The sequence below is a fragment of the Nonomuraea bangladeshensis genome, from assembly GCF_039529455.1.
Classification (GTDB): Bacteria; Actinomycetota; Actinomycetes; order Streptosporangiales; family Streptosporangiaceae; genus Nonomuraea; species Nonomuraea bangladeshensis.
In genome coordinates, this window is record NZ_BAAAMV010000026.1 from 1 (window position 1) to 48,283 (window position 48,283).

General features: G+C 65.9%; 36 protein-coding genes. 18 read left to right on the forward strand and 18 right to left on the reverse strand.

Annotation, left to right across the window (positions count from 1 at the left end; translation table 11 throughout):
* Together ABD292_RS48005 and ABD292_RS48010 are read left to right on the forward strand one after the other, a co-directional pair.
* On the forward strand, nucleotides 1–850 hold an 850-nt coding region (locus ABD292_RS48005), incomplete at its 5' end, for a carbohydrate ABC transporter permease (RefSeq protein ID WP_344220045.1).
* A 31-nt stretch (nucleotides 851–881) separates the two neighbouring features.
* Complete coding sequence (locus tag ABD292_RS48010; RefSeq protein WP_344220047.1) at nucleotides 882–2,156, forward strand: ABC transporter substrate-binding protein; 1,275 nt, start codon at nucleotides 882–884, stop codon at nucleotides 2,154–2,156.
* Between the two features lie 216 nt (nucleotides 2,157–2,372).
* Here ABD292_RS48010 and ABD292_RS48015 read toward each other — a convergent pair whose 3' ends face one another.
* The 5 genes from ABD292_RS48015 to ABD292_RS48035 all read right to left on the reverse strand — a co-directional run bounded on the left by ABD292_RS48015 (nucleotide 2,373) and on the right by ABD292_RS48035 (nucleotide 7,862).
* Nucleotides 2,373–3,251: a phosphotransferase enzyme family protein gene (locus ABD292_RS48015; protein ID WP_344220049.1), complete on the reverse strand. Its 879-nt coding sequence runs from the start codon at nucleotides 3,249–3,251 to the stop codon at nucleotides 2,373–2,375.
* 21 nt (nucleotides 3,252–3,272) lie between these two features.
* The gene (locus tag ABD292_RS48020; protein WP_344220051.1) at nucleotides 3,273–4,664 is read right to left on the reverse strand and encodes a helix-turn-helix domain-containing protein; all 1,392 of its coding nucleotides are present in this window, start codon (nucleotides 4,662–4,664) and stop codon (nucleotides 3,273–3,275) included.
* A gap of 916 nt (nucleotides 4,665–5,580) precedes the next feature.
* Nucleotides 5,581–5,838: a helix-turn-helix transcriptional regulator gene (locus tag ABD292_RS48025; protein WP_344220053.1), complete on the reverse strand. Its 258-nt coding sequence runs from the start codon at nucleotides 5,836–5,838 to the stop codon at nucleotides 5,581–5,583.
* A gap of 222 nt (nucleotides 5,839–6,060) precedes the next feature.
* Nucleotides 6,061–6,966 (reverse strand): TRM11 family SAM-dependent methyltransferase, encoded by a 906-nt coding sequence (locus tag ABD292_RS48030; RefSeq protein ID WP_344220055.1) that lies wholly within the window; start codon nucleotides 6,964–6,966, stop codon nucleotides 6,061–6,063.
* The gene (locus ABD292_RS48035; protein ID WP_344220057.1) at nucleotides 6,966–7,862 is read right to left on the reverse strand and encodes a hypothetical protein; all 897 of its coding nucleotides are present in this window, start codon (nucleotides 7,860–7,862) and stop codon (nucleotides 6,966–6,968) included. The genes ABD292_RS48030 and ABD292_RS48035 overlap by 1 nt, the downstream gene beginning before the upstream one ends.
* Before the next feature lie 1,106 nt (nucleotides 7,863–8,968).
* On the opposite strand from ABD292_RS48035, the gene ABD292_RS48040 reads away from it, so the two are divergent.
* From ABD292_RS48040 to ABD292_RS48080, 9 genes are all read left to right on the forward strand, one after another.
* Nucleotides 8,969–9,841: a hypothetical protein gene (locus tag ABD292_RS48040; protein ID WP_344220059.1), complete on the forward strand. Its 873-nt coding sequence runs from the start codon at nucleotides 8,969–8,971 to the stop codon at nucleotides 9,839–9,841.
* Nucleotides 9,842–10,148: 307 nt separating this feature from the next.
* Nucleotides 10,149–10,556, forward strand: a complete 408-nt coding sequence (locus ABD292_RS48045; protein ID WP_344220061.1) for a pilin — start codon at nucleotides 10,149–10,151, stop codon at nucleotides 10,554–10,556.
* Between the two features lie 2 nt (nucleotides 10,557–10,558).
* Complete coding sequence (locus ABD292_RS48050) at nucleotides 10,559–12,265, forward strand: TrbL/VirB6 family protein (protein WP_344220063.1); 1,707 nt, start codon at nucleotides 10,559–10,561, stop codon at nucleotides 12,263–12,265.
* Nucleotides 12,262–13,254 (forward strand): PrgI family protein, encoded by a 993-nt coding sequence (locus ABD292_RS48055; RefSeq protein WP_344220065.1) that lies wholly within the window; start codon nucleotides 12,262–12,264, stop codon nucleotides 13,252–13,254. The genes ABD292_RS48050 and ABD292_RS48055 overlap by 4 nt, the downstream gene beginning before the upstream one ends.
* Before the next feature lie 83 nt (nucleotides 13,255–13,337).
* Nucleotides 13,338–15,113, forward strand: coding sequence for a VirB4 family type IV secretion system protein (locus ABD292_RS48060; RefSeq protein WP_344220067.1), 1,776 nt, complete (start codon nucleotides 13,338–13,340; stop codon nucleotides 15,111–15,113).
* Entirely contained in the window at nucleotides 15,110–17,677 is a 2,568-nt protein-coding gene (locus ABD292_RS48065) for a type IV secretory system conjugative DNA transfer family protein (protein ID WP_344220069.1), read from the forward strand. The genes ABD292_RS48060 and ABD292_RS48065 overlap by 4 nt, the downstream gene beginning before the upstream one ends.
* A 46-nt stretch (nucleotides 17,678–17,723) precedes the next feature.
* On the forward strand, nucleotides 17,724–18,659 hold the full coding sequence (locus tag ABD292_RS48070) for a replication-relaxation family protein (RefSeq protein WP_344220071.1): 936 nt from the start codon (nucleotides 17,724–17,726) through the stop codon (nucleotides 18,657–18,659).
* Nucleotides 18,656–19,633 (forward strand): C40 family peptidase, encoded by a 978-nt coding sequence (locus ABD292_RS48075; protein WP_344220073.1) that lies wholly within the window; start codon nucleotides 18,656–18,658, stop codon nucleotides 19,631–19,633. The genes ABD292_RS48070 and ABD292_RS48075 overlap by 4 nt, the downstream gene beginning before the upstream one ends.
* A gap of 295 nt (nucleotides 19,634–19,928) precedes the next feature.
* Complete coding sequence (locus tag ABD292_RS48080; RefSeq protein WP_344220075.1) at nucleotides 19,929–20,672, forward strand: GIY-YIG nuclease family protein; 744 nt, start codon at nucleotides 19,929–19,931, stop codon at nucleotides 20,670–20,672.
* A gap of 84 nt (nucleotides 20,673–20,756) precedes the next feature.
* Here ABD292_RS48080 and ABD292_RS48085 read toward each other — a convergent pair whose 3' ends face one another.
* The 7 genes from ABD292_RS48085 to ABD292_RS48115 form a co-directional block, all read right to left on the reverse strand.
* Nucleotides 20,757–21,191 (reverse strand): ParB N-terminal domain-containing protein, encoded by a 435-nt coding sequence (locus tag ABD292_RS48085; RefSeq protein WP_344220077.1) that lies wholly within the window; start codon nucleotides 21,189–21,191, stop codon nucleotides 20,757–20,759.
* A complete protein-coding gene (locus ABD292_RS48090; RefSeq protein WP_344220079.1) occupies nucleotides 21,188–21,682 on the reverse strand; it encodes a hypothetical protein in 495 nt (164 codons plus the stop codon). Before ABD292_RS48090 ends, ABD292_RS48085 begins: the two co-directional genes overlap by 4 nt.
* 104 nt (nucleotides 21,683–21,786) lie before the next feature.
* A complete protein-coding gene (locus ABD292_RS48095) occupies nucleotides 21,787–22,380 on the reverse strand; it encodes a hypothetical protein (protein ID WP_344220081.1) in 594 nt (197 codons plus the stop codon).
* 140 nt (nucleotides 22,381–22,520) lie between these two features.
* Entirely contained in the window at nucleotides 22,521–22,994 is a 474-nt protein-coding gene (locus tag ABD292_RS48100; protein WP_344220083.1) for a hypothetical protein, read from the reverse strand.
* A gap of 98 nt (nucleotides 22,995–23,092) precedes the next feature.
* Nucleotides 23,093–24,097: a DUF932 domain-containing protein gene (locus ABD292_RS48105; protein ID WP_344220085.1), complete on the reverse strand. Its 1,005-nt coding sequence runs from the start codon at nucleotides 24,095–24,097 to the stop codon at nucleotides 23,093–23,095.
* A gap of 206 nt (nucleotides 24,098–24,303) precedes the next feature.
* On the reverse strand, nucleotides 24,304–25,407 hold the full coding sequence (locus ABD292_RS48110; protein ID WP_344220087.1) for a hypothetical protein: 1,104 nt from the start codon (nucleotides 25,405–25,407) through the stop codon (nucleotides 24,304–24,306).
* Between the two features lie 1,582 nt (nucleotides 25,408–26,989).
* Complete coding sequence (locus ABD292_RS48115) at nucleotides 26,990–27,763, reverse strand: ATP-binding protein (protein ID WP_344220089.1); 774 nt, start codon at nucleotides 27,761–27,763, stop codon at nucleotides 26,990–26,992.
* 275 nt (nucleotides 27,764–28,038) lie between these two features.
* On the opposite strand from ABD292_RS48115, the gene ABD292_RS48120 reads away from it, so the two are divergent.
* On the forward strand, nucleotides 28,039–28,461 hold the full coding sequence (locus ABD292_RS48120; RefSeq protein ID WP_344220091.1) for a hypothetical protein: 423 nt from the start codon (nucleotides 28,039–28,041) through the stop codon (nucleotides 28,459–28,461).
* On the opposite strand, the gene ABD292_RS48125 is transcribed toward ABD292_RS48120, so the two are convergent.
* The gene (locus tag ABD292_RS48125; RefSeq protein WP_344220093.1) at nucleotides 28,451–29,371 is read right to left on the reverse strand and encodes an AfsR/SARP family transcriptional regulator; all 921 of its coding nucleotides are present in this window, start codon (nucleotides 29,369–29,371) and stop codon (nucleotides 28,451–28,453) included. The two genes, ABD292_RS48120 and ABD292_RS48125, sit on opposite strands and share 11 nt — an antisense overlap.
* A gap of 1,433 nt (nucleotides 29,372–30,804) precedes the next feature.
* Between ABD292_RS48125 and ABD292_RS48130 the strand changes: the two genes are divergently transcribed.
* Nucleotides 30,805–31,992 (forward strand): IS30 family transposase, encoded by a 1,188-nt coding sequence (locus ABD292_RS48130; RefSeq protein WP_344220095.1) that lies wholly within the window; start codon nucleotides 30,805–30,807, stop codon nucleotides 31,990–31,992.
* A 112-nt stretch (nucleotides 31,993–32,104) separates the two neighbouring features.
* Here the strand turns inward: ABD292_RS48130 and ABD292_RS49165 are convergent, their stop codons facing one another.
* The gene (locus ABD292_RS49165) at nucleotides 32,105–32,488 is read right to left on the reverse strand and encodes an SSI family serine proteinase inhibitor (RefSeq protein ID WP_425565255.1); all 384 of its coding nucleotides are present in this window, start codon (nucleotides 32,486–32,488) and stop codon (nucleotides 32,105–32,107) included.
* Nucleotides 32,489–33,823: 1,335 nt separating this feature from the next.
* Nucleotides 33,824–34,264, reverse strand: coding sequence for a hypothetical protein (locus ABD292_RS48135; protein ID WP_344220097.1), 441 nt, complete (start codon nucleotides 34,262–34,264; stop codon nucleotides 33,824–33,826).
* Nucleotides 34,265–34,471: 207 nt separating this feature from the next.
* On the opposite strand from ABD292_RS48135, the gene ABD292_RS48140 reads away from it, so the two are divergent.
* From ABD292_RS48140 to ABD292_RS48150, 3 genes are all read left to right on the forward strand, one after another.
* Complete coding sequence (locus tag ABD292_RS48140) at nucleotides 34,472–35,560, forward strand: hypothetical protein (RefSeq protein ID WP_344220099.1); 1,089 nt, start codon at nucleotides 34,472–34,474, stop codon at nucleotides 35,558–35,560.
* Nucleotides 35,561–35,579: 19 nt separating this feature from the next.
* Entirely contained in the window at nucleotides 35,580–36,512 is a 933-nt protein-coding gene (locus tag ABD292_RS48145; protein ID WP_344220101.1) for an inositol monophosphatase family protein, read from the forward strand.
* Between the two features lie 280 nt (nucleotides 36,513–36,792).
* Entirely contained in the window at nucleotides 36,793–38,238 is a 1,446-nt protein-coding gene (locus ABD292_RS48150; protein ID WP_344220103.1) for a restriction endonuclease, read from the forward strand.
* 376 nt (nucleotides 38,239–38,614) lie between these two features.
* Here the strand turns inward: ABD292_RS48150 and ABD292_RS48155 are convergent, their stop codons facing one another.
* The 3 genes from ABD292_RS48155 to ABD292_RS48165 form a co-directional block, all read right to left on the reverse strand.
* Entirely contained in the window at nucleotides 38,615–41,953 is a 3,339-nt protein-coding gene (locus tag ABD292_RS48155; protein WP_344220105.1) for a type ISP restriction/modification enzyme, read from the reverse strand.
* Nucleotides 41,954–42,403: 450 nt separating this feature from the next.
* A complete protein-coding gene (locus tag ABD292_RS48160; protein WP_344220107.1) occupies nucleotides 42,404–44,239 on the reverse strand; it encodes an ATP-dependent nuclease in 1,836 nt (611 codons plus the stop codon).
* Nucleotides 44,240–44,307: 68 nt separating this feature from the next.
* Entirely contained in the window at nucleotides 44,308–44,610 is a 303-nt protein-coding gene (locus tag ABD292_RS48165) for a hypothetical protein (RefSeq protein WP_344220109.1), read from the reverse strand.
* Between the two features lie 302 nt (nucleotides 44,611–44,912).
* Here ABD292_RS48165 and ABD292_RS48170 point away from each other — a divergent pair, with 302 nt between their 5' ends.
* Entirely contained in the window at nucleotides 44,913–46,352 is a 1,440-nt protein-coding gene (locus tag ABD292_RS48170; RefSeq protein ID WP_344220111.1) for a DUF4365 domain-containing protein, read from the forward strand.
* A gap of 179 nt (nucleotides 46,353–46,531) precedes the next feature.
* Nucleotides 46,532–47,749 carry an argonaute/piwi family protein gene (locus ABD292_RS48175; RefSeq protein ID WP_344220113.1) on the forward strand — a complete coding sequence of 406 codons (1,218 nt, stop codon included), beginning with the start codon at nucleotides 46,532–46,534 and terminating at the stop codon, nucleotides 47,747–47,749.
* Nucleotides 47,750–48,283: the final 534 nt, after the last annotated feature.

The window sequence follows — 48,283 nt, forward strand, 5'->3', positions numbered from 1 at the left end:
GCGGCCTGCGGCAGCAGAAGGGCTCCTCGTGAAGCGTTACACGGCGCGCACGGCGCTGCTGGAGACGGTGATGATCGCCGTCGGCGCGGTCTTCGTCTTCCCTCTCTACGTCCTGGTCAACCTGTCGATACGCCGCCCGGACGACCCTGCCTCCCCGGTGGCGCTGACGACGTCGCCCACCTTGGCCAACTACGCCGACGCCTGGCAGGCGGCCGGGCTGGGCGCCGCTCTGGCCAACAGCGCGATCGTCACGCTGGCCAGCCTGGTGGTGATCGTCATCGTCTCGGCGATGGCGGCCTACCCGCTGGCGCGCCTGACGAGCCGCTGGTCGCGATGGACGTTCCTGCTGTTCGCCCTCGGCCTGCTGCTGCCGGCTCAGCTCGCGCTGATCCCCCTGTACCAGAGCATGCGCGACCTCGGCCTGCTCGGCTCGGTGTGGTCGCTGGTCCTGTTCTACTGCGGCCTGCAGGTGCCCTTCAGTGTCTTCCTGTACGCGGGCTTCCTGCGGGCCGTGCCCGCCGAGTACGAGGAGGCGGCCGCCATCGACGGCTGCACACCGGTGCGGATGTTCTTCTCCATCGTCCTGCCGCTGCTACGGCCCGTCACCGGCACCGTCGCCATCCTCAACGCGATCTTCATCTGGAACGACTTCCTCACACCGCTGCTGTACCTGTCGGGCAGTGCGCAGCAGACGGTCCCGGTGGCGGTCTTCCAGTTCGTCGGCCAGTACGTCGCCGACTGGCACCTCGTCTTCGCCGGCCTGGTGATCAGCGTCGTCCCGATCCTGCTCATCTACTTCCTGATGCAGAAGCGGATCATCAAGGGCTTCGCCGGCGGCCTCAAGGGCTGATCACCGATCAACACATCCCAGGAGAACCACCATGACCAACCGACGGCTGCCCGCGGCGCTGTGCGTCCTGGCGACTGGCGCCCTGCTGGCCGCCTGCAGCAACACCCCAACCCCGCCTGGGAGCGGCACGGCCTCGGCCGCCCTGCGCATCGCCTCCAACTCCAGCGAGAAGATCGCGCTGGACGCGACGATCGCCGCGTTCAAGCAGGCCAATCCCGGCATCGACGTGCAGGTCACCTATGCCGACACCGACCCGTACCTGACCACCTTGCGCACGCAGCTCTCCTCGGGCACCGCCCCTGACGTCTTTTTCGTCTTCCCCGCGAAAGGGAACGCCGGCGCGGTCCAGGTGCTGGCGCCGTCCGGCTATCTCCAGGATCTGTCCGCCCGTTCCTGGGCCGGGCAGGTCCCGCAGGACGTCAAGGCCGTCACCCAGGCCGACGGCAAGCAGTACCTTCTGCCGGTCACCTTCACCGGCATCGGTGCCATCTACAACAAGAAGGCCATGCGGGAGGTCGGCGGCTCCGAACCCACCACCTGGGCGGACGTGCTCGACCTGTGCGACAAGGCCAAGGCTGCGGGCAAGAGCGCTTTCGCCCTGGGCAACCAGACGCCCTGGGTGACCCAGCTCATCGACTACGCGCTCGTCGCCACCCTCGTCCACACCCCCGGCTCCACCTTCGACGCCGACCTGGCCGGCGGCAAGACGAGCTTCGCCGCCTCCGCCGGGTGGAAGGGCGCCATGGACAAGTATCTGGAGCTGAACAAGCGCGGCTGCTTCTCCAAGGACCCGCTCGGCACCCCGGTCGAGACCGCGCTCCAGCAGGTCGGCAAGGGCGAGGCCGTCGCGGCCGTCCAGGTTCTGTCCACCGCCGGGCAGATCAGGGACGCCGCGGCCCAAGGCACCGAGCTGGGCATGTTCCCGCTGCCGGCGACCGACGACGCCCAGGCCACCCGGATGCCGGGCGCGGTCGGCACCTCCTACGCGATCAACGCCAAGGCCCGCAACCAGGCCGCCGCCGAGAAGTTCATCGACTTTCTCGCCCAGCCGCAGACCATGAACGACTACGCCGCCAAGAGCAACGCCGCCCCCGCGATCCCCAACGACGCCTTCACCCCCGACCCCGCCTTCGCCGCGCTCCTGGACTACCAGAAGTCGGGCAGGACCGTGCCGTTCATGGATCAGTCTTGGCCCAACCCGAAGGTCCAGCAGGCTCATCTGAGCGGCGTGCAGGAGCTCTTCTCCGGCGCCGCCAGCCCGCAGGACGTGCTGACCGAGATGGACAAGGCCTACAAGAGCAACTGACTCCCCCTGCCGCAAAGGAGGCCGTTCTTGAAACGGCTGGACTGAAGTTGACGGGATCCCGTCTGATCTTGGCGATCGGGCGGGATCTGAGGTTGTCACTAGAGTGATAACCCCGGGCTGTCCTGAAGCTGATTGAAAACGCGGTTTCGGTGTGGCTTGTGTCCATGCGATGGAGCCGGACGTCATGCAGCTGCGGCGCGTCGAATGGCCTCCAGATCAGATGGGATGCCAGATGGTGGACGTGCCGTCCATCAGTGAGCCCAAGCGGCGCTGGAGCTCGGCGCGGATGTCGGGTTGATCGGCGGAGCGGATATAGGCGGCCAGAGATCGGATCTCGCGAGCGCTTCTCAGAAGGCGCGCGGCAGGGTGGTGTTCAAGTTCGGGGTCGATTCCATAGGCATGGCAGAAGCTGGTCCACAATGCATACGGGCGTCCGAATCGGCGGTGCCCCATCATCATCGGAATGAAGTCCTGCAAGCGAGGACCGTAGGCTACGGAGTCCCAGTCCCCCAGAAGCCAGCGAGTGCCGTCGAAGAACAGGTTGCCGGTGTGGGCGTCACCGTGTAGGAGCCCGTACCCGAGGGGCGGATCAAGCTCGGCGCGGGCGGTCTCGATGCGGGCGCAGCGGTCCAAAAGCCAGGTCCGCTGCTCTACGGTGAGCGCGGCGCCGGCCGGACTGGAGGTGAGGTCGGCGCGAAGGGTGCCCAAAGGTTGTGAGGCGGGCACCGTCACGGGCGGATCCAGGTGATGCAGGCGACGCAGGAGTTGCGCCAAGTCTTGTGGGTGGGGCAGGGCCTGGCGCTTGTTGGTGACGTAGTGCCAGACGGTGGCGATCCAGCCATTGACAGTGGCGGGTTGGTCCACGGCGAGCGGTCGGATCGTGGGGAAGCCTTCGTCGGCCAGCCAGGTGGTGATCTGTACGGCCGCGCGCGCACGTTCGAGAACTGCCGCGTTGCCGGGCGCGTGCCGTAGCCGTAGCACAAAGTTGGAGCGGGGCAGGTGGTATACGGCGTTGGCGCGCAGGTGGAGAAGCTGGGCTCCGTGAGCGTCCAACTCGAGCAGGGCACAGGCCTCGGCGAGCGGAGGGGCGGGCATCGAGGGGTGACCGCCCTCTCGTCAGGCGCCGAGTTCGGCGTGGAGGTAATCGGTGAACTCTCGCGCGTCGGAATTGTTGGCATGACGATCGGATGTTTTCAGCCGAGCGGCGAAGTTTCGCACGTGCGCCACGGCGCGGGCGGAGGTGAGTTCCTTGGCCGCGCGTACAGCGGGGCGAGCGTGAGCTAGGGCGCCATCGAGGTCGTCCAGGTCTAGGCGGGCATGCGCCGCGTGCACTTGGTTGAACTGGGTGGAGCGCAGGTATCCACTGGCGAAACCGGCCAGGGCCTGCTCGGCGTACTCAGCGGCACGCTGGTGCTCGCCGATGAGCTGCCAGCAGAAGCCTGCCTCTGCGGCCAGCTCGGCTGGGCCATAGGTAGTGATCCAAGCCGGATCGTCATGCCGGGTAGTGGACGCGTAGGAGTCCTCCGCGTCCGCGAGCAGGGTGGTCACCTGTCGGCGAGCGTACGAGTCAGGCTGCTCGGTATCGGCGGCCACGGCAAAGGCGCGCGCCTGGCGTATATGCAAGAGTGCCATCACCCGCGGTGAGGCATGTCCGCGCTCTCCGGCCTCGACCGCGGCACTGGCCAGGCGAACAGCCCAGCGGCCGTGGTCCAGGTCGCACGCCTGATGAGCGAGGGTAGCCAGCACCCAGGCGCTGGTCAGATCATCATCGGCCTGTTTGGCCAGTTTGAGCGCCTGACCCAGATGCTGCTGAGCCTGGCCATGAGCGCCCAGGTCGAAAGCCATCCACCCAGCAGTCCTCGACATCCGCGCGGCGGCACTCATCAAGCCCTGGCCGACCTCTTCGCTGTAGCGGCCGCGCAGCAGCGGGGCAAGCGTGGAGTTCATGAAATCGGTGACGGCCGGGCGTACCAGGCCAGCACCGAACTGGTGGTCCATCTGAGTGAAGGCCTGGTGCGCCTCGTGCAGCCGCTGGACATCGGACCAGCCCACACGGACGCCTCCCGCGACTTTGCCTACCGGCGTGGGCGAAGTGCTGTCATAGCGCCAGGCCAGCAGCCATTCCCCCAACAACGCCGGCGCGAACGGCAGCGCCGCCAGCAGATAACGCCGTGAGGCATCCATCTCCCACCTCCACAACTGATCGACCCCGTCGGCCCCACAGGCCAGAAAATCGATGTCATCCATGTGGTCACCATCGGGAACGACACACGATGATGTCCGGGTCTCCAGCCAGCGCTCGACCTCGGCCGCCTCAACCTGCCAGACCTCGGCCAGACGAGCGCGGTAGACGGGGCGCACGCATTGCTGCCCGCGTTCCCATCGAGCCCAGGTTGTCGTGGAAACCCCGATCTGTTCGGCGGCTTGCTCCTGGGTCAGACCGTGCCGGATGCGGGCGCGCACCAATTCGGGACGACTGTCCTGATGCTGCCGTCTGGGCTGGTTCACCGCGTGCCACGCTCCCTCACCGTCTAGGGGACCACACAGTGTGGATCGACAACAGCCAATAAGCCAGTCCACGGCCGAAACGACCAGCAAACGACCACCGCACCGGCACCGGCCATGATGCACCGCAGCAAACGCCCAGGTCACGCCGTTCACAACGGACACCGACGCCGGGTTGCATGGACCACGTCACAGTGCGTGACCTCGCGGGCTGCCACGCCCCGCACTGTGACGAAACGGGAGATCCTCGCCCGGCCGTGATCCTGCCGCAGACCGGCCGGGCGAGTCCCAGTTTCGAAAGAAACTTCGATGCCGGCGGCTTGAGCGCTCGACCGGGACACGCAGGAAGGAGTGCCGGATGCCGCCATGGGCTGGCCAGGACGAGGAGGCGGTGGCGTCTCCTTCCCAGGCGTCTGTCGCCTCCGCGATGCGGACGGACACCGCTGTGCACCATCACGCGCCCTCACCAAAGGCGCGTACCCCGGCGTCCTCTGCCCTGGCCAGCCCTCTTTCGATGGGTGATCCCCGCAACACCGCGACACCTCGGAATGGCCGGGTCCGTCCGAGCTCTGTGCCTCCGCAATGTCCACCACCAAGCCGCGTGAGCAGGTGGGTGCCCTATCAACGCCTCACCGGTAAGTCCGCTCGTATCAGGGACGTGTGCTGCTGTGACGCCTACGAGTTCGCATGCGAGGGCGGCCACTATCTGATCCTGCGGCGCAACGGCCTCGGTCACCTTGAAGAAACCGGACGAGGCCGTTACGCCCAGGCGCGCAAGATCTGGGACCAGCTACTGATCGAGCATGCCCAGAACTGTGAGCAGGGCAACGTAAGGGGGGCGAGGAGATCTTGAACGTGGCGCCCTTGGCGACTCTCGCCGCCTTCACCGCTGTCCCTTCCGGGTCTCCGACCGTTGTTGTCACCCTTCCCGGCCTGACGGGTGGCTGTTGTTGCCGCCCGGGGTGGTGGGGTCGAGCAGCGCCTGCAGCCCGCGTACCGGCACCGCGTACCGTCCGCCGATCCTCAGCACCCGGCACGGGAACTCGCCCACCTTGGCCAGGCGGTATGCCTTGGTGCGACCGATGCCGAGCAGTCGTCCGGCCGTCAGCAGGCTGACCACCTCTGACCGTACATCGGCCTCGGTTGCCTGGCGTTGGGCTGGGGTTGTGCTGGTCATGCAGCACCTCCATAAGCATTGGTGAACAGGGCTATACAGGATGCGCGGCCGGTGGTGCGACTGTGGTGGACGCTGCGCCACCGGTCCGACTCCGTGCGGCCAGGTCCGAGGACCGCCCGTTCATGGAACGGGCGGTCACAGCCCCGACCCCGTGGTTCCGGTAGGGCGCAGGTCTACGCCCGCGCCCCGACTCCGGGCCAGGAACAGGGGACGTATCACGGACTACCCCAAATCGCGGTCGTCCCAGCGGTCATGTCGATGGTTGGGGCCGAACTCGCCCGGCGGCGCGGAAGGTTTGCGGAAAACCAGCAGGTCCTCATGAGCGACGGCGTGAATGGGCAGGCCGCGCGCCCACGCCTTACGCGCCTCATACAGCTGGAAGAACGACGCCCGGTTCAGCAGGTGGCCCTGGCCCAGCCCGCACAGCAGACACACGATCCGGTCCGCGAACGCCAGGCCCGCTTCCTTCGCCACCTGGTGGATGTGACCAGGCAAATCGACCAGCTCACCGCGAGCCCGATATGGCCGCACCGTGATCGCCGCCACCCCGCCAGGACACAGGAGCTCCATGCATCCGGCCAGGATGCGACCGAATCCCTCCAGCAATGCCGGGAGCTGCTGATGGGCGAGGTTTCCGCGATCGGTCGAGTAGTGCTGGTTCCACTTGCGCACACCCGGTTCGCCAGTGTCGCGGGTGGAGCGGATGTGGCCGTGGGTGTGTGCGCCGTACGGCGGGGAGGTCAGCACCAGCGCCGCTTGCCCGGTCAGATCCGGCAACAGCCGGGTGATGTTGCGGGCGTCTCCGGCTACCACCCGCCCGAAGCCGGACGCTCCCTGCTTCTTGGCAAGACCGAGGTTCGCGACGGCCAGGCGTGCCCATATCTCCTCGTACTCCACGCCCACGGCGTGCCTGCCCAGATGGGCGGCTTCGACCAGGGTGGTGCCGATCCCGCACATCGGGTCGACCACCAGCTCGCCCGGCCGGGTGTAGGAGGCGATCACTCGGGCGGCGATCGAGGGAAGCATCTTGCCCGGATGCCGCATCGACTCCGGCACGTACCGGCCGCGTCGCTGCACGCGCGAGGGCTGCTGTCCTGTGGCCCATACCGACGTCGTCACCTCGGCCATCAACGCCCACCTCCTACCTGGGCAACGGTCCCGGCAGCAATCGGCGAGGCAGCAGCGTCCGAAGGTGTCGTTTCTGGGTCTTGAGGCGCGGAAAGCCCCCTTGGCCGAGTGAACAGCAGCACGTCCGAGTGCACCTGGGCACTGGCCGGCAATCCAGCACAGGCCGGGAGTTCCTGCAGCGCGCGCAGGCCGCGACGCAGGGGGTCCGGTTCGATGCGCTCGCCACGAGCGGGGTGGCGCAGGGCGATGATGTGCTGCAGATATGCCAGCCCCGCCTCGCGGGCCTGGACGATGATCTCCGGCAGCGGGTCGACCACATCACCTTGCCGGTGCAGGCCGGCCACCACGGCCAGATGTCCGTCTGGCTTCACCAGTCTCGCCGCCGCCGTGATGCTGTGCGCCTTGGCCGCATCCGGCGGGCTTGGCCGGCCGGCGTGTCGGCCCGGCCGGTCGCAGGTCTGCTCCATCACCACCAGCCCCACCCTGCCGACGAGGTCGGCATACGGCGTCTCGTCGTCGTCGAGGTCAGTGATCCGAAGGTCGGTGACCTCCAGGTCGTGGGCGGGATGGGTACGCGCGAGCCGGGTCCAGATCACGCCCGCGCGGGCGGCGTCGGTAAAAGCAGCCACGGGCAGGCAGCCCGCCGTCAACGCGGCCGTGACCAGTTGGTGGTCGGTGGCGCCGAGATGGACCACCGTGTCGCCCAGCCGAGTACACACCGCGATGAGGTGGCGGGCCAGCGGGCCGTTGACCAGATGACAACAGCCCTCCGTGCAGGCAGGGACGGATTCGGTGTCGGCTGCCACCAGCCACACGGTCAGCGGCAGATGCCCCTTGGTGATCGGTGTGGAGGTAGTGGAGGTGCCCGACGAAGTGGTGGTGATGGGTTCGGTCATGTGGGTGTGGCCCGAGTACCGGGTCAGCGATCCCTGTCACTGATCCAAATACCGGCCCGGGAGCCTGAGTCGGGACAGGCCGTCAAGCAAAACTTCGGCAATGCCTGCCGCTACCGTCCTGTTCGGTGGTGTTCTCGGTTCGCTCTTCTCTGCAAGCCCTTGGTCAAGTGCACCGTCCGAGTCCGAGCGTCCTCGTGCCGCACACGTTTTCGCAGGTCATAGCATTTTCGTGCACACGTCGTACATGCTTCGGACAGCATCCGTCACCCGGCTTCATCTCCCCTGGCCACCGCTTCCGCGCAGCATCGGCCCACTTAGAGAAGACACGGACCCGGCCGTGTCAGCGGGAGGTGGCTCGCATGAGCAGCCGGAAGGAGGAGCTGGCCCAACGCCGCTTCGCCTAGCTCGTCGACCAGTTCAAGGCGATGATGACCGCCAACCTGAGACCGAAGTACCGCGGCTTCTACGGCCAGCTCATCCTCAACCGCGACGTTGTGACGGAACTAGGAGAGCTCGCGGACCTCCGACGGGCCGCACGAGCAGCCGGTCGCCAGCTCGGCTGGCGGGTACACACTCATGTAGCCAGCAACGGGACCTTCGTCATCATCGACGACCGTGACCCTCGCCAGGAGATCCGCGAGCTGGCAGGCCGTCTCGGCCGCCATCTCCCGAGCCCGGGCGGAGGCTCGCATGCTCCACCAGCCAGCCCATCACCCGACCGATCAACCCCGCCGAAGACTCCTGACCTTGCGCGGCAGCTCGCCTGCCGCAATGCGCCCCAACGTCTGGACCCAGGTGCGGTCTTCGGTTCGAGTCCGGATCCACCCCGTTGAGGCAATCTTGACGCGAGAGTTTCGGCGTATCTCGTTCTCGCAGGTCAGGCCGCTTTCCCTACCCAGCATCGTGGGATGCGACTTGGTGCCAATCAGCAGGCGCAGATGCCATTTCTCGACGTTTTCCCAGGTCATCCTTGCTTCAGACGTGTGATCCAAAGCTGACGTGATCTTTGCCCTGTCCGATGTCTGATCATTTCCCGTCCGGTTTTTGCCCAGACCCACTGGCGGGATGGCGACGTCCGAACCAACACATCTTTCGGGAGCGTCGCCATGTCTCACCCTTCGGCCCGCCTGTCTGCAGACATCGCCAGCCCGATCATCAACAGCCTGTCGTCGTCCGCCCCCATCCTCGAAACGTCAGATCAGAAGCGCAGCGACAACGTGCCCGGGCTGGCCAATACGCTGCCGCTCGACGTGGCCGAGTGCGCCTTCCACCTGCTCATGCGCGGCCCGGACCCGCTATCGGTCGACGGCGCGGCCCTCGGGCAGGGGCTCCCGGCCCGGCCGATCCCGATGGACGAACTGCGGATGATCCTGCTGCACCCGTCCTGCTCGCGCACCATCCGCGACGACGTCTGGCGGCACCTCATCGACCAGGCCCGCACCCATCGAGGAGCGTGGATGGTATCCGCAGTCGCACTCGCCCTCCCGATGCTGCGTCGCCTCGTCACCGCGCTCACCACCAAGATTCACCCCAAGCAGGGCGACCGCCCGGCCCGTGCTGATCGGGAAGATCTGGAAGCCGAAGTGCTGACCGCCTACATGGAAGCCATGGCCCGGGTGAATCTGGCCTGGTCGCACCCCGTATTGCGGCTGTCGCGGCTCACCCAGTTCGCCGTGTTGCGCGCCTACGCGCCGCAGCGGCCCGCCCTGCTGGCCGACCCCGACGTCGTAGACCGTCCCGAGGAGCGGCAGCACGCGCTCGCCTACCCGGCCGGCCACCCTGATCTGCTGCTGGCTCAGGCGGTTGCTCAAGGGGTCATCACCGAACTTGAGGCGGAACTCATCGGCTTCACCCGGCTGGAGGACATCTCGCTCAGCTCCTACTGCCGCCGCCGCGGCTTGCTCTATTGCACCGCGCTCAAGCGTCGTCAGCGCGCTGAAAATGCCCTCTACCAGGCCCTTTTCAACCGCAGCCGGTAGCAATCGCATAAGCCACGCGTGAGTCGAGCAGCAAAGCCTGCGCAAAATCCGCTGGCCCCGATGTCCTAACTCGGCTCTTCGACCTGGTTTTTAGCCAGGTGAGAAGGCAGCGCGGAGGGTGCCGAGCCCCGGCGGCGAGGCCCCTGGTCACCGGTCCCTGTCATCCGGCCCAGCCCACCGCTTCCGACCTTGCGAAGGAGGACGCCCACCCGCCCCGCAGCTGGGCTCGGCACCTCCGCGCTGTCCTCTACCCGCAACCCGCCCGCGACCGCCGTTCGCCTCGCTTCACCGCCCTGGGAGGCAGCACATGACCCGCCCGCGCCGCACCACCTCACCACAGGCCCACAGCCTCAAGATTTGTCTCATCGTCCTGGTCGTTCTCGGCGGTCTCGTCGTGGGCACCCTGCTCGAATACGTCATCGTCCATGCCGTCGCCTTCGCCGACTCCACCAGCCTGATACCGGTCAACGCGGCGGCGGCCCCGTCCTCGCTGAACGCGGTGATCGACAACCTGCGTAACGTCATCGTCGGTCTGCTGGTGGCTCTGGCCACTCTCTTCCTCACCGTCGGAGGAGTCCGTTACATCCTGGCCGGCGGTGACCCCGGCGAGGTCGAAGCCGCCAAGAAGACCCTGCGTTACGCCGCTCTCGGCTACGGCATCGCGGTGCTGGCTCCCCTGCTGGTGAGCATTCTCAAAGGCATTGTTGGAGCCTGAGGATGCCGTACCTCGCACGGCTCCAGGCGTCGAAGCGGCTGCCGCGGCTGGGCACAGCGCTGGCCTTGGCTCTGGTCACTCTGCTGGCCGGACTTGCCGGCACCGCACCGGCTCACGCCGATCCGACACTCACACCCACGGCGGCGCCGTCGCCTTCCGCCGGCCCGGTTCCCGCGCGCCAGGTGACCTATGTTCCGCCAACCCAGCAGTCGCCGTCCGCACCGTCCCCGCCGCCCGCGAGTGTGCAGGAGTGCGGGTGGACGGACATTGGCTGCAAGATCAACCAGGCGATGAACGGCTGGTTTACCGCCCTGGTGACCGACGCGATCAACCCGGCCTTCGTCCTGGTCGGCAGCGTCCTCCTCTCCGCACCGCCACCCGTGATGCTGGAACGAGTTCAGGAGCTGTCCGGCCACGTACGCCTGGTCGCTAACGCGCTGCTGGCGCTGATGGTGCTGGTCGGTGGCGTAATCGTAATGGCCTACGGCAGCCTCCAGACCTCCACCACACCCAGTGAGGTCATCCCGCGCCTGGTCGTGGCGGTGATCGCATTGAACTCCTCGCTGACCATCTGCCAGCAGGCGATCGGACTGGCCAACGCTATGGTCACCGCACTGCTTGGCGACGGGGTCGACGGGCAGCGGGCCGGGAACCTGCTCGCCGCCAAGGTGGACGGCCTGATCAAGGACCCCGAGGGCACCGTGCTGTTCCTGGTGCTGCTGATCGGCGCGGCGGCGCTGATGGGGCTGATTCTCGCCTTCATCGGCCTCATCCGCATCACGCTGCTGCTGTTCCTCATCATCGCCGCACCGCTTGCGCTGCTGTGCCACGCGCTTCCACAGACCGAGGGCATTGCCAAGCTGTGGTGGCGGTGCTTCTTCGGTCTGCTGGCCGTCCAGGTCCTGCAAGCCCTCGGGCTGATCCTGGCGTTCAAGCTGTTCCTCACCGATTCTGCCGCCGCCTACCCGCTCAAACCCGCGGCCCCAGGTACAGGCGACGCGGTAGAGGCGCTGGTACAGCCCACCGCGAACCGGGCCCTGGACGCGCTCATCGTGATCGGCATCCTGTTCGTCCTGATAAAGATTCCCGGCTGGGTGGCCAGGACGATCTGGCAGCAGGGCCAGCCCAACATGTTGAAACGACTGATCAAGACCCTGCTCGTCTACAAGACGTTCGGCGCCGCCCGCGCCCTCGGTAAGGCCAGGCATACCGCCATCCGTAAGAGCGCTGCGCAAGCCGCGCATCGGCGCGGCAGGCCGCCCAGCCGAGGCCGTCCCGGCTCTCAAGGCCCACACCCGCGCGGCCCACGTCGCCCGGGCCCGCAGCCGCCACCCAGTTCATCGGGAGCCGCCATGCCCAACGGCACGCCCATGTGGCAGCAACTCGCGTTGCCGGTCAACCTGCCACCCCACCTACCACCGACGCCGCCATCTGGAAGCACAGCCACGGCCAGCAGGCGAGCTTGGCAGGGTACCCAGCTCGCCCTACCGTTCCCGGTTTCCCGCGTACCGCGTCCGCCCACGCCACCCGGCCCGCCCTACCGGACGGCGTCGCGGCCATGGATACGACCCCGGCCGCCCTGGATTCAGGATCGGCTTCCCGGCATGCCCACCCGCGCACCCCGGCCGGGCCAGTTGCGCCTGCGGCTCGACCCGCCACCCCGTCGCATCCCCCGCGCGGACCGTCAGCCACGAAGGGAGAGCCGATGAAGCACGAGGTTGAACCTCCGCCACTGCTAGCGCGCATTCCTGCCGACATTGACCAGCCGGACAAAATCGCCTACGGGCTCACCTTTCGCCAGATCCTCATCATCACCCTCACCGGCGGGATTGCTGCAGCTGTCTACTACCTGTGTCACCGGCTGCTGCCCGTGGTCATCCTGGCCGCGATGCTGCTACCGTTCCTGGCCCTCGGCCTCACGGTCGCGCTTGGACGCCGCGACGGACTGAGCCTGGACCGCTTCGCGTTGGCAGCCTTGTTGTTCGCCGGAGCTCGCAAGAGATTGGTCGCCGCTCCCGAGGGAGTAGCCGGGCCGCCCCGCTGGTGTCGCCTGCGCGGCAAGCTGCCCGCGCCGCTGCGGCTGCCGGTACGCGCCATCCGTACTGACGGCGCACTTGAACTCGCCGACGGAGGCGTCGCCGTTCTCGTGGAGACCAGCACGCTGTCCTTCCATCTACGCACCACGAGCGAACAGGCCGCGCTGGTCGGAGCATTCGGGCGATGGCTGAACTCGTTGGAAGCGCCCGTGCAACTACTGGCCCGAGCCCGGCCCGCGGACCTGTCCGACCTGATCCAGACCATCGAGCATCAGGCAGACGAGCTGCCGCATGCTGCGCTGGCTTCTGCGGCCCGCGACCACGCCGGCTATCTGGCCGAGCTGAACAGCTCCCGCGAACTGCTCACCCGGCAGGTCCTTGTCGTACTCCGCGACCATCCCGCCAGCAGCCGAGGGCGCCGCTCGGTGCGGCGCGACGCCTCGGCGGCGGTCGTCTTGCGCAGGGCCACAGAAGCCGAGCGCGCCCTGGCCGCGCTCGGCATCAACACCCGCGTCTTGGATGCCCAAGAGGCCGCCCAGGCACTCACTGAGTGCCTGGACCCCAGCGGCTGGCATCCGCTCGGCCGAATCCTCCCGGACGAGCCGATATCTGGGACAGCGCAGCACCACGCCGCCGCACGCACCTTCGGGAGGGACACATGAAACTCCGCCGCCGTCTTCACGAACGAGAACTTGGGACACTGCTTCACCCGGCCGCCGTCCAGGTCGGTACCCGGACCATCACCTTGCCCAACGCCGTCTCCGCGTCGTTCGCCGTGACCGGCTACCCGCGAGAAGTCGGCGCTGGCTGGCTGGAACCTCTGCTCACCTATCCCGGCCACCTGGATGTCTCCCTGCACATCCAGCCGATCCCGCAGCAGGTCGCGGCGATGCGGCTGCGACGGCAGCTCGCCCGCCTGGAGTCGGCCAGCCGCGCCGACGCCCAGCACGGCAGGCTCGCCGACTTCGCGGCAGAGGCCGCCGCCGATGACGCCACCGACTTGGCCGACAGCCTCGCCCGCGGCCACGGCCGCCTGTTCAAGGTCGGCCTCTACCTCACCATCCACGCGTCCTCGGAGCCGGAACTGGCCGCCGAGGTCGAACGAGTCCGGGCGCTCGCGTCCTCGCTGTTGCTCGATGCTCAGCCGGCGACCTTCCGCGCCTTGCAGGGCTGGACGACCGGTCTTCCGCTCGGAGTCGACTCCCTGGGCGCGACGCGCACCTTCGACACGGCCGCGCTGGCGGCCGCCTTCCCGTTCACCTCACCCGACCTGCCGACCGAGGTCGAAGAGGCAGGAGTGCTGTACGGGCTGAGCGCCACCAGCTGCGGGGTGATCCTGTGGGACCGCTACGCGCAGGACAACCACAACTCCGTCGTGTTGGCCAGATCCGGCGCGGGCAAGAGCTTCTTCACCAAACTTGAAACGCTCCGCCTGCTCTACCAGGGGGTCGAGGTCGCCGTCGTCGACCCCGAAGACGAATACGCTCGCCTGGCACGAGCGGTCGGCGGAACCTGCCTGCACCTCGGCGCCGCCGGAGTGCGATGGAATCCCTTCGACCTACCCGCCAGTCAGGGCCCCCGCGACGACGTCCTGTCACGCCGGGCGATGTTCCTGCAGACGCTCATCGCCACCATGCTCGGCGGCCAGCTCAGCGCGCAGGCACGAGCGGTACTGGACTCGGCGATCATCGCCGCTTACCAGGCGGCCGGGATCACCCGCGACCCCACTACGTGGACCCGGCCCGCACCGCTCCTCGCCGATCTGGTCACCACTCTTACCAAAACCGCCAAGACCGCCGGTCCTGCGGGGGCGGAGCTTGCCGCGCAGCTCGCCCCGTATGTCTCCGGCTCTTACCGAGAGCTGTTCGACGGCCCCACCACCACCCGCCCGTCCGGGCACCTGATCGTCTTTTCACTGCGTGACCTGCCCGAAGAGATGAAAGCGGTCGGCACGCTGCTGGCACTGGACGCCATCTGGCGGCAGGTCGCCAACCCGCGCAACCGCAGAAAACGCCTTGTCGTCGTGGATGAGGCCTGGCTGCTGATGAAGGAACCCGAGGGAGCACGATTCCTGTTTCGGATGGCTAAGGCCGCACGCAAGCACTGGGCCGGGCTCGCCGTCGTCACCCAGGACGCCGCCGACCTGCTCGGCTCCGAGCTCGGGCAGGCCATCGTGGCCAACGCGGCCAACCAGATCCTCCTGCGCCAGGCGCCGCAGGCCATCGGCGCGGTCGGGGATGCCTTCGACCTGACCGACGGCGAGCGTCAGTTCCTGCTCACTGCCGAACGCGGCGAGGCACTCCTGGTCGCCGGCCCCGCCAGCCGAGCCGCCTTCCACGTCATCGCCTCGCCTCGGGAGATCGAGCTGATCACCACCGACCCCGTCCAGCTGATCCGACTCGACCAGCACGATCAACACGGCCAGCTCCAGGCTCAAGCGGCGCAACCACCCAGCTCGCCCGGCTTGCCCGAGATCGGCACCGCTGACCAGGACGACGACGGCGAGAGCGACCCGCTGTGACTGTCATCCCGTCAGCTCTCCAGGATGAGCCGTGCCGGCTGTGCAGCATCGACGACCACGACGTCCAGGCCGCGCTCGACTTCCTCGCCGAGCTTCCTGGTCGTCTGCCCGAACTCGCCCTCGCTTACGGCCCACGCCTCGCCTTGGCTCTCGCCGTCGTCTGGTCCCTGGCCGCCGGCGTACGCCACCTGTTCGGCTGGCTCCGCCACATCGACAAGACGCCCGAGGCCCGGCTCGTCGAGATTTCCAGCCCGCCCCGCAGCGACCCCGAGGGCGCCGTGGTGCTGTGGCGCCAGCTCGTCGGCCTGCTCCGACCCGCCTGGAAGCGCCTGCTCACCGGACAACCGCACCTGGTGTGGGAGTACTACGGAAGCGAGGCGGGGGTGCGCATCCGGCTATGGGTGCCCGGCCTCATCCCGCCCGGGATCGTGGAGAAGGCCGTCCAAGCTGCCTGGCCAGGCTCGACCACGACCACAAGCGCCGCCACCCCGCCCTTCCACAAGAACTCCAAGGTTGCGGGCGGGCGGCTCGTCCTAGCCGCTCCGGAGCACTTTCCGCTCAGAACGGACCACGACCACGATCCGGTCCGATCGCTGCTGGAGGCCATGAGCGGACTGCGCGAGGGAGAGCACGCCGTCGTCCAGATCCTGGCCCGGCCCACCACCGGCCGACGTCTGCGTCATGCCTATCGAGCAGCAGCCGCTTTGCGCGGAGGGGGCAGCCGCAATCACGTCGGCCGCCTCTTCGATGAGGTTCTGCCCCTGCCCACCCATGCTCGCGACCACCGCCCCGGTGACCTCGCCCGCGACTTTCCGGAACGCACCGAACAGGTACGCGCGATCCTGGCCAAAGCCGGTCAGCCCCGGTACGAGGTGGCCATTCGCTACGCCGTCGCCACCGATCATGAACCCGCTGCAGCCCCGCAACCATCCGATGTCCGCGCCGGTGCCACGACGTCTCCGGAGCTGGTCCGCGGATGGCTGCGAGGTCAAGCACACACCCTGGCCGGTGTCTTCGCCCTCTTCTCCGGCAGCCACCAGTACCTGCGCCGAGTCCGCCTGTGGCACCCCCGTCGCGTGGTCGCCTCGCGTCGTCTCGACGTCGGCTATCTGTTGTCCGTTGCCGAGTTGGCCGCGCTCGCCCACCTGCCGTGGGACATGGACGCCCCCGGCATCACTCGCGCGGGTGCCCGTCCCATCGCCCCGTCCCCGGCCGTACCGCGCACGACAGCGGGAGGGACGGCCCGCATCCTGGGGGACGCCGACAGCGGCCCACAGCGGCCCGTCGCATTGCCCGTAGCCGACGCCCGTCACCACACCCACGTGCTCGGCGGCACCGGCGTCGGCAAATCCACCCTGCTGGCCAACCTCGTCCTGGCCGACGCCCACGCAGGGCGAGGCGCCCTGGTCATCGATCCCAAGGGCGACCTGGTCACGGACATCCTCAACCGGCTCCCCAAGCGAGCCATCGGCAGAACCGTGGTGTTCGACCCGCAAGACGACGCGCCGCCGCCGTCGATCAACATCCTCGCCGGGCACGACCCCACCTTCGCCGTCGACTCCGTCGTCACCATCTTCCACCGCTGCTTCTCCACAGCCTGGGGACCACGCGTGGATGACCTGCTCCGCTCCACCTGCCTCACCCTGACCAGCGTTCTCGGACGCAAGGCAACCCTGGCCGACGTACCGAGGTTGCTCACCGACCAGGCGTTCCGCGCGCAGATCACCGGCCGCCTGGACGACAGCCTGCTGGGCGGGTTCTGGGACTCCTACGAAGCCCTGACCCCAGCCGGGCAGGCCACGGTCATCGGTCCGGTGATGAACAAACTCCGGGCCGTCCTGCTCCGCCCCTTCGTCCGGCAGGCACTGGCCAGCCCAGACACCACCGTCCCCATCGGCCGGCTCCTTGACCAGGGTGGGCTGGTCCTCGCGCGACTCCCGAAGGGCATCCTCGGAGATGACGCCGCCCGGCTGTTCGGCTCCATCCTGCTCGCTCACACCTGGCAAGCCACCACCCGCCGCTCCACACTCGCCGAAACCGCCCGGCCCGACGCCTCGCTCGTTATCGACGAGTGCCATAACTTCTTGAACCTGCCCGGCCACATCAACGACGTACTCGCCGAAGCACGCGGCTACCGCCTGTCCCTGGTCCTGGCCCATCAACACCTCGATCAGCTACCAGCCGACCTGCGCGAAGCCCTGTCAGCCGACGCCCGCAACAAGGTCTACTTCGCCACCTCGCCCAAAGACGCAGGCGACCTCAAGCACCACACCGCGCCCCTGATCAACCCGCACGACCTCACTCACCTCGGCGCCTACCAAGCCGCCACCCGCCTCATCGTGAACGGCCAGCAAACCCCCGCGTTCACGCTGCGCACCCGGCCCTTGCCCACCGCCGTTGAGGGCCGCGAAGCCGAGATTCGTCAGGCGTCCCGTGAGCAGTTCACACAGCCCGGCACCGCGCCCAAGCTCCCCATCCGCAGGGTCCGCCAGGTCAGTGTTGATCTGGATGTGCGGCCCCGCCTCCAAGGCCAGCCCACAGCTCGTAACGAGCAGCTCGGCTAACCCCACCCAAGCCCGCCGCTCGCCCCGCGCCACTAGGAGAATCGTCATGCCCGTCACGCGCATCCCACTCGGCTTGCCGCGTTTCGACGCCGAGGCCATCGCCTACGCCGCCGCCCGTCTCACACCGCGCGACTACCAGATTCTGGAGCACCTTCTCCATCATCGGGTACTGACCACCCATCAGCTTCAGCGGCTGTTCTTCACCAAGCCACAACCCACGCGCCGCCGTCTGGGAGTCCTGTACAAACTCAACACGATCACGCGGTATCGACCCTGGAGCCCCTACGGCGGCTCAAGCCCTCACCACTGGGTTCTCGGCCGAGCGGGGGCCGAGCTCCTCGCTCTGCGCCGCCATACCACCGTCAAAGAGCTGGGCTATCACCCGGACCTTGCCATGTCGATCGCAGTCTCGTCCAAGAGCGGCCATCAGATCGGCGTCAACGACTTCTTCGTCCACCTCGGCCACCTGGCCCGCCACGACCCCAAAACTCACCTACGGGCGTGGCTGTCGGAAAAGCAGTGCGCCAAGATCTGGGGCGACCTAGCCCGACCAGACGCCTACGGCTGCTGGTCCGAGCACGGCCATCAGGTCGACTTCTTCCTCGAACACGACACCGGCAGCATGACCCTCGCGAAGGTCACCAACAAACTCGCTGCCTACGCCGACCTCGCCGACACCACCGGCATCACCACCCCGGTGCTGTTCTGGCTGCCGAGTCGCACCCGGGAGAACAATCTCCGCTCGCTGATCACCACCGCTGACCTCCCGATCGCCACCGCCGTACAGACTGACCTCGACGACGGCCCAGCAGGACCCTGCTGGCTCCCCACCACCGCCAAGACCGGCCAAAACCGGTTGCGGCTGGCAGACCTCGCCAGCGGCTGGCCGCATCTCGCCCTCGGCCAGACCACCGAACAAGCCGCCACCGGCGAAGACGACAGCGAGCGCCTCTACCGCATCGTCGGCGAGGAGAACAGGTGAAGGCAGCTGCGGCCGGCGCCGCCCTCCTGCTGCTCATCATCTTGGCGTTCCTCGCAGCCGCCACCAGTCTCCTGAGCACCTCCGGGACACCCGGCGGCGTCGCCTGCGAAGTCACAACCACGACGATGAGCAGTACGGCCGGCGAGCCGGTCGCCACCCCGGCTGTCGCCAACCAAGCCTCCGCGCCGATCCTGGACGGCGAGCAGCAGGCGAACGCAGCGCTCATCGTCCAGATCGCGATGGAACGCGGCCTCCCCGCGCGGGCGGCGGTGATCGCTCTGGCCACCGCCCTACAGGAGTCCAAGCTGCGCAACCTGCGCTACGGCCATCTGGACTCGCTGGGCTTGTTCCAGCAACGACCTTCCCAGGGCTGGGGAACCACGGAGCAGGTTCTCGACCCTCGGCACGCCACAGGCACCTTCTATGACCGCTTGGTCAAGGTGCCGCGTTGGGAACAACTCCCGCTCACTCGCGCCGCCCAGGCGGTGCAACGCTCCGGCTTCCCCGATGCCTACGCCCAGTGGGAGCCGATCGCCCAGGGCACCGTCGATGCCCTGGCCGGAACCTGCGTCCTGCTCATCCCCGGAGAGCAGATCGCCGCCGTGCTCGCCTACGCTCACGCCCAACTCGGCAAGCCCTACCTGTGGGGAGCCGAAGGTCCTGCCGCCTTCGACTGCTCCGGCCTGACCATGCGCGCCTATCAAGCCGCCGGGATCTCGATCCCCCGCGTTGCCGCCGATCAGTGGCGGCATGGCCCTGCTATCCCACCCGGCCGTGAACAGCCCGGCGACCTCGCCTTTTTCCGCATGGAAGCCGACGGCCCCGGGCACGTCGGCATCGTCCTCGGCAACGGCCAGATGATCCACGCACCCCACCAGCACGCAGTTGTGACGATCAGCAGCTACCAGCGCCCCGACCTGATCGGGTTCACCCGCCCGGCCCACGCGTCCACCGGCCGACCCGATCCACGCTGACAGACGCCACCGACCCCGAGCGGGTACCGCCCCAGCACGGCCTCGCCGTACAGGAACGCCTGATGGGCCGTCGCATGGCCCACGCGGGGCCGTCAATGGTCATGTACGGCACTTAGCCGCACGGCCGACCGGCGGTGACATCACGTCGCGCTGGCACTGCCTGGAACGCCCCTCTGCCCGCCCGATCTCGTGGGCCAACTGCTCGGTTCTTCCCGAAACTCGCAGTTACTATCAGCGACTTGGTCGATACTGCTGAGGAAGGACCCGTCGCGGCACCAGGTGAAGGAGACGCCCCATGTGCGCCGTGCGACTCGCCCCGCCCCCGCTCGTCGTCAGCCTCTCCTACGACCTCAACAACCCGATCAAGATTCGGGCCAAGCACAAAGTCGCCGGCATGCTCCTGCTCGACCGCGACCACGCCAACCGCCTCGAGCGAGGCTGGAACGTCCCCGGCGCCTACATCCTGCTCGACCGTCCGGACGCCGAGGGCCGGTGGGGAGCGTACATCGGCAAAGCCACCAAACCCGGACTCCGGCAACGCGTCCTCCAGCAGCTCAAAGACCGTGACCACTGGTACCGGGCCCTGCTCATCCGCTACGAATCCAACGACGACGAGACACTCAACAGCAGCGAAGCCGGGTGGCTCGAAAGCCGCCTCTACGACCACCTCGCCGAGGCCAGGCAGGTCAACCTGCACAACCGCAACCGGCCTCAAGACCTCACCCTCTCGGACGACGACGAAACCGGCCTGATCGACTACCTACTCCCGATTGAATGCGCTCTACGCCTCATTGGCCACACACTTCATCCCCGAAACCCCAACGGCCCAGACGGCGGCGGTCCCCTCGTCAAAATGATCAAAGGCGAGTCAGCGCCTGCGCAGGAGGCGCCAAAGCCCTACGTGAGCGTCTTTGGGTACGGGCCCAACCCGTATCTCCTTCAGAACCCAACGCCTCAGGCCCTTCAGGAACGCATTGCGTTGATCAAAGCAGGCAAGCATCCTCGAATCGTGGAAACGAATTCCCCCAGGCCGGTGTGATCCGGTGGTGCAGAAGGTCTGCCCCGGCCAGCACACTGTCTCTGTGCTGGACGGGGCAGGCCTCCTACGCCACCGGATCAGGCGCTACCGCAAGTAGCCCTGTCCCTTCTCTCCGCCGAAGATCCGGCAGGCGAGTTCCTCCTCGGTCGTGAGTACCACGGCGGGTAGCTCTGCCACTCCCATGGTCAGGGCCTTGTACAGGCGGTGCCAGCCGTCGATGATCAGCATCCCGCCGTTCGGAACGGTAGCCACGATCAAGGGCTCGGACAGATCCACCTGGGCGGCGTGCTCGGTGTCGATGGAGACCAGCCGGAGCATGCCCGCCCATTCCGCAGGCTCGATCCGACCCTGCGGGGTGCGGGCGCGGGTGAGCTTCTTGGCGGTGGTGATGTCCCACCTCCAGGCCAGCATCTGGAAGAACTCCAACCGCGAGCTATCGGCGCGGTCCGGGGCGGGTCCGCTCGTGGTCGGCGACTCGGGCACGCTGGAGGGATCGCCGGAGGCGATGCTGTTGCTCATGCCTCCGCCTCCTGCCCCGCCGAGCTGTCGAGAGCCTGCTCCGCCGAGGAGGCCGGCACAAGTCTCGTGACTTGAGTCAAGAAGGTTCGAGCCGCGTCTTGCCGGATGAGGGCCAAAGCCCGCTCGACGTGGGCCAGAGCAAGCTCGTGCTCGCAGCGCAGCCCAAGGACTCTGAAGCTCGTAACGGTGTCGAGCACGCTGGAGTCGTCATCCTGGTACGGGCTGATCCAGGAGACGAACCTGGCCACCGTCTGCTCCGGGGTCAGGCCTTGGCCGTGCTGGATGTGCCGGTCGACGAGCAGCCACCAACCGGCGAGTGTTTGGGCGTGCAGGACGTCGTAGAGCACCTCGGCGCTCAGCCGCTCACCTCGGCTCAGCCGCCGCCCGACGGTGTCGGCGTTGTGCTGCCGCATCTGGCGGGCCTGCTCGATCACCGCCTCGACCGACAGCGTCTCGCGCTGAGCTGAGCTAGAGGCGAGGGCTCTGCTCATGCCGGGTACTGAGGCGTCGGGGAGTTGCGGGTTACCCATGGGACTGTCCTTTCGTTGCGTGATGACGCCAGCGACGGGAAGCGCTGACACAGCCGGTCGAATGTTCACGGCGCAGCCGCCCTCGTTGAGGGAGCCGTTGGGACCGCTACCGGGTTCGGCGTCGAGCTGGTGGCGTGGCGGTTGGGCAAGGGGACGCCTGAAGCCGGAGCACCGGCTCCGACGCTGGGCTCGGCGAGGTGCTGGGTGAGAAGCTGACCGCTGGCGGTGAGGAAGTCGCGGGCGGCGATGCGTGAAGCGTGGGCGATTGCGTGGTCGAACAATGTGCCGGGTCGGGCGACCGGAGGCTCCCCGGTCAGATAGTGGCGGGCCCAGGAGCGCACCCGCCGTACCGCGTGATCGGAGGTCAGCTTCTTGCCGGTGATCTCCTGTTCCACCAGATCCCAGCAGGCGCGGATCGCGCGTGAGTGTGCGGCGACGAACAACTGCTCGCTGGACAGCCAGCGCCCGTTCTGCAGGGCGATGACCACCTCGGCCGCCGCCGCGTAGTAGGCGTGGCGCGCGGCGGCAATCTTCTCTGCGGTCAGCTCATCGAAGGAGCGTGCGTCTTCGGCCGGACCAGCGCTGGGCCCGGATGCGAGCGTGGTGCCGCCCGGCCCGCCGTTCGGGCGCGGGCAGCCGGGCTGGTAGTGGTCATCCATGGATGCGTTCCTTTCGTCGGGTGACATGAACCGCTGAAGGGAGAAGGTCACGGGGCGGCTGATCGTCCGGCGGCCTGCCCGCTGCCGCTCTGAACCGGCGCCGGTGCGACAGCAGCGGGCGGCGGGTGTCGGCCGCACCGTCACAGGTGGTACTCCCTGGCCGAGATCACAGGCTCGGCGACGGCGGGTGATGCGGTGTGGGCAGTGGGACCGCCGGCTGGACAGGCGTCTCGCGCGGGCGGTGTAGTGAGTGCGTCGGCGAGCGTCTGGGTCGCGTCTAGGAAGGCACGGGCGCCGCCTCGACAGGACTCGGCCATCGCCAAGGCGAACAGACCGCCGTTGGTCAGCGGGCGGGCGTTGATCAGCAGTTCCTGCGCCCGTTGCCGGACGATCAGCAGTGCGCTTGCGCCATCAACGGTCTCCTCGTGGCCGCAGATGAGGTCGGTGACCTGCTGCCACCACGACATCCGGTGGTAGGCGTAGGCGATACGGCCCAGGTCCCTGGCGCGCAACGTCCCCTCATCGTCCAGGCGAGCGAGGCGGTTGAGGGCCTCGCTGAGCTCATGCCGGGCGAGGTTGGCGTTGTGCTGGGCTAGATCTTCGAGTCGTCCCATGGTGAACTCCTTGATTGCCGGTTGGTGGGGTGGGACGGCGGGCAGCGCCGTGATATCCGGTACGGCCCCGCACCGGGGCCGTACCGAGCACCTGGGTGTCAGGCGGTGGCCAGGAGGCGGAAGGCGCGGGCCTTGATCTTGGCGTTGTCGTGGTCATCGAGCAGGGCCCGCTCCGCGCGCACCGTCGCTACATCGCGGCTGCCGAACACCGGACTCTTGTGGTCCAGCCGCTCTGTCACGGCGTTGTACGCGGCCCAGCGCGTGTTACGGATCGGCTCCTGGGTTGGGGCCTGTGCGAACAGGTACTCCAGCTCGCGCATGGTCAGGTCGTGGTTCCGCCTGGCCAGTTCCTTCGCGTCCGAGGGGAGCGGGTGGAGGCGGGTGGCGAACTGACGGAACTCCTTGAGGTCCATCGGGACGGCGAGGAGTTTCTCGGCCTCGGCGGCGAAGGCTTCGCCATGCTTCCAAGTGAGCTTGAGCGCCTCCCGGGCCTCCGCGATGCGTCCGGCCACGTTGCCGGTATGCCGGACGGTGAACTTCGAGGCGTGATTCGCCAGCGCCGCCCGTTCGGTGTTCGCGCACACCACCCGGACCGGGGTCGCAACGGTCGTGAACGCGCCCCACCCGTCATGCCGGGAGAACGCCGCCAGGTAGAGGTCTATCTGATCGAACCCACCGACCATTAGCGGCTCGGGGAGGCGCATGGTGACGAACACCCGCCGCCCACCGTTCAGCGACCCGCCCGTGTCGAAGATCGCCCCCGACTCGTCCACCAGCGTCTGCAGGAAGTCGGTGACGTCCTCGTTCTGCAGGATCTGGTAATCCCTACCGACACGGCCGAGGCGCTCCGGCTGACCGGTGACCGGGTTGGTACGCACCACGAGGAAGTCCTCGTCCGTGACCACCGGCTGGTCGGTGACCGGGTCGGTGACCTGACCGACCGGCACCTTGCGTACGTTCCACCCGGCGAGCTGGGCGTTGGACAGGAGTTCCTCAGCGGTCATCGGGCCAGGCGCGGTGTAGCCGAGCCCGTGCCAGCCAGGCTTCCCTGCGGCGGCGAATCCGGCCGAACCGTTGGCGAAGATCTCGATCTCGTGAGCCATGACAGTGCCTTTCTGATGCGTGATGTGATGTGCGGACATGCGGAACAGAGGCGGTTGTGCGGGTGGTGGTGTTCCGGCTCTGTACGGGCCGATTGGTGGGAGTGCCGTACGTCGGCGCGTTCCGGTCCGGTAGCGGGCGGGTCTGTAGGGGTGTCCCGCCCGCTACCGGATCGGGGCGTGCGGGCCGGTGTGAAGGGCGGCCCGGCTCAGCTGCCGTAGGAGGCGACCTCCGCGTCCGCCTCGCCGTCCGCGTCAGCGGAGGCGAGGGCGAACCGGCGGGGCCGCTCACAGGACAGCACCGCCTCGCCGAGACTGACCAGGCGGTCCAGGGCGTTGGCCACCGCGCCGGACGAACGGTTGATGACCTTCCCGATCTCGTACGGGGTGAAGTCCTTGTCCGGGAACGCGACCAGGTGCGCGTGAACCATGTCGCGCAACCCGCCCTGCCGCACCATGTCGCCCGCGCCCGCGCCGCTGGCGGACGTGCCCGAACGGTCACTCAACCCCGCGCGGGCCGGGGCGACGGTGCCGGTCAGCACCGCTCGTGCGGTGCGGTGTGCCGAAGTGACCTTCGTCAGAGCCATCTCCAGGCATCCCAACGCCATCACGGCGTTCCCCTCGTCCTTCGCCAGGATCGCCCCGCTGAGCAGGCTCGCTATCTCGGCGAGCTCCGCCTTCGCGCGTGCCCACGCCGGGTCCTCCGCCTCCGGCTCAGGCGCCAGCTCCGATGCGGCGGCCTCGGGGGCCGAACCGAGGTCGCGGTCCGTTCCGTCCGACCCCTGACCGGCCGCCTCGTCGGCAGTGAGGTCCTCCGGCTGGCTGACCGGCTCCTCGGTCAGGTTCCCCTCGTCGGCCCGCTCATCGACCGATGCTGGGTCAGTCGCCACGGCGGCGGCCCGGAGATCCTCCTCGTCTGGCGCGAGCGCCATGTCAGCGTCCGACGTGTCCGTGTTCGGCGTGGTGACCTCGGAGGACGCGACATCCGGTGCTCCCAGTGCCGGGGCCGAGCCGGAGTTGTCGGTGCTGTCGGTCGAGTCGGCGTCGGCGATGATCGGGAACCACCGGTCGGCCGCCCGGCCGCGCATGCCGCCGTCGCTCGCTCCCGGCTCTCGGCGAGCGCGGCCGTCCGCCTCGAACTGGTTGAGGATCTTGCCCGCCGCCATCCGGCTCAGGCCGGCCGCCGCCCCGATCGCCGTGGCCGACCCGCCCGGCTTGGCGTTCAGTGCCGCCCACACCGCCGCTACGCGCCCATCCGCGTCCGTGGCGGGGTCAGCCGGGGTGGCGGTCGCGGGACCGTCAGGGGCCGTCAAGGGCGCAGCGTCGGCTGGAATACTGACGACGGTTTCGGTGCCAGCGGGAACGGATTCGGTAGCGGTCATTTCCGAGTTGTGAATCGCCATTGCGTGACGCCCTTTCCGGTCGCGTTACCGGCCTCCGTGCGGGCCGGTGTTTTTCGGTTGCATCACGACCATCCCTCGCACATAACCAGACTCGCAAGTCGACCGGGCAATAAATGTCGTCACCCAAACGGCTGGAGAGGCTGCCCTAATAAACCCATCACTGATCTCCGGCAACGACTCATTGAAAAACTTGACATTATAGGCCTGCCCGGTTCTTCACACATTTCATTGGACGACGGCGAACGATACCTGGATGACCGAATCCGCGTCTCACATCCCGCGACTCGTTGAGCTGCTCGGCACTCAGAACGAGGCCAGCATGGGGGCCGGCCAGCGTCCAGGCGAGCGGCCGGCCGCGATGTCACTGAACGCAAAAGACACAAGAAGACAGAACGGAAGCGATAGAATCCCGCAGCCATTCACACGAGGACGCGCACATATTCAAAGAGTCGCCCCGAGGCGATTCGGGGCAGCCATCGCGACAGCCGAAAGCCGTCCGACCTAAGCGAAAGACACGCCAGGGGTTGTCGCGCTCTCAGCGGCAACACCGAACGCGACAACAAAACGTGACACCGAACGCGACACCGAACAACGCCCAGCTATTGAGCCCGCAACAATAGACGCGACACCCGCGCTGCCAGGCTCGCTCTTGCACTGGGCGGTGGGTTCGCCTCTCCCCTACGCGAGGCGAACCCACCCTGGCCCACCAGATACTCCCTCCGTACCGGACGGGCGGACCGGTATCGACGCCCACCTGCACGCCGGATGTCAAGCCCGCGCTCCCGCATCACTCGCGGGCACGGGCGTATCACCACTCAGGCGACGAGAGCCGCTACTGCGCCGGGCCTCTCCGAGCGCGCCGAGGACGCGCCCCGGCTTCACCAGCAATAAGCCGGTCGCGGCCCGCCTCCTGGTCACCCTCCCCGACCCGCACCTCCAGCTGGGAGCGGCCCCGACGCCTACCCCATGGCCACCCGCAGCCACCCGTGCGGCCGCCGAACCCGCACCGGGCCAGCAGCAGCTATCGCCCATGTGTCCGTCCCCGACCGTTCGGCGGCCAACACCCCTGATGGCGGCCCAACAGGCGTCAGCGTGCCGCTCAGCCCCGGTCCCGCATCACCACCAGCCGCCCCAGCCGCATCCGCCCCCAGCGGCGGCGGCACGGTCAGCTTCGTCCGCCGCTCCGTAGTCGGCAGCTCAGCCGAGATCGGCAGGACCCGGCTGGACTCCAGCGTGCCTCGCCGGCTAACACCGGTCACGGCTGAGTCTGACTTGAGCGTGACGATCTTGGGCGATATCGATGAGAGGGTCTGCTCCAGCTCGCCGGGACTAGGGGCGCTGATCATGACATGCTTACCGCGCATCGCCAGCCACCGATACCGCACCACCAAGAAGGCCCAATCGGGCCTGGCCCGGCGCAGCACGGCCAACGCCTGCTGCGCCCACGGCTCCTGCCCAAACTCGGACGCGGACTCCTGGGCCGCGTGCGATCTCAACTCGCCTCCCACAAGCCCCATCGAGGGCCCAGGCCGGCGACTTCCTTCCCGCTGGCCGAGCAAGGTTCACTTCCCGCAGCCATCAAGACGTCGGAGAGGCCGACCGAATGATGGCCCGATATCCCGCCCGCAATTCCCTCTACGGGTGCACCGTCATGGCAAGCGGTGGCACGATCAACCGCCCCGACCGCCGGGCTCTGACGAACCGCGTCACTTTTTCGAGGTACACAGGCAGTTTCGCTGTTGAGAGCGAGGTCGGCCCAGACCGCGTGCCCAGTACTCGCATCACCAGCGACTCCCATTCGGATGGCCAGCTCAGCCACTCCGAGCAAGCCCCGCCCGTACTCAGCCGTCTCGGGTACCGAACCGGGCCTGCGGACGAAGTCCGGGACGCAGCCGCCGCCCAGGTCATAGACCACGATCCGGACAACGTCCGTGCCACGCAGTACTTCCACCACGAAGAAGCCCTGCGCTTGCCCCGAGCGTGTGTGCCGCAGTGCGTTGCTGACCAGCTCAGCCGTCACCCACCGAGCATCATCGGCCCGCCCGGTGCCGGCCAGAAGCTGCTGGACCATCTGCCGCGCGGGAGCTGACTGATCCGCTCTCCCAGCGAAGGCCCGCCGCCAAGCCATCCCACTCCACAGCTGTGAGGAGCGGAACGTCGACATCACCAGCCCTGGCGCCAGATCCGGGAACTCCGCCACCCGCGGTTGCTGGTCACAGGACCGTGACGTCTGGTCCAAGATCGCGTGCTGATTGCGGTTGTCCATGCTGGTGTCCCTTCCGGCCACGCCCCGGCCGATCCCGGAGCAACCAGCACGATCACGCACCTCGCTGCCCGAATCACATCCCCAACCCACACACCCACCGGCACCGCACCCCGACCTGCGGCAACACTGGCGGTGGCACCGCCAACACACGGCGATCAGCTCGGCGATCACCCCATACAGGGACTGGAGCTCCTGGCCAGAGCCCGCCTACCGTCCCCGGAATCCCGACTCGGGACCCGCGTATCGCGTACTGAATCGCCAAGGGGGACTACCTCATGTCCGGCACCGGATACCAGACACTTCTCGATTGCCGCCGCCGCAGCCGGTACCTGCGCCAGCATGGCTTCACCACTGACCAAATCGCCGTCATCCTCGCCCTGGATTACCCCGCCACCCCACTACGCCTCTACCGATACGCCATCGGGCTCACCGCAACGCAGACGGTCGATGCCTTCCACCGACTCGCCGGAACGAACGGAGCAGGGCTGCGCGAATCCCGCCTGTATGACCACGAGAACTGGCCGCGAACGGGTCGGCGCCCCTCGATCTTCACCTTGCGCCTGCTGGCTCGCATCTACGACACCCACCCCGTCCGTCTGCTCCCGGTCGACGCTCTGGCCACCTACTTGAAGCGGGACCAGCACTCCATCCGCTTCCTCGGATGCACGGACAGCTCTGGAGATACGCCTATCCGATAAACCGCTCGTACACCTGCCGAGCCTGCGCACTCGGCACGGCGTCGATCTCCGCCATCCGCTCCTTCAACAGCTCGAACGAACGCCGTACCGCGGGCAGGCGCCCCAGCTCACCCTGGATCGACATCAGCAGGCACCACAGCACCTCGCTGTGCGGATCGACACGCTCCACCGCCAGCCGCAGCACGTCTACCGCTCGATCGGGGTCCTCCGTCCGCGCCAGCTCGGCGAATCGCTCAGCCGCATCCACTGCCTGCCGCTGAGCGGCCTGCCGCAGCGGGAGCACCCACAGATCATCACGTCCATCCAGCAACGGCCCCCGGTACAGGGCCAGCATCTCCTGCAGCGCAGCAAGCCGGGCGGCCCTTCCTTCCACGGTGCCCGTTCGCACGAAGGCTGCCTCGAACCTCCACAAGTCCACATCGAAGTAGGCGGCCGCCAATCGTCGGCGCTGTCTCACCTTCACCACGAACTTCACGCCGGCCCCGACACCCGACGCCTGCCGCATCACCTGATTGAGCTGCCGAACCGCCGACTCCAGCAGGCGACTCCCCCGGTCACCGTTGCCCGCCCACAGCGTGTCGATGATGCCCTCCGTCGACACCCCTTCTGGCGACGTCGACAGCAACGCGAACAGGTCGGACGCCTCTGCGCGGCCGAAAGACACCTCAGTTCCCTCGTAGGACAGCCGTAGCGCTCCCAGCACTTCGGCCTTTGCCTTCCCCGCAGCCGCCACGAACTGCGATGTCATCAGCGCTACGGAGGTCGACGCTCCTGCCGGACCTTCCAGGACGCCTGTTCCACCTGCATCTGTCTTGGTCCTGGCCAACCGAGGCGCACCGACATTGGCCTCTTCCTCGGTCTTCTCTTCCGCTTCCTCCATGCGACAGTCGCCGGCGACGAACCCCGCCACAGCCGCGTCGTTTTCCGGTGTCACAGGGGCTGCAGCAACCGAACCATGGCCTCGCCCACCTTCGAGGGGGTAGGTAGTAGACCCCGCCGAGGAGCCCGAGAGCGCAGAACCCAGCCGACGGCGCCGACGGATAATCAGCGCACTCCCTACGAGCATGACCAGCAGCCCAAACGCCAGCGCGGCGCCCAGCGGTCGCGCCCCCTCAGACGAGGCCTCAATACGATGCCCCGTCATATCGCCTGCACCGCCACTCGCGGCAGGCAACAGAGACGATCGAGATATCGAGGGCGACGGGGAGGGCAGCGGCGAAGCGGTCGGCCTGATCCGGGCATCACGCTGCTGCAAGCGCGCACCATTGTCCTGACCGTGCCTGCGGTCGACGCGCCTGATGTTGTCGCTCCTGCCCGGAGCGGACCCCGCCGGCCGATTCGGCCGCCAGACCGTCTCCCGCCTCCTGCGCGGCTCGTATCCTCCTCGCCGCTTGCGCGGCTCAGGCGCAGATACGGCCACCGGCGTCGGCCGGGGAGGCTTCGTCCTTGAGGGCGAACTCTTCGGCGTCCATTGCACCTGGGGTCTCAGCGATGGCTCCGTATTCTCCGGCATCTTCCGGGCCTCGGCTATTCGCTGTCCGAGATCGACGGGCCGGCCCTCCACCAGATCTCCGTGGACCAACATGCATAGCTTCTTGACGTCGAACATCTGACGCGCCTGCTCCGAGACCCATTCGGTCGGGCAATAGGGATCTGCATGAGCCAGGGCCACGCTTGAATCCCCCAGCAAGTTGAACGTCAACGCCCCCGTGATGATGATTCGGCACAAAAGCTCAGAAGCTTCGCTCTTCCAGTCATTTGTAAGGCATTCCCGAATCACCAGGTTCCTCCAGAGGGGTTTGACTACGTCAACGATTTACCATCACGCCCCTCGCACCACGACAAGGAAAGAGAATGCGCATCACAAAGACTTGGCCGGAAGGACCGGGCCCGTATTCGACGATTCGGCTGTCCGAGTAGGTAAGGCCTCCTACTCGGGCGCTGGCGCTAGCAATGTTTAAAATGCCAACCTGGCTGCCGTTCCCCTTCTTGACGCTCTTGCCGGAGGGCTACAGGCAGTGACCTCGAAGAGGCATGGCAAGCCCTGGACCTGGCGCAGGCTATCAGTGCGATCACCTTGAATTGGTGCGACTCGTTGGCTCTCATGTCACCGCAGGGGGCTGAGCGTTGGGGTGCTGGAATGAAAGTGCGAGTGCGAGGTCGCGGCGACTTCTAACTGCCCAGAGGAACTGGGATACCACCGTCGGAATCCGGCATTCTCGACCTTTGCGCGGTGAGCGCTCGCGAGCTTCAGCCCACCCAGTCAAACGAGTGTCGACGACGCGTGAATACTGACCCCCAGGCGACGCTCGGGTTCTAGTGCTTGTCGCAACACACCTGATCATGGAGGGCGTGTTGATGGCGAGGCGAGGGCCCAAGCGCAGGCTGGATGTGGAGTCGGAGTACTGGCGGCTGGTGCTGTCCGGCGTGGGAACGGTCGAGGCGTGCCGAGCCCTCGGAATCGGGCGCAAGACCGGATATCGATGGCGGGCGGAGAACGGCGGGCTACCTCCGGCGCGGCTGGCTGAGAGTGCCCGGTCGAGCCGGTTCTTATCGCTGCTGGAGCGGCAGCGCATCGCGACCTTGCGAGCGCAGGGCCTGGGAGTGCGCGCGATCGCCGACCGTCTGGGGCGTTCCCCGTCGACTGTCAGCCGCGAGCTGCGGCGCAATACGCTCCCGCACGATCGGGGCGTCTACGACGGTGATCTCGCTCATGCGCGAGCGCGGCAACGGGCCCAGCGCCCGCGTCAGGGACGGCTGCTGGAAGACGAGCAGCTCCGCGCGGAGGTGCAGGCCAAGCTGGAGCTGGACTGGAGCCCGGAGCAGATCGCCGCGTACTTGCGCAGTGCGTGGCCGGACCGGCCGAGCTGGCACGTCTGCCACGAGACGATCTACCAGGCGCTCTACCACGGCGGCAAGGGCGGCCTGAGCCGCAACCTCACCCGCCGGCTACGCACCGGGCGACCGTTGCGCAAACGCCGCCGCCGGCCCGATCAGCGTCAGCCGCGGTTCATCGCACCCGCGCTGCTCATCGACCACCGGCCCGCCGTCGTCGAGCTCCGCCATCGTGTCGGAGACTGGGAGGGAGACCTGATCACGGGGCGGTTGAACCAGTCCGCGATCGCCACTCTCGTCGACCGCAAAAGCCGCTACCTGCGCCTGGTCCCGCTGCCAGCTCGCCATGACGCGCAGGCCGTTCGCGATGGTCTGATCGCTGTCCTCGACGGCCTGCCGCCGGCCGTGCGGCTGACGCTGACCTGGGATCAGGGTGCTGAGATGGCCTGTCACGACCAGATCGCCGTCTACCTGAGTGAAGGTGTCTACTTCGCCCATCCAGGCAGCCCGTGGCAGCGTGGCACCAACGAGAACACCAACGGGCTGCTCCGCCAGTATTTCCCCAAGCGCACCGACCTGTCCGCTCACACCGATGCAGAGCTACGCGCCATCGAGGAACGACTCAACAACCGTCCCCGGAAAGCACTCGGCTGGCGCACTCCCGCTGACGTCTTCCATGAAGGTCTGGCACTATGACTGTCCGTCACCGTTGCGATGATCACTCGAATCCGCCCTAGAACCCGAGCGTCGTCAGGGGGTCAGAATTCGGCCGTCGTTGACAACGTGTTGGCGCAAGCTGCGAGCCCTGTCAAAAGCGGAAGATAGTACCCGTCTGAGCGTAAAGCTCACAGACGTTGGGAAAGGTCTTCTGCCAGCCAATGGACCGGTTCTGCCACACACCATCCATCGTCGCCGTGACCGAGCCTTGCTCAGCGCACCCGCGGCGCGGGCGACTAGGGAGACGATCGAGGTCGCCGTCAACGGCATCAATCGCGGCACACGCAGCCTCACCGTATGGGTGGCCCTCCGTCGAGCTCGGACACTGCATGAAAACGGCCTTCAACGAAGCGCCCCCGTGGGCCGTGACGGAGAGGAAGACCGAGTTCGGCCGGGTAGCACCGTAGGCCGGGATGGCTGAGAAGATGACACCAGCACAAAGACCAGCATTGGCGACCAGCAGAGGCAGGCGCATCGACGCTCCAAGCGCTTCGTAGCGTAAAGTAGTTATAAGACTACAGTAAGTATTAGCTCTCTGTCTGGTATCTCCCCAGCCAGCCCCACAGAGACGGAGCCCCTTCTCGCGGAGCTGGGGACTCCAGAGATGCGGTGCTGTCCCATGGGAACGGGATCGCCCGGCGGCTCGCAGGGAATGCCAACCCCATAAATCACCACAGCAAGATCAAAGCCGCGGAACACTCCGAGAGCCGGCAGCTACGCTACGCCACGTAACGATCAAGAGCATCGGGGAGCCGGGCATGCCTGATAAGGGTGAACGACCACGTGGACGAGTGCGCGCCAGAACGCTGCTGCAGGTAGGCGGAGTCACCGCCATAGCAATCGCAGCCGCGATAGCTCTGGGCGGCGCGGGGACAGACACATCCGGCGCTCGACAGGGCTCCTCCCCTCAAGTGGCGGACGCTCGGCACGACGTCACCGGCAACAGTGCCTCCATGTCTTCTTGGCCGGAGCGCAAGATGACCATCTCATCCACCTCCGCGACACGAGTGACACTGGCCCTCCAGCGCCCAAGGATCGCCGAACGAGGCGACGGCAGGGGCCTCGTCAAGGACGTCCGCCCGGCCAGAAACCTTGAGTTGCACAGTCATCACCGGCTCCTCCGCCCACGGCCATCGGACGACCCCGCAGCCGAGCACCGCTCCCCGCGGTCGGATTCTCGATCTAAGCGCGCACCGAGCCACCCGCGCCCGACCTGGTCGGACGCTATCGGACTCGGAGGGACCCCATCGCTGATCGACATGAAGTGCGACGAGTTGTTCCCCGCTCACAGAAGTGAGTTCCGGATTCGCAACGTCGCTTGTCATAAGCTTCTCGGCTGATTCCACCTCCGCGATTGGGCTCCGCCGGCGAGTGCGCGGACCAGAGCCAGCGCGGTGCACCTCCGGTTGTCAGGGCCGAAACGCACGATTGACCTCCCGCCATCAGGCTAGCGGGAGGTCAGTCATGCGTTTCGGAACTCGACGGAGGTGCGGAGTAGCTCCGCATGCCCCCCTCAGCCGAGCTGGCCCGACCTCGACCTCGCGACGTAGAGGAATGGGCAGCCAGAGCCGCGACAGCCCTGGGAAACGGTCGCTTCGGACCTACAACCCGGCTTGGTGTGGACCTGTCGAATCGAATTGCATCGATGTATCAGCCGGGGCTGTCCTGCTGCAGGCCCTCGGCCTCGCAGATCACCCGTTTGGAGGGGTGCCTGACCGCGGCGGGGTAGGCGCGGCCGGGAGCCCGCAGTCCAAGTAGTTCTGGTGCACCCGCAACAAATCCCTCCAGCCCCCGCCGCCACAGGAGGAGCTCATGAGACTCCATCCAGAGCCTTGGCCGCTGCTTCCTCCACGACCCCCTCGGCCCAGATCCACGGGCCGAACTCCAGGCCGAACGGCGCGGGCTTCAACCCATCGAATCGGCCGTTCACGGCGGCCTTCTGGAACTCGGTGTACGCCCGCTTGGTGGTGCGCACCATGTGAGGGCTTTGACCTGAGGCCGCATCGTGGATCTCGATAGTGACGTTCTCCCCGTCATGCTTCGGGCGTAGCTTGTCATTCCGAATGCTGTGCAGGAGGTCAAGCCAGCATTTGGGGCCCATCGTCGCAATGTCCTCAGGATCTATCAGATCGCACATCTGGACCGTGGTCGACCGAGCCACTCGGCGAACGGCGAGGCGGTTGGGGCTCGTGGCTTCTACGTCATGCTTGGTCAACTTGTCCTCCGAAACGGTTGCTCGTGCCAGCGGCATGACATCGACAGTAGCCAGGGCGTGGATCTGCTACACCTAGCAGTAAGTGCGCAATCACCCCGGTCTCAAGGCGGCCCTCACCTGCATATTCTCGGGAGCCACCTGTCAGTACCCATTCCAATGGGTAACCTGGTGGCGCTTCCGGGAGGGGGAAGTGGGATGTCGAAGCAGAGTCAGGACTCAAGTCCGCAGGCGCGAGGACGCCGGTTGGCGCGAATCGGCAACGAATTGTGGCTAGAGACAGGATCGGTCAAAAAGGCGGCCACGGAACTGATGCGTCGCTATCCGACCATTTGCAGCCTTCAGGCGCATCGGTATGCGTGCGGCCTTTCCCAGGACCAAGCCGCCGTACGGTACAACCAGATGACCGGCCACCAGACCAGCCTGGGCGGGACATCCATCAACGCGTGGGAGACCTGGGCCCGTGAACGCGGCAGGGCCGGCTCGGCTCCTGGCTTCACCAGCCTGCTGATCCTCGCCGCCGCCTATGGGGGCGGCCCCGCAGGCGTCGTCGAGGAGGACATCTCCCCCGGCCATCTGGTCGCCGAAGCATACGAGCGCTTGGCCGTGGAAGACCAGCTTGCACTGAAGAGGTACTCCACGATTCACTCCGCAAGCCAAGCGGATACGACGGCGCCGGCGGCGGAAGGGCAAGAAGCCGAACCGGCCGCCATAGCGACAGTGGCCGACCCCGGCACCATAGGCAAGAATTTCATCATCACCGCTCCCACCGTCGAGTACGGAAACCCGGACAGATTCGTCTACTCCTTGCCCAACCCCGCCCCTGGCCAACTCCTAAATCTCGACTGGGCGTCCTTTGGCAATGGCATCGAGCGCCTCATCCACCAGATCAAGAATCTTGGCCGCCGTACCGATGTAGACGCCTGTTTCGGGATCAACGAAGCCGGACTGGTCATGGCCACCTTCCTCGCATCAGCCCAATTCGGTCGCTGTCCCATCGGTTACCTCAAATGCAACAAGAGCCGCGAATTCATCAGCCTCGACCAGGCGTCGATCTTTCCAGAGCTACCGGACGCCCCCGACATCGTTCTGTGTGATTTTGAGGTGAAACATGCCGATGTGGTCGGATTCATCTCACGAGAGATCCGCAACCAGTATCCCGGCGCGCAGATCTACTTCGCCGTATTCGGAGCGATGACCAAGGGGAAGCTCGAAGTCGATAACTTCGACGATCTCACCGGCGCGAGCATCATGCGAGCGGCAAACATCAAGGCGGTGTTCGTCGCTGCGACGATGAGCCCTCCAGGCATAGAGCCACCGCTGGAGCTGCGCTGAACAGTATGGAGGTCCTCTAGTGACAACCCCTCCCATCCTCCCCGGCCTCACCCAAGGCCTTGCCGAACTGGTCGCGCAGGTGATCGGGGAGATCCGGCCACGCCTCATCCAGGCCGCGCTCTCCGGTGAACGATCAGAAGCCGCCAACCAACGTCACGTCGGCAACTTCCTGTCCGCACATGACCTGTGGATGCACGAGCGTTACCGGGAGCTTCTGACTTCGATCATCTCCTCGTACATCTACGCCTCCGAAGAGGCCGACCCGCAGGTCATCGGAGATGACCCGGACCCGGACCTGTGTGTTCTGGTCGATCCGCTCGACACCAGCGAGCTGGCCGTCCGCGCGCTCTACGGATACACACACGTCATGGTGTACTCCCGCAGCCTCGCCCGGCCCATCGCCGCGGTGGTGGGCGACATCTTTCACCACCTGCAGATTTACCTCGCCGCCCGCGACGAGGACGGCAACGACCACGCGTTCGTCTACACACAGGACGGCAAGGCACACGAGCTGAAGCTCCACCGCTTCGCAGAACTGCGCGAGGCATTGATCACGAATTACCTCATGAAGCCCGCCGAACGACTTCAGCCACTCGGCCGACAGACCCACCTGCTCGACGCGCTGAGTCAGCCCGCCGCCGACGGCGCGACTCGTGGCCGCATCGGAGTCGACTTCGGGTCCGTTAGTCTGTGCCACGTCGCGGCCGGCTTCACCGACGCCTCCATCGAGTTCGCCAAAGGCTTCGCCGTCTGGGACCTGGCGCCAGGGCACTACATCCTCGACGCCGCAGGGGGCGTAGTCCTCGATCTCGAAGGCGACCCCATCCCCCTGGACTACCAGTTCGCCAGCCTGGCTGACATCAATAGGGCCATGGACCGTCGACAGAAGTTCGTGGCCGCTTCCAGCATGCCCCTCGCCCGGGACATTGTTGCCTCCATCTACGACACCTAGCCTGGCGAAATGCGCTTCTGCTGGCGCCGAACATATCCGTTCATTTCAGTAACGGCGTTGTCTTACTTGTTCAGTGTCGTCTCCTGGAGTTTGTCTCTGGCTGGCGGGACCCCCACTGACCAACCCCAGGAATCCCGGCCCTCGCCATGGTGTCAGTCTTCCCCTCATGACTTCGGCCGGGGATGGAGGACTTGCAGGCCCTGCCCGGATCCTGGCCAAACCCACCAGATGAGCCCGTTTGACGCCTCGGTGCGTCGCCTAATAGGAAGGATGAACTGCTATGGGATGGGAGTCACCGCTGCCGACGGAGTTCCAGCGGCTACGGTCCAGTCCGGACGCGCACCAACGTGGGCTGAAACTGGAAGAACTTCTGGAGCGGCTCTTCCAGCAGGCGCACTTCCGCGTCCAACGCAACGCTGGCATTGCCCGTCCGCGACAGACGGACCTGGTAGCCAGCTACGGAGACCGGTGGTACCTGATCGAGGCCAAATGGGAAAACACCCCTGTAAGTGTGGACGTCCTCGACGCGGTACAGTCCCGGCTGGAGCGGGCAGCGTCGGCCGCCGTCATCGGCGTGATCATCAGCGTGTCGGGTTTCACCGACACCATCACTGAGCAGGTCATCCATTGGCGAGGCCGGCAACCCATCCTCCTGCTTGGCGAGGAAGATCTTGCGCAGGTGTTGCAAGCGCCAGAGACGTTGGCCAACCTTCTGTGGACCAAATGGGAGACGTTGGTTACCCACGGGCGCGTTCACCTGGCTACCGGAGCCCGGAACCGTCGTCAGCGCCAGCCGTCTAGCAACTTGCCAGCTTCGGACCTCACACTACTTGGCGCAGACCTGAACCCACTGCCCTACGTAAGCTCAGGAGGTGGCTACGCCGAACTCGTCTTCGTTCAAGATCTCCCCGACGTGGACTGGGTACCTGCGGACGGCAGCGGCGTCTGCCTTGACCTGCCGATCAGGGCCCTAAACGAGAACGGCCTCGCCGACCTTCTGCACGCGCTCAACTCCATGGGGTGGATAACCTCCCGGCCAAGTTGGAGCATCCAGCAGGCCACCGTGAACTGGCACGGCATAGGCGCCCGCGAATTCCTTGACACGCTGCGCGCATGGAAACAACGCAGCGACGGCTTGGAACAAATACACCATACAGAACAAGTGATGTACTTCGACGTCTGCCAGGGCGGAGGCTTTTATACCTTGGCCGCTGACGTCGCCAGTCACGCTTCCCGCGTGATCAGCCGCTGTAACGTGTCCTTTCAACTCCCGGGAATTCCTGTAGACAGTCAGCCACTCCGGCACCTGTTCGAGCAGTTCGATGCCACGGCGGCTGGCTACTTCCGCCCCCTTACCGCCCGCGCCGTCATCCGGCGTCGCGCAGAGATCAACGTACCGCTCAAGCCGGCCGGCTACCTCGTGTCCGTGGATCCATTTCTGGGCGATATGTTCGAGGCTATCCCCTGTTGCGACAAATCGTCCGGATGCCCACCTAAACCGCGCGAATGGGTCACCGCCATTTTGGCGGAGAACCCCTTCCGGCAGAACAGCAATGTGTCCGCTCCGCGGGACTGGCCGCGTTCACTCGAAGACAGCGAGCTAATCGTCTGCTCCCTGCGCTCTCATCATCCGTTGAGCAAGATCCCCAACGCTTACCATCTGGATTCCTGGGAGCACGCCCGAACCTCCGACATGCGGGCGTTCAGGCCAGTCGCCGACTGGTAGACCCCGGCAGGGAGATAGGGATTGCGTGGAACTCGAAGCTGAACGAGCAGTAATTGACCTCCGCAAGGGCGAGACGTTCGCCGAGCGGGAGGGTTGCGGTGGCGCGTCGGATGCGCCGGGATGTCGCAGGTGACATCGACAGTCTCACGCCCGTGCGCGAGTTCGGCGTAGCCGAGGTCCAATCACGCTGCCTCGCGCCTACGCCAGGGGCAATCCCGGAGGGGTGATCTAGCGGCTGACGCCGTCCTCTCGCACAAAGAGGAGCACGCTGGAGCTCCGCAGACATCGATCTTTCATCCACTCGTAGTGGTCGGCCTCGGGCGCACATTAGCCGGCGGGTTGGAGGACCTGCTGCCCATGCTGACGCTGGTTGAGATCACTGATCGCCAAAAAGTTGTACGCCGACCTGCGTCGGCTTCGGCGGCCTCGTCACTGATCCCGGGACTGGAAGAACGCCACCGGCGGCGAGGTCGGCCTCGCCGATCAGCGGCCCAGAGCACACGTCGGTCAGCAGCTGGTTCTGCTCGGGGTGCAGCAGGACGCATCCGGTTAGGACGGAAAGGAGCGCTAGGAATTCGAGTGTCAATTCACGGTTCCAGGAGAGCTGTGTGATGTCGTCCAGAGCGGATGTCCGACGCTTGTTTCGAGGCTGGATGGTCCGATCGTTCAACCATCGCCACACGATGCGCCGGCCGGAAACCGTGTAATCGACTACCTCTTGACGTACGGGGGCGAATTTCCCGCTGCCCACGATGAGTGTCTGCGCTTCGGGGTCGTAATCGAGATGCTCTCCGAGTCGCTCGGGGAGTGCCTTGACAGCGGACAAGCACTTGACGCCGAACCGTTCGATAAGGGCACGTTCTGAACGTCCCCGTCCCGCGGCGGGATCGACGCAGCGACTGCCATAGGTGTGCAGCCAGAGGATCTCGCGTCCGATCGTCACCGCGCGCTTCCACAATGTTGAATCCTGGGTAAGCGGAACACGAACGCCCGGTTGTCGAAGATGCTCCCGGAATCGGCGTACGAATCCGGGGTGGGCGGTGATCGCCGCGATATACGCCAGCACGTCTTCTACGCAGACGGGAGCACCCAGCCGGATGCGGAGGTGTTCGAGCAAGCCCGGGGTCATGTTGGAAGCGTCGGCCAGGCAATCGCGCCAGAGCGGACGCACCCCGCCGCCGCCCCAACCGTCGAAGTGATGCAGATCGGGGATGAGATGGGAAAAGACCAGAGCCGGGCCGTCAGTGATCTCGTGGGCGTCCTGCTCGGAAACGTAGATCTGGTAATCGGATCGGACTTGCCAGAGCGGCGGACGGGCCATGACAAGGAGTCGGTTGTCGGGGATGAGCCATTGCCGGTCGAACGAGCGGTAAGCAACCTGGATCGGCTCGGGACACGGCCCCGATTCCTCTGCCAGCGAGTACTGGACTGGCGGGAACCCAGGCAGTGGGTCCACTCTGCTGTGCAGCGTGCGGTCTCGCCCCTCTCGAAAGAATTCACGCTGGTCCTCGGTCGATGCCGCGAGGAATGTCTGCCACCGGGCCTGCAGGACCTCGGCGGTGGGTGCGTAGACCCATGTTCGTCCGGGGGTGACACCTCTCGACCGCCACGGCATCAGGTCACCGAGCGAGGGGAACGCCGTCCATTGCGGGTCGGTGGCTGGGAAGAAGGAGTCCTGCCACCCGGTACCGCAGGTGTGCCAGCGCGATCCTGTCGTCGTCAACTGCGCTAGCGCGGCTGTCTTCTCCTCACGCGTTCCCTGCAACGCTAGATGGCGCACCATCGCTGGGTTCCCCGCGTCCGAGTGGGCTGTCCTGGCGAAGACGAGGATGGCGAGTTGGCGCCCGACATCGGGCCCGAGGACCCGGGTGGCGATCGGCGGGCGGTTCCCTTCCGGTGTGAGCTCGATGACCCAGCCCAGGTCACACGTGCGTCGCAGGTATTGGCGCAACCCTCTGAAGGCCGCGCCCTTGATCACGCTGGAGGGGACGATGAACGCAACCACGCCTTCTGGCAATCGATGTTCGGCCTCGAACACCTTCCAGGTTGCCCAGCGCAGGAAATACCACGGCATTCCATGTAGGTCAGATTCATATCGGCCGAGGCCGCCGGCTCGGAACTCGTCAAGCGAGGGACGGTCAACCGTGGCTTCGAGCCGGGGTGTTCCTTTGCGAGGGCGTTCGATCCATTCAGCTCGGCCTTTGGCGTTCTCCACATGTGGCGGGTTCCCGATCACTACCATTACAGGGATCCTGCGCTTGATGCCATTCGCCTTGTCCCGCGCTTCCTCCATCACTCGGTACGGGGCGCCCAGCGTTGGCTGCACATGGTGCGGGTCAGCTAACGCGTCGCTGAGAAACCGTAGAGCCTCAGTCGGAGTCTCCACCGCGAACCGACTCCGGAACGAACCATGGATACGCAGTTCAGCCACCGCGTACGGGGCAACTTGGATCTCGAACCCGATCAGCCGGTCCGTGACCAGGTCATTGACGTAATCCTCTCGAGACCCATGCCCGAGCTTGTCGGCAACCCGGTCCGCGACACAGCCAATGACCTCGACCAGGAAGGTACCGGTTCCCATCGCCGGGTCGACGACCACCACGTCGTCGTCGGCGAACCCCCACTCCTTACCAAGGTGCTCACGAAGCACCTCGTCTACAAATCGGACAAGATGGCGGGCTACGTCGACTGGGGTGTAGTAAGAGCCGGTGTCCTTACGGAGCATAGGGTCATAGCTCGCGAGGAAACGTTCGTAGAGGTAGGCGTAGGCGTCTACCGGGCTAACGTCGAGCGTCTGCAGGTCCGCGACGCTGATCACTCGGCGGAGGGTCTCGATGGTGTTGAGCTCATCGTCGGCCCCGCTGGTAAGTACCGCGAAAGCCTGCCCCATCAGCAGGTGCCGTTTGCCCAGCTTCCGAGCAATCTCCTGGTAGGACTCGCCGACCAGGTCAATACCATCTGAGCGGGCCAGCAGCAGCGCGAACGTGACAGTCTGTGCGAAAGCGTCGGCGAAGCGCTCATGGTCGAGCCCAGGAAACAGCAGCTTCCGCCAGTCGTCGGCCAACAGCGCCAGCCGCATCTGGGAGCGCTTCTTCAACGGGTCGCTGATCGCGGCGTACACCTCGTCCTTCAGCAGGCCACACAGTCCTCCGATGATCTTCACAAGGGAGCCGAGCGTCCGAGGCGACTCCGGCTCCCAGAGCATGAACCGCCGGACGACGCCTACCAGTTCAGCGACGGCCGGCACCGCCGGACGACGCAACTCCGCAACAGTGTTCGCCAACCTGACAATCGGCGAGATCCGCTCGCCGAACGAGTACTGCGCCCACGTAACCCCGTCCGAGTACACCACATTGGGCAGCGCGGAGAGCTTGCCCCACTGCTCCAGATCCCGCTTGTCGGGGCGCCACTCTGGCGCACCTGGCACCCCCTTGCCAGGCCTCTTCAACTCGACGTAACCGACGCGGACCTGTCCGATGTTCACCGCGTAGTCCGGCCGCGCCCGCAGATGCTTCAGTCGCACCTCGCCGTAGGGGATCGCCTCGACACCAATCAAGGCGCCGAGGTCGCGCAGCAGGGTCTCCAACGGCCCACGGAACTGGTCCTCCTCTGCACCACCCAGCCCCCGCTTCTCCGCCACCACCCGGCCGAACTTGGCAACGATCGCGTACGCACTGGCTGCGGTGTCGAGCTTGGGGACGCGGGCCACGTTCACCTCCGGTCGATGACCAGCACCCCACTCACTGTGACCGCCGCACCAGGATCCATCAAGATACGAAATGGAAACCACGCTGTTGAGCGTGGGAAGATCGCCCGATGTGATCTGGTGGCTGCAGACGGAGGAGGCCGCCGATACGCAACCCGAAGACGTGGCGTCCCTTCTCTGCTTGCGGGCAGTCAGTGAGGGAAATGTCAGTAGTGCCAGGAATAATGAAGTTCAGAAGGGGAGGTGCGATGTCTCACGACGTTCCAGACCTCGATCATCAGTCCTTGCCTTCACCCAATGGCTGCCGCTGGTGTGGCGTGGATGAGCGCGATCACGCCCAGCGGTGGAAGCCGCCTGTGGGCTGGCACCGTTGGGCGGAGCCCACGTCCGATCAGCGCAAGGAGCGTATGCGAGCACGACGAGACCGGCGTGCTCGCCGACAGGATCCTGACGCCTGCGCTACTCCGCTTGTCGCATGAGCTCCGTGAATATCTCCCTGAGCTGGGGAGGCACCTGCTCGGCCTGAGTAAGAGACGACGCCAATTGGTACATCATCTCCGGCTTGCCACCGGGCCCCGCCTCACTTTCCCGTTGAAGTAGACCGTGAACTTCTTTGCTGAACTTGCCGTTCCCGCGCAGGGCTTTGAAGTCTTCAGCGTGCCACTGTCCAGATGTTCTGGGCCAGATGGTGTTGGCGACGTCGGCCCAGACCTCGTCGTTGAAGAGTTCCTCGAACTCGTTCAGCTTCTGTGGCTCACCGAGGAATCTGACGATGTCGTCGTGGGCCTGCCCGAAGCGCGTCCTGAGCCGCTCCGACTTGAAGATAGTCAGATTCCTGCTGTCAGCGTCGATCATGAGCATGACCGATCGCTGATGCTCGACCAGATAGCTGGCCAAGTGCAGGGCTCCTTCGTTGTTGTTGCACGCCCAAAGAGCGATGCCGGCTGCCTGTAGCGCAAGCCCCTGCGACAAGCGGAACAACACGGGGATGGCCTGTTGCTCTGAGGGACCTTCGACAGCAAGGAAGACGCGCTCATGCAACAACACCGAGTTTCTTAGCCCTAGGGACGCCGCTAGGTGCTGCAGATGCCGGTCGATGGCGCCGTGCTCGTCGGTCCCGAGCCGTTCCATGACGGTTCGGCCACCGTGATCAAGCTTGAGATTGACCACATCGGCGATGTCGACGCCGTCGATCAGGTTCATGGAGTGCGTGGCTACCATGACGCCGACGTGAGCAAGCGCGCTCTGTTCCCTGATCAACTGCATGATCTTACGCTGGTAGCCGTAGTCGAGATGCGTGTCAGGCTCGTCATAGACGATGATCATTTGAGGCCGTGAGGGGACAGGCTCCTCCGACACATCCGCGGTCTCGGCGGCGAGGTCCTGCTCGGTCTGGAGAAACTTGCTTGTCCACTCCCAGATCGCCAGCGAGATGCGCCGGGCGCTGCCCTGTCCCGAGCGCTCGAGGCCCACATGCTCCCCGGAAGCGCGAGCGATGCGCAGCGGAGCAGCTCTCAACCCCTGGGAAAAGGACACCTCAGGCTCAACGAAGACCTCCTTGAGGTCGGGACACCGGCTCAGAATGTGGTCGCACAACGCTTGGGCGTCTGCCTGGAGACTCTCCTTGACCTGGGCCTGAATCTCGTTCAGCTGCCCCTGCAGAGTCTCGTCGGCCAGATGCGTCTGAAAGCAGCCTTGCAGCACGGAACGCACCGCTTCGTTGGGCTCAGAGGATCGTCCGTCGAAAGGCAGCACGGTGGGCATGCGGGTCTCCAAGCCTGGAGGAGCCTGAACCCATCCTTCAGGGCCAGAGTGGAGGGCCGCGTACTCGCGTAGGGCCAGCTCAATGTCCGCCTTCTTGGTGCCGGATGGGGACAGGCCCAACTCGTTGGCCAGCGCTTTGAGTTCAGGCACCTTGTACGAGGACAGATCGCGCAGGCGCTCATCCCGCGGAACCGGCAGCCAGCACTCTAGACGCGAGACGAGGTCAGCGCCTGCCGAGCGCCGCAGTCGAATGGTGGCCCCGAGACCGAACGTCTTCTGCTCCCATTCGTCGAGCGCGAACACGCCTTCGACCTCGGTCAACTCGCATCGCGACAGCGAGTCAGACGACGACAAGTACGTGCGATCGTCATCTTCCAGAGGGGATCGACCAACCAGGTAGCTCAGGGCCGCGAGGATCGCGCTCTTCCCGCCGTCGTTCGGGCCGGCCAGGATCGTCGGCTTGCTGACAGGAATGCCGTCAAGTCGCAGCAGAGAGCGGAATCCCCTGACGGAGAAGCAAGTGAGCAACACGCGCTGTAAGCTCCGATCGCGGGGAGGGGTGGGAAAGGATGTACAATCGCCTTCGATTCAGGCGATAGTCACTCCAGCCTCAGATACAACATCGTAGAACGCCTACGCAGTCGAACGTTCACGCTTTGCGCGACACGCCGGAAGGCCTCGTAGGCGATCACGAAACCGAGGAATGCGCGGATCGCATCTTCCCGGACGGCTTCGCTTAAGCGGCCCGCGGTGTCGCGCGGATCGTTCCAGAGTGGCTGCTGATCGGCTTGCCGTAGCAGACGCGGTGCCAGGACCACAACGGTGAGCAGCCTGACGACGTGCCGCTTCGACAGCCCGCGAAGCGGGATGAGGCCTGCGGGATCAGGAACAGTCGGGCGCACCGGAACGATTCAAAGCTTCACAACTGCAGCACCTCAGTGACGACGATGGTCACGTCGTCGTGGTGCTGTTGGAGCGATGTCCATGGGTCGCCGAAACCGACTGTTTTCTGTGCGAACAGCTCGGCGGCACGACCGTAGGGTGGCAGGGAGCGAGCCTCACTCGTGCATTGGCGGCGAGCTGCCGCTCCAAGACCATGACCTGGTGGCGTGTCGGATGAAGCCTCAGGCTGTGGCAAGGAATGCTTCCAGCGGGATTAGCGCGACGAGCGCAGACTGTCGGAGCCTCTGCGTAGGCTGGCGGGGTGCCAGCACCAGCAAGCCGCAGGAAAAGGGTTGCCCAGCAGACAATCATCGGTGAGGGTGGCGTTGCGCTCATCGCTCAGCGCGTGAACGGCATGGGCTTCCTGTACCACGACCGTCGCGTGGATCACGGCATCGACGGAGAGATCGAGCTTGTCGGTCCGGGCGGTGAAGCGCTGAACCGGATCGTCATGGTCCAGAGCAAGGCGAGTAACCTTCGACACTCATACGAATCTGATGACAGCTTCCAATGGACTGCTGATTCTGCCGACCTTGAGTACTGGCTGAGCGGAAATGCACCGGTGATCGTCGTGCTCTCCCGGCCCAAGGACAATGAAGCGTGGTGGTTCGATGTCCATACCGAGTTCGGCGACCCCCGACGCCGAGCTGAGCGCACCGTCACGATCAACAAACACACGCAAGTGTTCGGCCCATCAGCCGCAGCCGACATCTTCCGCCTGGGCACGCCGCGCGACTCCGGCCTCTTCCTCGCCTCGCCACCCAAGAAGGAACTTCTGACCAGCAACCTCCTTCCGATTGCATCATGGCCAGAGACATTGTCTATCGCGCCAACCACGGTCAGTTCCTACAAGGAAGCCTGGGAAAAGGTGAAAGCCGCTGAGGGCCGCTGCACTGACGGTTGGATTCTTCACGACGGCCTGCTGATCAGCTTCGGCGAGCTCCGTTCCGACCCGCTACGCCAGCTCCATGACGGCGGCGTCGAATGCCATGACAGTGCCGAGTGGGCGTTCAGTGATGACGATGACATAACCCACCGGTTCGCCGACCTTCTGCGCTGTACGCTGATTGCCGACCGAGGCCGAGATCTGCAATGGCATCAATCCCGCGATCACCTGCACTTCCGCGCGACACGCGACCTGCGCGCCCGCAAGGAAGGCCGCGGCCAAGGCCACCGCGGCAGGACGGTCTTCGCCCCACACCCCAGCAAGACCGACGAGACGCGTGTTGCCTACTACCACCACGCAGCGCTCAAACCACGATTCCGCCGCATTGGCGACACCTGGTACTGCCAGTTGGGGGTCGACTACTGCTTCACGCTGGACGGCCGGACCGAAGCGTCGTTCGCCGATAGCCTTCTGGCCGGGATCAAACGTCTCGACCGCCATCCAGCGGTCCACGGATGGACCCTGATGTGGGAACGCTACCTACAAGGGGACCTCCTGACATCCGATACGAAGCTTGCCTTCGAATCCCTGCTGACCTTCGAGGTAGACCGCGGCATCGACGACAATTGGTGGGGACCGGCACCCACCCAGGCCGCGGCTGAAGACGAGGCCCCAGTTCGTCCAGATCCTGAGCTCGAACAGCAACTCAAGGAAGCCGGCGTAGACCACGAAGACCTTTTCACCCTCCTGGAAGAACCCTTGATGCCATCTGAGAAAGCGCCCGGCCCACAGCGTCGGTCGACGAGGCGCCGCTAATGTGGGCAGAGGTTCTCGACGAGCCGGAACTTGAGTTCGGGAGCGCTCAGCGTCACGTCGACCCGCGCTTTGGAATCTCTACATTCGGGCCCGCCGACCTCGGCCTCCCGAGTGCGCCAACAACGATTCGCCTCGGTTTGGTCGGCTCTCGCGATCAGCTTGACGGTCTCAGACGATGGATGGACCGCTGCACGAAACCCATCGCAGCCAAGGACGCCAAATACCCGCATCTGTTCCCTGCGTTCCCCGGATGCGACAGCGGCGTAGGGCTGTTCACTACCTTCACCTTCGCCGATCGCAACTGCCGCGAAGTACCCGACCGCGAACTCAGCCGGGCGGCAAGCCTGCCAGGTGAGCTCGCAGTTAGCGCCGTGGTCGACGCCTACATGGACGAAATTGAGGCAATCGCCGAAGACAACCGGGTCGACGTCATCGTCGTCGCCCGCCCAGACGACCTCAACGACGTCAACCTTCCCTCATCCAAGAACGGGATCACCACCAACTTTCACGATCTCCTCAAAGCGCGCGCGCTCCCCCTTGGCAAGCCTTTGCAGATCATGCGGCGCAGTACGTGGGATGAGACCGCACCACCACCACCCAACCGCAGTCGCCAAGATGAGGCCACCCGTGCCTGGAACGTTCACGTGGCGCTCTACTACAAGGCCGGCGGCGTACCCTGGAGACTCCAACGATCCTCAACCGACCTATCCACCTGCTACGTCGGGATCTCGTTCTACCGCTCAGGCGGTACTGACACGCTAGACACCGCCGTGGCTCACATCTTCAATGAACTCGGCGACGGGGTCATCGTCCGCGGCGGAACCGCCCACGTCAGCAAGGAAGACCGCCAACCTCATCTCATAGGTGCCGACGCCCGCCAACTGCTCCTCAACGCCCTCACCGTCTACAAACGCGAGCACCGGACGCTGCCCGCTCGAGTTGTCGTCCACAAGTCGTCCCGCTTCACCAGCGACGAGAAGGATGGCTTCAACGCCGCAGCCGACGAGCGCGACCTACACGCCCTCGACCTCGTCTGGATCACCAGCAGCGAGAACGCCCTGCTGTTCCGGCCCGGCTCAGCCCCGCCCTTACGGGGAACGTTCATGTCGCTCAGCAAATATGAACACCTGATTTACACTCGAGGCAGCGTCGATTTCTACTCCACTTACCCCGGTATGTACGTTCCTCGGCCCCTCGGGCTCCGTACGGCACAGCTATCCGTCAGTCCCCGCGAACTCGGTGTCGAGACACTCGCACTTAGCAAGATGAACTGGAACCAATCTCGCCTCGACGGACGCTCTCCCATCACCCTGCAAACCGCTGACCAAGTTAAACAGATCCTTCGCTTCTGCAATCCAGAACGCGACATCGCCACTCGATACGCCCAGTACATGTAGCAGTACTCCGCCTGCCGAAAACTACATCCATGCTGTTCAGGCTGCGGGCGGGTACTCGTGGAGGACGTGTACCGCTTCAAAACTCGTGCAGCGCCAGGAACTACCTCCTGACGCTCACCCTCATCGACAAAGCGAACCACGTACTTGTTGGACTTGGCCGCCCGCTCAACAATATCCACCCGCTCCACAGGACAGGTGTGATCACGCGCCCTGCCGCGGTAAGCCCAGATGTCCCCCACCTTCATGGCCTCATTCAAGGCCAGGCCCTGCCAGTCTGCCTTGTGAACCGACGAATCTACCGATTCACAAATCACCCACTTTGCTCGTGGGTTCCGTCATTCCGGCATGGCGCGAGGTCGAGCAAGGGCCGCGGCAGGTGCCGGACACCATGGCCTCGCCGGAAGTTGTGGGAGTGTCAACTTAACGGCTGATCTTGGTTGTTGAAGTGTTCAGAGGTTGGCAGGGGTGAGGCGGCCTTCGAAGGCGATCTGGAAGGCGTTCAACGGTGCCTTCCAGCGCATGGTCCATCTCTTG

Excerpts from the sequence above, each read along its gene's own strand:
- ABD292_RS48090 (WP_344220079.1), bottom strand. The coding sequence starts at position 21,682 with ATGAGCAGAGCCCTCGCCTCTAGCTCAGCTCAGCGCGAGACGCTGTCG.
- ABD292_RS48085 (WP_344220077.1), bottom strand. The coding sequence starts at position 21,191 with ATGAGCAACAGCATCGCCTCCGGCGATCCCTCCAGCGTGCCCGAGTCG.
- ABD292_RS48100 (WP_344220083.1), bottom strand. The coding sequence starts at position 22,994 with ATGGGACGACTCGAAGATCTAGCCCAGCACAACGCCAACCTCGCCCGG.
- ABD292_RS48035 (WP_344220057.1), bottom strand. The coding sequence starts at position 7,862 with ATGACCGAACCCATCACCACCACTTCGTCGGGCACCTCCACTACCTCC.
- ABD292_RS48070 (WP_344220071.1), top strand. The coding sequence starts at position 17,724 with ATGCCCGTCACGCGCATCCCACTCGGCTTGCCGCGTTTCGACGCCGAG.
- ABD292_RS48135 (WP_344220097.1), bottom strand. The coding sequence starts at position 34,264 with ATGCCGCTGGCACGAGCAACCGTTTCGGAGGACAAGTTGACCAAGCAT.
- ABD292_RS48080 (WP_344220075.1), top strand. The coding sequence starts at position 19,929 with ATGTGCGCCGTGCGACTCGCCCCGCCCCCGCTCGTCGTCAGCCTCTCC.
- ABD292_RS48010 (WP_344220047.1), top strand. The coding sequence starts at position 882 with ATGACCAACCGACGGCTGCCCGCGGCGCTGTGCGTCCTGGCGACTGGC.
- ABD292_RS48150 (WP_344220103.1), top strand. The coding sequence starts at position 36,793 with ATGGGATGGGAGTCACCGCTGCCGACGGAGTTCCAGCGGCTACGGTCC.
- ABD292_RS48115 (WP_344220089.1), bottom strand. The coding sequence starts at position 27,763 with ATGGACAACCGCAATCAGCACGCGATCTTGGACCAGACGTCACGGTCC.
- ABD292_RS48095 (WP_344220081.1), bottom strand. The coding sequence starts at position 22,380 with ATGGATGACCACTACCAGCCCGGCTGCCCGCGCCCGAACGGCGGGCCG.
- ABD292_RS49165 (WP_425565255.1), bottom strand. The coding sequence starts at position 32,488 with ATGCGCCTGCCTCTGCTGGTCGCCAATGCTGGTCTTTGTGCTGGTGTC.
- ABD292_RS48105 (WP_344220085.1), bottom strand. The coding sequence starts at position 24,097 with ATGGCTCACGAGATCGAGATCTTCGCCAACGGTTCGGCCGGATTCGCC.
- ABD292_RS48045 (WP_344220061.1), top strand. The coding sequence starts at position 10,149 with ATGACCCGCCCGCGCCGCACCACCTCACCACAGGCCCACAGCCTCAAG.
- ABD292_RS48120 (WP_344220091.1), top strand. The coding sequence starts at position 28,039 with ATGTCCGGCACCGGATACCAGACACTTCTCGATTGCCGCCGCCGCAGC.
- ABD292_RS48015 (WP_344220049.1), bottom strand. The coding sequence starts at position 3,251 with ATGCCCGCCCCTCCGCTCGCCGAGGCCTGTGCCCTGCTCGAGTTGGAC.
- ABD292_RS48040 (WP_344220059.1), top strand. The coding sequence starts at position 8,969 with ATGTCTCACCCTTCGGCCCGCCTGTCTGCAGACATCGCCAGCCCGATC.
- ABD292_RS48050 (WP_344220063.1), top strand. The coding sequence starts at position 10,559 with ATGCCGTACCTCGCACGGCTCCAGGCGTCGAAGCGGCTGCCGCGGCTG.
- ABD292_RS48175 (WP_344220113.1), top strand. The coding sequence starts at position 46,532 with ATGGACCGCTGCACGAAACCCATCGCAGCCAAGGACGCCAAATACCCG.
- ABD292_RS48055 (WP_344220065.1), top strand. The coding sequence starts at position 12,262 with ATGAAGCACGAGGTTGAACCTCCGCCACTGCTAGCGCGCATTCCTGCC.
- ABD292_RS48030 (WP_344220055.1), bottom strand. The coding sequence starts at position 6,966 with ATGGCCGAGGTGACGACGTCGGTATGGGCCACAGGACAGCAGCCCTCG.
- ABD292_RS48025 (WP_344220053.1), bottom strand. The coding sequence starts at position 5,838 with ATGACCAGCACAACCCCAGCCCAACGCCAGGCAACCGAGGCCGATGTA.
- ABD292_RS48130 (WP_344220095.1), top strand. The coding sequence starts at position 30,805 with ATGGAGGGCGTGTTGATGGCGAGGCGAGGGCCCAAGCGCAGGCTGGAT.